The sequence below is a fragment of the Acinetobacter sp. AOR34_HL genome, assembly GCF_027854795.1.
Lineage (GTDB): Bacteria > Pseudomonadota > Gammaproteobacteria > Pseudomonadales > Moraxellaceae > Acinetobacter > Acinetobacter junii.
This window is the reverse complement of sequence record NZ_JAKTID010000086.1, coordinates 1-57,671: the sequence shown is the minus strand read 5'-3', so window position 1 is coordinate 57,671 and position 57,671 is coordinate 1. Positions and strand designations below refer to the sequence as shown.

Annotated in this window: 50 protein-coding genes, 1 pseudogene and 1 riboswitch (1 of these 52 running past the window's edge); of the genes and pseudogenes, 27 read left to right on the top strand and 24 right to left on the bottom strand. The window is 39.6% G+C overall.

The features are described 5' to 3' along the window. The 5 genes from MKL32_RS15745 to MKL32_RS15725 all read right to left on the bottom strand — a co-directional run. Nucleotides 1-219: the 5' portion of a DUF934 domain-containing protein gene (locus tag MKL32_RS15745; RefSeq protein ID WP_004963954.1), read on the bottom strand. It extends 267 nt beyond the left edge of the window; the window shows 219 of its 486 coding nt (coding positions 1-219); the start codon lies at nucleotides 217-219; its stop codon lies beyond the left edge, outside the window. Continuing rightward, nucleotides 212-1,855, bottom strand: a complete 1,644-nt coding sequence (locus MKL32_RS15740; protein ID WP_004908811.1) for a nitrite/sulfite reductase — start codon at nucleotides 1,853-1,855, stop codon at nucleotides 212-214. The genes MKL32_RS15745 and MKL32_RS15740 overlap by 8 nt, the downstream gene beginning before the upstream one ends. Nucleotides 1,856-2,028: 173 nt before the next feature. Beyond that, nucleotides 2,029-4,434, bottom strand: a complete 2,406-nt coding sequence (locus tag MKL32_RS15735) for a glucose/quinate/shikimate family membrane-bound PQQ-dependent dehydrogenase (protein WP_039047064.1) — start codon at nucleotides 4,432-4,434, stop codon at nucleotides 2,029-2,031. Between the two features lie 137 nt (nucleotides 4,435-4,571). Further along, a complete protein-coding gene (locus MKL32_RS15730; protein ID WP_270900748.1) occupies nucleotides 4,572-5,816 on the bottom strand; it encodes a carbohydrate porin in 1,245 nt (414 codons plus the stop codon). Between the two features lie 132 nt (nucleotides 5,817-5,948). Then, nucleotides 5,949-7,067: a CaiB/BaiF CoA transferase family protein gene (locus tag MKL32_RS15725; protein ID WP_039047015.1), complete on the bottom strand. Its 1,119-nt coding sequence runs from the start codon at nucleotides 7,065-7,067 to the stop codon at nucleotides 5,949-5,951. A gap of 214 nt (nucleotides 7,068-7,281) precedes the next feature. On the opposite strand from MKL32_RS15725, the gene MKL32_RS15720 reads away from it, so the two are divergent. After that, complete coding sequence (locus tag MKL32_RS15720) at nucleotides 7,282-8,295, top strand: AraC family transcriptional regulator (RefSeq protein ID WP_099949100.1); 1,014 nt, start codon at nucleotides 7,282-7,284, stop codon at nucleotides 8,293-8,295. A 95-nt stretch (nucleotides 8,296-8,390) separates the two neighbouring features. Beyond that, complete coding sequence (locus tag MKL32_RS15715; protein ID WP_270900747.1) at nucleotides 8,391-8,855, top strand: GNAT family N-acetyltransferase; 465 nt, start codon at nucleotides 8,391-8,393, stop codon at nucleotides 8,853-8,855. Nucleotides 8,856-9,001: 146 nt separating this feature from the next. On the opposite strand, the pseudogene MKL32_RS15710 reads toward MKL32_RS15715, so the two are convergent. Next, a pseudogene (locus MKL32_RS15710) lies at nucleotides 9,002-9,539 on the bottom strand (adenylate kinase). 178 nt (nucleotides 9,540-9,717) lie between these two features. Between MKL32_RS15710 and MKL32_RS15705 the strand changes: the two are divergent. From MKL32_RS15705 to MKL32_RS15685, 5 genes are all read left to right on the top strand, one after another. Further along, a complete protein-coding gene (locus MKL32_RS15705) occupies nucleotides 9,718-10,923 on the top strand; it encodes an acetyl-CoA C-acetyltransferase (protein ID WP_004908831.1) in 1,206 nt (401 codons plus the stop codon). A 10-nt stretch (nucleotides 10,924-10,933) separates the two neighbouring features. Then, nucleotides 10,934-13,081 (top strand): 3-hydroxyacyl-CoA dehydrogenase NAD-binding domain-containing protein, encoded by a 2,148-nt coding sequence (locus MKL32_RS15700; RefSeq protein WP_270900746.1) that lies wholly within the window; start codon nucleotides 10,934-10,936, stop codon nucleotides 13,079-13,081. Between the two features lie 160 nt (nucleotides 13,082-13,241). After that, entirely contained in the window at nucleotides 13,242-13,466 is a 225-nt protein-coding gene (locus MKL32_RS15695; protein ID WP_004908835.1) for a hypothetical protein, read from the top strand. A gap of 66 nt (nucleotides 13,467-13,532) precedes the next feature. Further along, nucleotides 13,533-14,387, top strand: coding sequence for a patatin-like phospholipase family protein (locus MKL32_RS15690; protein ID WP_270900745.1), 855 nt, complete (start codon nucleotides 13,533-13,535; stop codon nucleotides 14,385-14,387). Nucleotides 14,388-14,667: 280 nt separating this feature from the next. Further along, entirely contained in the window at nucleotides 14,668-14,904 is a 237-nt protein-coding gene (locus tag MKL32_RS15685) for a hypothetical protein (RefSeq protein ID WP_099949106.1), read from the top strand. A 60-nt stretch (nucleotides 14,905-14,964) separates the two neighbouring features. Here the strand turns inward: MKL32_RS15685 and MKL32_RS15680 are convergent, their stop codons facing one another. Beyond that, nucleotides 14,965-15,396: a GNAT family N-acetyltransferase gene (locus MKL32_RS15680; RefSeq protein WP_270900744.1), complete on the bottom strand. Its 432-nt coding sequence runs from the start codon at nucleotides 15,394-15,396 to the stop codon at nucleotides 14,965-14,967. A 16-nt stretch (nucleotides 15,397-15,412) separates the two neighbouring features. Then, nucleotides 15,413-16,627 carry a class I SAM-dependent methyltransferase gene (locus MKL32_RS15675; protein WP_270900743.1) on the bottom strand — a complete coding sequence of 405 codons (1,215 nt, stop codon included), beginning with the start codon at nucleotides 16,625-16,627 and terminating at the stop codon, nucleotides 15,413-15,415. Nucleotides 16,628-16,727: 100 nt separating this feature from the next. Here MKL32_RS15675 and trhA point away from each other — a divergent pair, with 100 nt between their 5' ends. The 3 genes from trhA to lpxO all read left to right on the top strand — a co-directional run bounded on the left by trhA (nucleotide 16,728) and on the right by lpxO (nucleotide 19,851). After that, complete coding sequence (gene trhA, locus MKL32_RS15670) at nucleotides 16,728-17,369, top strand: PAQR family membrane homeostasis protein TrhA (protein ID WP_004908846.1); 642 nt, start codon at nucleotides 16,728-16,730, stop codon at nucleotides 17,367-17,369. 111 nt (nucleotides 17,370-17,480) lie between these two features. After that, nucleotides 17,481-18,791 carry an MFS transporter gene (locus tag MKL32_RS15665; protein ID WP_204378956.1) on the top strand — a complete coding sequence of 437 codons (1,311 nt, stop codon included), beginning with the start codon at nucleotides 17,481-17,483 and terminating at the stop codon, nucleotides 18,789-18,791. 154 nt (nucleotides 18,792-18,945) lie between these two features. After that, on the top strand, nucleotides 18,946-19,851 hold the full coding sequence (gene lpxO / locus MKL32_RS15660) for a lipid A hydroxylase LpxO (RefSeq protein WP_035338465.1): 906 nt from the start codon (nucleotides 18,946-18,948) through the stop codon (nucleotides 19,849-19,851). 52 nt (nucleotides 19,852-19,903) lie between these two features. Here the strand turns inward: lpxO and MKL32_RS15655 are convergent, their stop codons facing one another. After that, nucleotides 19,904-20,347 (bottom strand): hypothetical protein, encoded by a 444-nt coding sequence (locus MKL32_RS15655; RefSeq protein ID WP_270900742.1) that lies wholly within the window; start codon nucleotides 20,345-20,347, stop codon nucleotides 19,904-19,906. Nucleotides 20,348-20,486: 139 nt separating this feature from the next. Next, nucleotides 20,487-23,222, bottom strand: coding sequence for a preprotein translocase subunit SecA (secA, locus tag MKL32_RS15650; protein WP_005402099.1), 2,736 nt, complete (start codon nucleotides 23,220-23,222; stop codon nucleotides 20,487-20,489). 334 nt (nucleotides 23,223-23,556) lie between these two features. Between secA and MKL32_RS15645 the strand changes: the two genes are divergently transcribed. The 3 genes from MKL32_RS15645 (at nucleotide 23,557) to MKL32_RS15635 (ending at nucleotide 25,817) form a co-directional block, all read left to right on the top strand. Then, the gene (locus MKL32_RS15645; RefSeq protein WP_039047026.1) at nucleotides 23,557-24,192 is read left to right on the top strand and encodes a peroxiredoxin; all 636 of its coding nucleotides are present in this window, start codon (nucleotides 23,557-23,559) and stop codon (nucleotides 24,190-24,192) included. Nucleotides 24,193-24,421: 229 nt separating this feature from the next. Further along, entirely contained in the window at nucleotides 24,422-25,231 is an 810-nt protein-coding gene (locus MKL32_RS15640) for an MBL fold metallo-hydrolase (RefSeq protein ID WP_004963997.1), read from the top strand. A gap of 1 nt (nucleotide 25,232) precedes the next feature. Beyond that, nucleotides 25,233-25,817, top strand: coding sequence for a dual specificity protein phosphatase family protein (locus tag MKL32_RS15635; protein ID WP_171057530.1), 585 nt, complete (start codon nucleotides 25,233-25,235; stop codon nucleotides 25,815-25,817). Between the two features lie 120 nt (nucleotides 25,818-25,937). On the opposite strand, the gene MKL32_RS15630 is transcribed toward MKL32_RS15635, so the two are convergent. The 5 genes from MKL32_RS15630 to trpA form a co-directional block, all read right to left on the bottom strand. Next, nucleotides 25,938-26,876: a DUF6929 family protein gene (locus MKL32_RS15630; protein WP_004964006.1), complete on the bottom strand. Its 939-nt coding sequence runs from the start codon at nucleotides 26,874-26,876 to the stop codon at nucleotides 25,938-25,940. A 75-nt stretch (nucleotides 26,877-26,951) separates the two neighbouring features. After that, nucleotides 26,952-27,986: an SPOR domain-containing protein gene (locus MKL32_RS15625; RefSeq protein WP_125272103.1), complete on the bottom strand. Its 1,035-nt coding sequence runs from the start codon at nucleotides 27,984-27,986 to the stop codon at nucleotides 26,952-26,954. Beyond that, entirely contained in the window at nucleotides 27,977-29,263 is a 1,287-nt protein-coding gene (folC, locus tag MKL32_RS15620; RefSeq protein WP_039047031.1) for a bifunctional tetrahydrofolate synthase/dihydrofolate synthase, read from the bottom strand. The genes MKL32_RS15625 and folC overlap by 10 nt, the downstream gene beginning before the upstream one ends. Further along, nucleotides 29,260-30,156 (bottom strand): acetyl-CoA carboxylase, carboxyltransferase subunit beta, encoded by an 897-nt coding sequence (accD, locus tag MKL32_RS15615; RefSeq protein ID WP_004908863.1) that lies wholly within the window; start codon nucleotides 30,154-30,156, stop codon nucleotides 29,260-29,262. Before accD ends, folC begins: the two co-directional genes overlap by 4 nt. Then, nucleotides 30,153-30,956: a tryptophan synthase subunit alpha gene (gene trpA / locus MKL32_RS15610; protein WP_039047032.1), complete on the bottom strand. Its 804-nt coding sequence runs from the start codon at nucleotides 30,954-30,956 to the stop codon at nucleotides 30,153-30,155. The genes accD and trpA overlap by 4 nt, the downstream gene beginning before the upstream one ends. A 275-nt stretch (nucleotides 30,957-31,231) precedes the next feature. On the opposite strand from trpA, the gene MKL32_RS15605 reads away from it, so the two are divergent. Further along, entirely contained in the window at nucleotides 31,232-32,563 is a 1,332-nt protein-coding gene (locus MKL32_RS15605; RefSeq protein WP_039047033.1) for a Na+/H+ antiporter NhaC family protein, read from the top strand. A 35-nt stretch (nucleotides 32,564-32,598) separates the two neighbouring features. On the opposite strand, the gene MKL32_RS15600 is transcribed toward MKL32_RS15605, so the two are convergent. Then, complete coding sequence (locus MKL32_RS15600; protein ID WP_039047034.1) at nucleotides 32,599-33,621, bottom strand: AraC family transcriptional regulator; 1,023 nt, start codon at nucleotides 33,619-33,621, stop codon at nucleotides 32,599-32,601. A 116-nt stretch (nucleotides 33,622-33,737) separates the two neighbouring features. Here MKL32_RS15600 and MKL32_RS15595 point away from each other — a divergent pair, with 116 nt between their 5' ends. Then, on the top strand, nucleotides 33,738-34,613 hold the full coding sequence (locus MKL32_RS15595; RefSeq protein ID WP_004908867.1) for a metal-dependent hydrolase: 876 nt from the start codon (nucleotides 33,738-33,740) through the stop codon (nucleotides 34,611-34,613). A gap of 39 nt (nucleotides 34,614-34,652) precedes the next feature. Here the strand turns inward: MKL32_RS15595 and MKL32_RS15590 are convergent, their stop codons facing one another. Beyond that, nucleotides 34,653-35,648, bottom strand: coding sequence for a DUF2804 domain-containing protein (locus tag MKL32_RS15590; protein WP_270900761.1), 996 nt, complete (start codon nucleotides 35,646-35,648; stop codon nucleotides 34,653-34,655). Between the two features lie 214 nt (nucleotides 35,649-35,862). On the opposite strand from MKL32_RS15590, the gene MKL32_RS15585 reads away from it, so the two are divergent. Next, entirely contained in the window at nucleotides 35,863-37,644 is a 1,782-nt protein-coding gene (locus MKL32_RS15585) for a bifunctional metallophosphatase/5'-nucleotidase (protein ID WP_233739164.1), read from the top strand. Between the two features lie 48 nt (nucleotides 37,645-37,692). Here the strand turns inward: MKL32_RS15585 and MKL32_RS15580 are convergent, their stop codons facing one another. The 3 genes from MKL32_RS15580 to MKL32_RS15570 are packed head-to-tail and all read right to left on the bottom strand — an operon-like array spanning nucleotide 37,693 to nucleotide 40,084. Beyond that, complete coding sequence (locus MKL32_RS15580; RefSeq protein ID WP_004683100.1) at nucleotides 37,693-38,205, bottom strand: DUF1543 domain-containing protein; 513 nt, start codon at nucleotides 38,203-38,205, stop codon at nucleotides 37,693-37,695. Nucleotides 38,206-38,214: 9 nt separating this feature from the next. Then, the gene (gene trpB, locus MKL32_RS15575; protein ID WP_004908869.1) at nucleotides 38,215-39,444 is read right to left on the bottom strand and encodes a tryptophan synthase subunit beta; all 1,230 of its coding nucleotides are present in this window, start codon (nucleotides 39,442-39,444) and stop codon (nucleotides 38,215-38,217) included. Next, nucleotides 39,428-40,084, bottom strand: coding sequence for a phosphoribosylanthranilate isomerase (locus MKL32_RS15570; protein ID WP_004908870.1), 657 nt, complete (start codon nucleotides 40,082-40,084; stop codon nucleotides 39,428-39,430). Before MKL32_RS15570 ends, trpB begins: the two co-directional genes overlap by 17 nt. A gap of 118 nt (nucleotides 40,085-40,202) precedes the next feature. Beyond that, nucleotides 40,203-40,415, top strand: a riboswitch (cobalamin riboswitch). A gap of 37 nt (nucleotides 40,416-40,452) precedes the next feature. Between MKL32_RS15570 and MKL32_RS15565 the strand changes: the two genes are divergently transcribed. The 3 genes from MKL32_RS15565 to MKL32_RS15555 all read left to right on the top strand — a co-directional run bounded on the left by MKL32_RS15565 (nucleotide 40,453) and on the right by MKL32_RS15555 (nucleotide 43,732). Further along, complete coding sequence (locus tag MKL32_RS15565; protein ID WP_270900741.1) at nucleotides 40,453-42,309, top strand: TonB-dependent receptor plug domain-containing protein; 1,857 nt, start codon at nucleotides 40,453-40,455, stop codon at nucleotides 42,307-42,309. A gap of 94 nt (nucleotides 42,310-42,403) precedes the next feature. After that, the gene (locus MKL32_RS15560) at nucleotides 42,404-42,985 is read left to right on the top strand and encodes a cob(I)yrinic acid a,c-diamide adenosyltransferase (RefSeq protein WP_042891267.1); all 582 of its coding nucleotides are present in this window, start codon (nucleotides 42,404-42,406) and stop codon (nucleotides 42,983-42,985) included. Between the two features lie 27 nt (nucleotides 42,986-43,012). Continuing rightward, nucleotides 43,013-43,732, top strand: a complete 720-nt coding sequence (locus MKL32_RS15555; RefSeq protein WP_270900740.1) for a glycerophosphodiester phosphodiesterase — start codon at nucleotides 43,013-43,015, stop codon at nucleotides 43,730-43,732. A gap of 22 nt (nucleotides 43,733-43,754) precedes the next feature. On the opposite strand, the gene MKL32_RS15550 is transcribed toward MKL32_RS15555, so the two are convergent. After that, the gene (locus MKL32_RS15550; protein WP_151790188.1) at nucleotides 43,755-44,282 is read right to left on the bottom strand and encodes an META domain-containing protein; all 528 of its coding nucleotides are present in this window, start codon (nucleotides 44,280-44,282) and stop codon (nucleotides 43,755-43,757) included. 211 nt (nucleotides 44,283-44,493) lie between these two features. Here MKL32_RS15550 and MKL32_RS15545 point away from each other — a divergent pair, with 211 nt between their 5' ends. The 4 genes from MKL32_RS15545 (at nucleotide 44,494) to MKL32_RS15530 (ending at nucleotide 49,491) form a co-directional block, all read left to right on the top strand. Further along, nucleotides 44,494-45,663: an acyl-CoA desaturase gene (locus MKL32_RS15545; protein WP_004908876.1), complete on the top strand. Its 1,170-nt coding sequence runs from the start codon at nucleotides 44,494-44,496 to the stop codon at nucleotides 45,661-45,663. Between the two features lie 119 nt (nucleotides 45,664-45,782). Then, on the top strand, nucleotides 45,783-47,225 hold the full coding sequence (locus tag MKL32_RS15540; RefSeq protein WP_270900739.1) for a protein adenylyltransferase SelO: 1,443 nt from the start codon (nucleotides 45,783-45,785) through the stop codon (nucleotides 47,223-47,225). A 10-nt stretch (nucleotides 47,226-47,235) separates the two neighbouring features. Next, nucleotides 47,236-47,817 (top strand): L,D-transpeptidase family protein, encoded by a 582-nt coding sequence (locus tag MKL32_RS15535; RefSeq protein WP_270900738.1) that lies wholly within the window; start codon nucleotides 47,236-47,238, stop codon nucleotides 47,815-47,817. A 597-nt stretch (nucleotides 47,818-48,414) separates the two neighbouring features. Next, nucleotides 48,415-49,491 (top strand): hypothetical protein, encoded by a 1,077-nt coding sequence (locus tag MKL32_RS15530; protein ID WP_270900737.1) that lies wholly within the window; start codon nucleotides 48,415-48,417, stop codon nucleotides 49,489-49,491. A 44-nt stretch (nucleotides 49,492-49,535) separates the two neighbouring features. On the opposite strand, the gene MKL32_RS15525 is transcribed toward MKL32_RS15530, so the two are convergent. Together MKL32_RS15525 and baeS are read right to left on the bottom strand one after the other, a co-directional pair. Then, nucleotides 49,536-50,219, bottom strand: coding sequence for a response regulator (locus MKL32_RS15525; RefSeq protein WP_004908887.1), 684 nt, complete (start codon nucleotides 50,217-50,219; stop codon nucleotides 49,536-49,538). Between the two features lie 47 nt (nucleotides 50,220-50,266). Next, nucleotides 50,267-51,934, bottom strand: a complete 1,668-nt coding sequence (baeS, locus tag MKL32_RS15520) for a sensor histidine kinase efflux regulator BaeS (RefSeq protein ID WP_270900736.1) — start codon at nucleotides 51,932-51,934, stop codon at nucleotides 50,267-50,269. A gap of 130 nt (nucleotides 51,935-52,064) precedes the next feature. On the opposite strand from baeS, the gene MKL32_RS15515 reads away from it, so the two are divergent. The 4 genes from MKL32_RS15515 to MKL32_RS15500 all read left to right on the top strand — a co-directional run bounded on the left by MKL32_RS15515 (nucleotide 52,065) and on the right by MKL32_RS15500 (nucleotide 57,295). After that, nucleotides 52,065-52,442, top strand: coding sequence for a hypothetical protein (locus MKL32_RS15515; protein WP_004908890.1), 378 nt, complete (start codon nucleotides 52,065-52,067; stop codon nucleotides 52,440-52,442). 481 nt (nucleotides 52,443-52,923) lie between these two features. After that, the gene (locus tag MKL32_RS15510) at nucleotides 52,924-54,726 is read left to right on the top strand and encodes an acyl-CoA dehydrogenase C-terminal domain-containing protein (RefSeq protein WP_270900735.1); all 1,803 of its coding nucleotides are present in this window, start codon (nucleotides 52,924-52,926) and stop codon (nucleotides 54,724-54,726) included. Nucleotides 54,727-54,886: 160 nt separating this feature from the next. Beyond that, nucleotides 54,887-56,668, top strand: coding sequence for an acyl-CoA dehydrogenase C-terminal domain-containing protein (locus tag MKL32_RS15505; protein WP_270900734.1), 1,782 nt, complete (start codon nucleotides 54,887-54,889; stop codon nucleotides 56,666-56,668). A gap of 129 nt (nucleotides 56,669-56,797) precedes the next feature. Further along, complete coding sequence (locus tag MKL32_RS15500) at nucleotides 56,798-57,295, top strand: phosphate-starvation-inducible protein PsiE (RefSeq protein WP_004950384.1); 498 nt, start codon at nucleotides 56,798-56,800, stop codon at nucleotides 57,293-57,295. Between the two features lie 36 nt (nucleotides 57,296-57,331). On the opposite strand, the gene MKL32_RS15495 is transcribed toward MKL32_RS15500, so the two are convergent. Further along, a partial coding sequence (locus tag MKL32_RS15495) for a transposase (protein WP_270900733.1) occupies nucleotides 57,332-57,671 on the bottom strand: 340 nt, incomplete at its 5' end.

Sequence of the window (57,671 nt, the reverse complement as noted above, 5' to 3'; positions counted from 1 at the left end):
TGCATCTAATTCGCTTAAAGGGAACTGATGTGTTTCAGGTGAATCATTTACAGTGATATACAACGCTTTTTTACCTTGTATATTTGGCAATTCATTCAATTGGGCTGTTGTTAAAACAACATCACCTTGGGGAATTGCTCCATCTTCTGCAATAACTTGATAAGTATTGTCTGCAATCGTGCCATCTTTAGAAAGCACTTGTAGCGATGTATTAAGCATAAGCACGCTCCTTAAATGGCTGAATCCCTACACGACGGTATGTATCGATAAAACGCTCACCTTCAGTACGCAAATCTAGGTAAGTATTCAAAATTTCCTCGATCACGTCGGGTACAGCATCTGCAGCAAAAGATGGTCCTAAAATATCACCAATAGATGCATCATGATTCGCATTACCACCTAAAGTGATTTGATAGAACTCAGCACCTTTTTTATCTACACCAAGAATACCAATATTGCCTACATGGTGATGACCACAAGCATTCATACATCCTGAGATATTTAGGTCTAGTTCACCTAAATTATAAATGGTATCAAGATCTTCAAAACGACGTGTGATCGCTTCTGAAATAGGAATTGATTTTGCGTTAGCTAATGAACAGAAATCACCACCTGGACAGCAAATAATATCGGTAATAAAACCAATATGTGCACGAGCCATGTTGTGCTGTTCAAGCGTTTGCCACAATTCAAATAAATTTTTCTGTGGTACATCTACCAATGAAATATTTTGTTCATGTGTGGTACGGAACTCGCCAAACGTATACTTATCTGCTAAATCAGCGATTAAGTTCATTTCTTCTGATGTTACGTCACCAGGAGCAATACCAGCACGCTTCAAAGAAATCGTAACGATACGATAACCTTTGACTTTATGGGCATTAGTATTGACGTTGTACCATTGTTTAAACTTTGGATTTTCAGCAAATAATGCTGTGAAATCCTCATCTTCTAAATCTTGATAATCGAATGGTGTAAATTCTTCATCCAATTTTTTTAAGATTTCTGGTTGAATTCTTAGAGCTTCACGTGTGTGTTCAAATTCAGCCTCAACTTTTTGAGCAAAGACTTCTGGCGTAAGTGCTTTAACTAAAATTTTGATACGTGCTTTATATTTGTTATCACGACGGCCATGTAAGTTATATACACGCAAAGTCGCTTCAAGATAAGCAATCAAATCTTCACGTGGTAAGAACTCACGAATGACACTACCGATAATTGGTGTACGACCTAAGCCACCGCCCGCCATGATTTTATAACCAATCTCACCAGCATCATTGCGTACGATATAAACACCGATATCATGGAATGCTGTTGCAGCACGATCTTTTTCTTCAAGAGCAGAAACGGCGATTTTGAACTTACGTGGTAAGAATGCAAATTCGGGGTGGAATGTACTCCACTGACGAATCAATTCGCATGTAGGACGCGGATCAGCAATTTCACCTGCAACAACACCCGCAAACTGATCAGTGGTGGTGTTACGGATACAGTTACCTGAGGTTTGTACAGCATGCATTTGCACTGTCGCAAGTTCAGCTAAAATATCTGGAACATTTTCTAATGCCGGCCAGTTTAACTGAATGTTTTGACGTGTTGAAACGTGAGCATAACCACGATCGTATTGAGTCGCGATTTCAGCAATTTTTCTAAGTTGTTTAGTATTCATCAAGCCATACGGCACGGCGATACGGAGCATCGGCGCATAACGTTGCACGTATAAACCATTTTGCAAACGTAATGGACGATATTCGTCTTCGGTCAATTTTCCTGCTAAATAGCGTTCTGTTTGATCGCGAAACTGAGCAACGCGTTGGTTAATCAGTTGTTGATCGAAATCCGTATATAAATACATGGCGTATGGCTAGTCATTCATTATAAAGGCGTTTAGCATAACGAGCTTTGTTTCATCAATAAAATGCTTTTTTTGCATATTTAATAACGGTTTTATTGATAAGCCTATCTAATGACTACAAAAAGGAAAAGCCCAGACGAATCTGAGCTTTGACAATCAATTTTCAAATGAAATTAGTTCTTATCTGGCAAAGCATAGGCAACGAGATAATCACCCATTTTAGTACCAAATGAACCGTGTCCACCCGCCATAATCACCACATATTGTTTACCGTTAGCTTCATAAGTCATTGGTGTTGCCTGACCACCTGCAGGTAAACGAGCTTCCCATAACTTATCGCCATTTGAAACATTAAAGGCACGGATGTAGTTATCTTGAGTCGCCCCAACAAACATCACATTACCTGCTGTTGAAATCGAACCACCTAAACCGGGTACACCAATTTTCACTGGTGGTAATTGGAATAGATTTGGCAAACTATCACGAATCGTACCAATACGTTTTTTCCAAACCACTTCATGTGTTTTTAAATCCACACCAGCAACAAAGCCCCAACCAGGTTGCTTACAAGGCAAACCGAATGGAGACAGGAACGGACTAATATCTACACCATATGGCGTACCATACATCGGTTGCATGCCCTGCTCTGTACCCGCACCACGTGCGACTGCTTGACGGTTTGGATCTGCTGGAATTAAACGACTTACGAATGGCAAGCCAATCGGGTTCATGACTGCAACTTGACGATCAGCATTCACTGACATACCGCCCCATTCGAATACACCGAGATTACCAGGGAATACTAAAGTGCCATTTTCAGAAGGTGGTGTATAAATACCATCGTAATTCAAACGTTTAAACTTCACCCGACACATTAACTGGTCAAACATGGTGGCACCCCACATGTCTTTATCTGTTAATTTATCTTTAGGTGCTAAGTTAAAGTCAGAGAATGGTTGAGTTTTAGCATAGAACTCACCTTTAGTTTGTGGCCCCCACTTCACTGTTTGCGGAACTGGTTTTTCAGTAATCGGTACTATTGGCTGACCATTACGACGATCTAAAACAAAGGCATTTCCTGTTTTAGTTAAGACATAAATCGCAGGGACCGTTTGACCAGATTTATCCTGAATATCCGCCAATGAAGGTTGAGATGGTACATCCATATCCCACAAATCATGATGTGTGGTTTGGAAACTCCAAACTAGCTTACCTGTGCTTGCATTAATCGCCAGCATTGAGTTCGCATAGCGCTCTTTCAACTCAGTACGGTCGCCTCCCCAAATATCAGGTGTACCTACACCTGTCGGTACATAGACGATGTCCAATTTTGCATCATAAGCAAGTGGCGCCCATGCATTTGGCGAGTTATGCACAAATGTTGTGTCTTGACCTGGCATTGCATTCGGATCAGCAGCACCCGTATCGAATACCCACAGCAACTTACCAGTATTCACGTCATAACCACGAATCACACCTGATGGCTCTTTATTCGAATGGTTATCGGTCACTGAACCTGCAATTACCACTGTAGTACCAGATACAACACCTGGTGAAGTTGGGTTATAGCCACCTGGATAGGCATATGGCATGAATTCTTGTAAATTCACTTCGCCATTTTGACCGAAGTCAGAACATGCTTTACCTGTATCTGCGTTCACCGCAACTAAACGACCATCATTAACCGGAACAAAAACTTTACGAGGACATTCAGTCGAAGTTGATTTTTTCGCCTGTAAACTGGTTGCAAACACAGTGGTGTTTGCAGCATCGTAATACATCACCCCACGACAAGTTAAATGTTGGAAAGTCTTGTCCGTTTTAAGTTTTGGATCAAAACGCCATTTTTCTTTGCCTGTTGCTGGATCAAGTGCAATCAAATGTTGATGTGGCGTACACATATACATATTGTTGCCGATTTTAATTGGTGTCACCTGATTAGTCGTTTCACCTGAGTCATTTTCAGTTCTAAAATCACCTGTACGGAATGTCCAAGCAACTTTCAAATCTTTGACATTTTTGTCATTAATTTGAGTCAGAGGAGAATAACGCTCCCCTCCTTGACTACGACCGTAGGCAGGCCAGTCTTCAGGTGCTACACCATCAACTGCTTTCGCTTGTGCAGGTTGAGGTGTTTGAATCACACCATTAATTTCTTGAGGATCATTAAAGATCGAGTACACCATCACCACAATAGCAATAACTAAAGTCGATGATAGCGCAACCTTACTTGAGCCAAGTTTATCAATACCTCGTGTTACAGCAGGTACTAACAACCACAAACCCAACACACCCAAAACATCAAGACGTGGAGCCAGTGCCCAGAAGTCCGTTCCAACTTCCCAAACACCCCAAATCACACTTCCTAACATTAAAGCGGCATAGACCCAGAGTGGACCAGAAGCACGCTTATAAAGTTGTACTGCTACGATGAGTAACAACACACCTGCAATCACATAATAAAAAGACCCACCAATAGCTGCGAGCCATACACCACCAATAAGCAGGAACAAAGCAATGAGGGCAAGGATCATTACCGTCAACGTTCGCAATCCTGATTTTGAAGCAGATTGATTCATAAGATCACCTTGCATCTTTGTATTTATTAGAATGACTAAGCAAATGATCAATTCACTTAACATTCAATTGAAAAGCTAAAGCGTTCTATAGTCCGATTGAGTTGCAAACATGAGCTATAGAACTCCGAATAAAACACTTAAAAAATGGTTTGAAACTTGATGCCACCCACCCATGTTTTATCGCCATCTTTCAAGGCACTGACATGGTGTACATATTGAATATTTGGACGGATGGTCAACCAATTAGTTGCATGGATGCCGTAATACAACTCAGTATTGTATTCTTCATCTAATAAAGGATTGTTTTTGTCATTGGCATGAATACGTGCTACGCCGAGTGCTAGTTCATCTTGTGGACGCTGATTGAGCAGACCTTTATAAACCAATCCAACATTTTGCATATCTTTGATGGAGTTGGTTTTTGAATCATGTACTGTGACATTCACAAAACCAGTTAAACCACGATCAGATTGATCATCATGACGTGTTAATTGCTGTTTGGCAGTAAACCAACCGCCTTGTTTATGTCCAGTTTTGCTTGGGTTTTCAATTTCAGCAGCATCAGCAGTGCTGTAGTAGTAACCAAAACGGTATTCACCTAAAAGAGATTGTTGACCAAGTTTTGGTGCCCAGACCAGCTCAGCAGGAATAATCGCACCATGTGATCCATCTGTACTTAAATTAAAGCCTTTACCACACTGTAAGTTCTCTGGGTTATATTCATACGCACCAACTTGCGCATATAAATCTGGCTGCAGGTTATATTTGACTCGCAATGCCCATTGACTGACAGGCCAGTTGTACCATTGATCACCCACCCAATTGCCGACTTGAGAGCCACATAATGCCAAGTTTTGGAAATCACAGTTAAAACTGTTGAAATCCTCACCTTCACCAAAACGTCCCACTTTGATATCTAAAGCTTGATCTAAAAATTTCTTTTTGATCCACAGATCAGTTAAACGCCAAGTTTGACCTCGCCCCCAAACTTCTTGGGTAGAACTTAGATGTCCTTGTAAACCATCTGCAGTTTGGGACAATGATTGGCCATCTCGATAGGTCACCGTGATTTGAGCTTCAGTGTCTTGCCAACCTAAAATCTTATTTAAGTCAAAGTGTGTGCCTAAAGCCAGTTGCCCAGTGAATTCACTGCCATGACTTGAATGTTGTTTAGAATCTAAAACCCCTGCAAATTCACCTGTGTAATCAGCAGAAAAGTTATAACCTTGATCTTGTAACGCAGTGCGTTGACCGTTCCAATCACCCAACAGCCATTGACCATGAGGATCAAATGCGGAAGAAGCTGCTTGAGTGTGATGTGTGAAAAGACTCAATGAAAGAACGGATAAACAAGATACAACCCATGATTTAGAGATTGTCATGTTTACGTAACCTTTTATGTTTTTGTATATAAAAGGTTACGCCCATTTTTAATTGATTAATTTATTCAAAATGTTAATCACTTGATTAAATGTGCAATATTTTACCAAGTTGTGATTGTATGCACATATTTTCTACCATTTTCCTTGACCCAATCCTTGTCCGATAAATTGATAGCGCATTTGAGAACGTGAAAATTTAATTGGGCATGCTAATTGAGGCTCAGTTTGGTCAGCATTTTCAGATAAAGGCACATCGACCACCCAACCACGTTGTTTTGCAATCGGTGAAGTCAAAGCTTCATCTAAGCTCAACACCGGCTCCACACAAATATCTAATTGCGAAAAAATTGATTGCCACTCAGCAAAATCTTTGGATCTAAACTTTTCCTTTAAGGCTTGTTTAATCGCTTGACGGTCTTCGGAGTCAAAAGAACTACCTTTTGCCATCAATATAGGTAACTCTAATGCAGCAGCTAATCCAGCCATAAACTGTGGTTCTAAACTTCCTACAGAGAAATAACGACCATCTTTGGTTTCATAATAGTCATAGAAAATAGCACCATTCAGCATCCCTTGCTCAGGACCTTGCGGTGTCTGACCAGCCAAACTTGCTGAGGCGGCCATACTATTTAAACTAGCCACACAGTCCGTCATAGAAATATCTATGTATTGCCCCATACCACTGCGCTGACGCTCAACTACAGCAGCTAAAATCCCAATAACCGCATGCAAAGAACCTCCTGCGACATCCGCAATCTGTACACCTAATGGAGGTGGTCCGCTATCTTGGCGACCACTATGACCCGAAATACCAGCTAAAGCTAGATAGTTAATGTCATGCCCTGCACGGTCTTTATATGTACCTGTTTGACCGTAACCTGTAATAGAACAATAGATTAATCGAGGATTGATCTCAGCAAGCGTTTCATAATCCAACCCTAATCGACGCATCACATCTGGTCGAAATTGTTCAAGCAGGATGTCAAACTCTGAAATTTTATTTTTAATTAACTCAATATTTGCAGCATCTTTTAGATCAAGCGTAATGGACTGTTTATTTCGATTAAGATAACTATGCGCAGTGGCTTGACCATTGGCATAAGGTGGCATGATTCGAACCAAATCTGGACGACTCGGAGATTCTACATGGATAACTTCTGCACCCATGTCTGCAAGATACATACTAGCGAATGGGCCAGGCAACAAAGTAGAAAAATCTAGAACTTTCAATCCCTTTAAAGCAGTTGGCATAATAATTTTTACTCATATTGTTCAAATTTTCTTTTATACTAGGTTCGGATAAACACAAAAACAATGTCATGTTCAGCCATTTACCTTGATAGTTTCGGCAATTTAACATGTACTTAGTGAGCAATAATTTTTTCTTGTCAATTGCTCAATTAGATATTTTAGACGGTTATTTAGGTCAATTATCGTGAATAGTAAAGAAACTGAAGGATTCAATATGAGCCGTGATACGATCAGCATCCACTTCGTGAATGCGGCTTTAACAGGTGTAAAACGCCTAGGCATGGACGTTGAAACATTACTTTCACATGTCGGTATTGAAGCAGAATTGCTTCGTCAACCTAAAGCTCGAATCTCCCCAGAGCAATACACTCGCTTTGTCAAAATGTTATGGATGGTCACCCAAGACGAACACGTTGGTTTCGATGTTCAACCACGTCGTTTAGGTACATTTGCGATCATGTGCCAATTGATCATACATTCGAAAACACTTGGACAAGCACTCGAACTTTCCTCACAATTTTACAAATTGTTCGGTGATGAATGGTCTGTAAGTTTAGAGCGTGATAAACACGAAGCTCGTTTAGTACCTCACATTCCTAAAGCGCTTGACCCTGATCATTTTATTACGGAAAGTATGCTGATGATTTGGCATGGTCTTGCTTCGTGGTTAATCGAACGTCGCTTACCTTTGGAGCGCGTCCATTTTGGTTATGAACGCCCTAGCCATGCTGATGAATATGATGCGCTATTTTTTGCACCAGTGATGCAATTTGACGCACCGCGTACAGAAATTACCTTTGCTGCAGATTATTTAGATCTACCTATTCGTCAGGATGAAAAAACTTTAGAAGAGTTTTTAAAAGCCGCACCAGCACAACTTCTAGTGAAATTCAAAAACACCAACTCACTCACTTCGCGTATCCGTGATGTATTGAAGAGCCAAATCGGCGAAGAAATGCCAACTTTAAATGATGTGGCATCTATGTTGTATTTATCTCCTCAAACATTACGTCGTCGTTTGGCTGCGGAAGGTAAAAGCTATCAAGGTGTCAAAGATGCCTTACGTCGTGACGCTGCGATTCATTTATTGCTCACTCCAAACCTCACTTTAGAAGATGTTGCTCAACAAGTTGGCTTTAGTGAAACCAGTACCTTTCACCGCGCCTTTAAAAAATGGACTGGTGTTACCCCTGGTTTATATCGCCAGTTGCATGGGCATCACAATTAACTTAAATCAGACAAAGTGTTCAACCCTTAAAAGTTGAACACTTTTTGAAAAATATGGTATTAATCCACTATAGTCATCAACAATCACGATAAAAAATGATAATCAAAAAAGGCGATTTTTCAGACCCACAAGTTCAAGACCTCATACGCATTCATTTGTACGGCATGCATCAGAACACACCGATTGAGCATAGTTTTGCACTCGATTTCAGCAGCCTACAAAAAGACTCCATTCGATTTTATACACTTTGGCGTGATGATCAGCTTCTTGGTTGTGGTGCGATTCAAGAGCTTAATCCCTATCATGCTGAACTTAAATCGATGCGGACTCATCCCCAACATCTACGTCAAGGTGTAGCGACATACTTACTTGATTATCTTCTGAAAATTGCTAAACATAGCAACTATGAAAAAGTGAGTTTAGAAACAGGAAAAGACTCCCACTTTGATGCAGCAATTAGTCTATACAAGAAATTTGGTTTCGTAGAGGGTGAAGCCTTTGCTCAATATAATGAATCTGAATATAGTCAATTCTTTCATCTAAATTTATCTAATCAATAGTTTAATCTCAGATTTTCATCTGCTTTTTTAAAGAGGTTTTTTGCAAAAACTCATTGATAAGTAATCTAATTACAAGTATTACAGCCGTAAAGCCAAAACATTATCTTGAAAAAATATAGCCAATACCCTGATTTTAATGCTAATTATCAATCACCACTTATTTGTTTTAAGAAAGCAGCTGTCTTCCGAGGCGAAGTTAGGTGAATAAATCGTATGTGCTGGTATTTGGGGTTATTCATCATCGCTAAATACCTTTTCTTATTTTGTGGATATTTCTGAAACATCCATAAAAAAATCGATTTTTGGGAGAATACCATTTTCAAGTTCTCTCTATTATTCGAGTTTTTCCATAATCGCTCACGACTTAAAATAAGCCACAAAGTCCGTTTAGTAAGACGATAAAAGTTAACAGAAAAAGAATAATCTAGCCAAATGACCGTATCCACCTCAGACCAAATCATATCAATACTGCGTGAATAAAGATTAGATCACCCATCCCGTTGATGCTGCATCCATACTCAGTTTAAGTTTGCAAAAAAATGCATCATTTGAAGATTCTTGCCAATCATCTAGCCATAGTAAATCATCCAGTTCGATATATTGTATTTTTAATTTTTCCGCCAACTTTCGATCCAGCGTAGATTTGCCAGAATTCGTAGTACCAATAATATTAATAAATTTCATCAAGCAAATTATGTTGAATTATGGACATGCATTTTACTAAATATTTCAACTATTCAATAGTGAACTGAATTGGCGAAAAACATCAAACTTACCAATGTTTATCATCATTGCACTGACACTTAAATTGAGTACACTCGAAGCACAATGATTTTAATTTAAGGCAATACAAGGAACAGCTATGAGCGAGGCCTATATTATTGATGCCATTCGCACACCACGCGGAAAAGGAAAAAAAGACGGCTCATTACATGAAGTAAAACCAATTACTTTACTCACAACATTATTGAATGAATTACAACAACGCCATCAACTCGACACATCTAAAGTCGATGATATCGTTCTCGGTTGTGTGACACCGATTGGTGATCAAGGTGGGGATATTGCCAAAACTGCTGCGATTGCTGCAGGTTGGAATGATGATGTCGCAGGCGTACAAATCAACCGTTTCTGTGCTTCTGGTTTAGAAGCGGTGAACTTGGCAGCACAAAAAGTTCGTTCAGGTTGGGAAGATGTTGTGGTTGCTGGCGGTGTGGAGTCAATGTCACGCATTCCAATGGGTTCTGATGGTGGTCCATGGGCGCTTGATCCAGAAACCAATTTGAAATCGTCTTTTGTTCCACAAGGTGTAGGTGCAGACTTAATCGCAACTTTAGATGGTTATAGCCGCGCAGATGTAGATGCATTTGCGGTCGGTTCGCAACAAAAGGCTGCTGCCGCTCAAGCAAATGGTTATTTCGATAAATCAGTTGTACCTGTGAAAGATCATGCAGGTGTAACAATCTTAGAAAAAGATGAATTTATCAAAGGGAATACCACAGTTGAAGGTTTAGCAAAACTGAATGCTAGCTTTGAAATGATGGGTCAAATGGGCTTCGATGCTGTTGCTTTACAGAAGTATCCTGAAGCGCAAAAAATCAATCACGTCCATCATGCAGGTAACTCATCAGGTATTGTCGATGGTGCTGCGGTGGTGTTATTGGCTTCTGAAAAAGCAGTCAAAGAGCAAGGTTTAAAACCTCGTGCCAAGGTGCTTGCAACTGCATTAGTCGGTACAGATCCAACCATTATGTTGACTGGTCCTGCCCCTGCTGCACGTAAAGCATTAGAAAAAGCAGGCTTGAGCATCGACGATATTGATTTATTTGAAGTAAATGAGGCTTTTGCAGCTGTAGTGATGCGTTTTATTACAGAACTGAAAGTTCCTGCTGAGAAAGTCAACGTCAATGGTGGTGCGATTGCGATGGGACATCCATTGGGTGCAACTGGTGCCATGATTCTAGGAACTTTGTTAGATGAATTAGAGCGTCAAGGTAAAAAACGTGGTCTAGCAACATTATGTGTCGGTGGTGGAATGGGGATTGCTACCATTATCGAGTTGGTGTAAGGAGAACAACATGAGCGCTATTAAATACGAAAAAAACGCTGACAATATTGTAATTCTTACACTAGATTCATCTGGTCAATCTGCAAACACCATGAATGCAGAGTTCCGTGATGCTTTAGATGAAGTCAGTCAAAAACTGAAAGCTGAAACTGATCTGAAAGGTATTATTTTCCGTTCAGCTAAGAAAACCTTCTTTGCTGGTGGTGACCTAGATGAGCTGATTCAGGTACAACCTGAACACGCCACTGAATTTTTCAAGATGATTGAAAAACTCAAAGGTGACTTACGCACAATCGAAACTTTAGGTGTGCCTGTTGTTGCAGCTTTAAACGGCACTGCGCTTGGTGGTGGCTGGGAAATCGCTTTAGGTTGCCATTATCGTATTGCCATTAATGATCCAAAAACTAAATTTGGTTTACCTGAAGTGACTTTAGGACTACTTCCTGGCGGTGGTGGTATCGTCCGTATGGTGCGTCTGCTCGGCTTACAAAATGCATTCCCGTTCCTTATGGAAGGTAAGCAATTTGGTGTCGATAAAGCAAAATCTCTTGGCTTGGTACATGACACAGCTGAGAATGAACAAGAGCTGTTAGAAAAAGCAATTGCTTGGGTGAAAGCTAATCCACCTTCTACAAAAGCAGCACAGCAACCATTTGATGTGAAAGGCTACAAAATCCCTGGTGGTGATCCTAAAACGCCTGCGGTTGCACAAGTGCTTGCAATTGCCCCTGCCATGCTACGTGACAAAACCAAAGGTTGCTACCCTGCTCCTGAAGCGATCATGGCGGCTGCAGTTGAAGGTGCACAAGTCGATGTAGATACCGCGCTTCGTATTGAATCACGTTACTTTACGCAACTGACTGTCGGTCAAGTGTCGAAGAACATGATCGGTACGTTTTGGCATGGTCTAAATGCAATTAAATCAGGTGCGAGTCGTCCTGCTGAAGTTGCTAAATGGCAAGCGAAAAAAGTCGGTGTTTTAGGTGCAGGTATGATGGGTGCAGGGATTGCCTATTCAACCGCAATCAAAGGAATTCCTGTCGTACTCAAAGATGTGTCTGTAGAAAATGCAGAGAAAGGCAAAGCTTATTCACAAAAGCTACTTGATAAACGTGTTTCACAGGGTCGTATGTCAGCGGAAAAACGCGATCAAGTGTTAGCACTCATTACTGCAACCGCTGATGCAGCTGATTTACAAGGCTGTGATTTAATCATTGAAGCAGTATTTGAAAATCAAGAACTCAAAGCCAAAGTGACTCAAGAAGCTGAGCAGTATTTAGCGGAAGATGGAATTTTTGCATCGAACACGTCTACCTTACCAATCACAGGTCTAGCAACAGCAAGTAAAGATGCTAAAAACTTTATTGGCTTACATTTCTTTAGCCCAGTCGACAAAATGCAATTGGTCGAGATCATCAAAGGCAAAGAAACTTCAGCTGAAACATTAGCTAAAGCCTATGACTTTGTACAACAAATTGCTAAAATACCAATCGTGGTAAATGACAGTCGTGGTTTCTTTACCAGTCGTGTGTTTGGTACGTTCATTCAAGAAGGTATGCGTCTTCTTGCTGAGGGTGTACATCCAGCGAAAATCGAAATGGCAGCACTCAAAGCAGGTATGCCTGTTGGTCCTCTTGCGATTCAGGATGAAGTATCCTTGACTCTCACTGAGCATGTTGCAAGCGAAACGCGCAAAGCACTGCAAGCTGAAGGGAAAGACTTACCGAAAACTCCTGTAGATAAAGTGGTTCACACCATGATTCACGAGCTAAATCGTAAAGGTAAAGCAGCAGGTGCAGGCTTCTATGAATATCCAGAAAATGGCAAAAAACATTTGTGGGATGGGCTCAGCCGTTGGACGAAAGCGAATGATATTTCTGAACAAGATATGATTGATCGTTTCTTGTTTGTTCAAGCGCTGGATACTTTACGCTGCTATGAAGAAGGTGTTCTAGAATCAGTAATTGATGCCAATGTCGGTTCAATTTTTGGAATCGGTTTTGCTCCATGGACTGGTGGTGCAATTCAATTCCTAAATCAAAACGGGATTGAAAAATCACTACAACGTTCAGAAGAATTGGCTGCTAAATATGGTGAACGTTTCAATCCACCACAATTGTTAAAATACAAAGCGCAGAAGAAAGAAATTATTCAATAATTTTTTCACTCTCTTCACTTTACGCTCATATCGGTTTCTTTAACTGATATGAGCTTTTTTGTATTTATTGATAGAAAACCGAATTACGTCTAATCCATCACAAATTGTGCTATAAATATACCAATTCTGCTTTACTTTTTGTCCTTTGGAAATTTGTCTTATGTCTGAGAAATTATGTCCTGAAACCTCGCCGTGGGGTTGGAAAGCACTGATCATCACTTGCATTTTAAGCTTTATCTTTATGGTGATTTTTTATTTAGCCATAAATAATGAGCCTGACTATATGCCAATGAATCAAAAAAAAGCAGCGGCAGCAGCTGAAATGTCACAATCTCCAGCAAATGGCGAAGCTCAACATAGCGAGCATCAGCAACACAATCACTAAAGTATTCTTGTCGAAGATGATAAATCCGTGTTAAACAGGGATTTATCATCCCATTCGAGATATTGAATGCTTCACCAAAATCGTCAAGCACTGGTCGTTGAAGGTGGTGGAATGCGCGGCGCATTTACCAGCGGTGTCTTAGATGCATTTTTACTGCAACAATTTAATCCATTTAATCTTTGTGTTGGTGTTTCATCTGGTTCTACCAATGTCGCTAATTACCTCGCAGCTCAACAAGGTCGCACCCTACAAATCTATCTAGATCATTCTGTTCGATCTGAATTCATTCATTATGGACGCTTCTTCAAAGGTGGTGACTTACTTGATTTGAAATGGATGTGGGAAGTGGTTGAAAAAGAAAATCCACTCAATCAAGCTCAATTATTTGCCAATCATCCTGAATTTTACATGGTATTGACCCATGCTATTTCAGGAGATGCAACATATATCAAAGCCTCCAAAGACAACATTCTCGATGGATTACGTGCATCAAGTTCTATTCCAGTGCTTACTCGTCAAGCTGTAGAGGTTTTTGGTGAACCCTACTTTGATGGCGGAGTCGCAGATGCTCTTCCCGTACTTTGGACGGCGAAACAAACTAATGTATCTAAACTCATGGTACTGAGAACTCGCCCCAAAAATTACTACAAAGCCAGTAGTAAAGGTGATCAACTCCTTGCAAAGTACGCATTCAAGCAACGACATGGTTTTGCCAAAAGTTTATTAGCAAGAACGCAACGCTATAATGAATCTGTTCAATTTGTTAGAACAGCATCTGAACAAAAAATATTGGAGGTTTGCCCACCCGACTTAAAACATATGGCGGGTCGACTCACCAAGAATAAAGCCAAGATTCGTTATAGTTATGATATTGGTCTAGAAACAGGCTTCAAAGCTATTGAAGATTGGAACGCCTTATAATCATCTCACCTATTCCAAGTCTTTGAATACTATAATATTGAAGACTTGGAAACTTATGTAAATCATATCTAATTCTAAATAATCGCTTAAATTTAGCCCTAAATATTAATTTCAGACTATTCTTTTTTGCAAATCAACTTTCAAGTTTCAATCAATAATACAAATCATCAGACAACCCAAAACAAACTATAAAACCATATAATGTTTAGGCTTTTTATCAAATTGATTAAATGATGTTGTTCTAGCAAGTTTTTTATTTATTTTATTTTTGGAATTTTCTATGAGTAATCGCTCAAACTCTCACAACGATTCAAGTGAAACCGTATTAGGTTGGAAATTTGTCATTATCGTTGGGGTACTTAGTACAATTTTTCTCAGTTTCTTCTACTTAGCTATGAGCAATGAACCAGATTATATGCCTGGAGCGCAGCGAGCAGCAGAACAACAAAAAGCAATAACTCAAGAAAACGCTCAAGCAAGCTCAGAGGTTGAAACCCAACATCAGCAACACCAATAAAGAAATATAACTTGCTCGATCTGATCATCGATCGAGCAAGTTATGATCTAAATCTTCGTTTCAGTGATTTTTAGTTTCAATCACCAACTGCATTTTTATATGAGGAATTCCACACTCATCGTATGCATCCCCTTGTATCGAAAATCCTAATTTTTCATAGAATGAAATGGCGTGAACTTGTGAGGATAACTGAAGAAATTTTCGATCTTGTTGATGTGCTTGCCGAATAATCTCTAACATAATCATACGTCCAATTCCTTGTCCGCGATAAGCTTTGAGTACAGCCACACGCCCTACACTATTGTGTTGTAATAAACGCGCAGTCGCAATTGGTTGGTCTTGATCATAGACAACAAAATGATCTGAAATCATATCTTGATCATCCCACTCCTCTTCTTCAGGAATGTTCTGCTCAATTATAAAAACTTGTTTTCGAATGAACTTTGCGTCTTGCTCTAACTTATCCCAGTGACCACTTTGGACTCTATACATCTCGATCTCAGCTTAATTAGCACTTACAACCTAAATTTTCGATCGGCATTTGATCTTGTAACAGCAATTCTAAGCTTTGTTTTTGGATACCATACATCTGTTTTAAGGCTTGAATTTGCTGCATAATTTTCGGATCAGGCTGCTGAACATCTTTACGCTTGGTCGCTAAAATCATCTTATTTTTACTGGTATGTTCCAGTGAAACGAATTCAAAAACTTTAGTTTCATAACCGTAAGCCTTAAGCAACAAAGCACGTAATGTATCTGTCAGCATTTCTGCCTGCTGCCCTGCATGAATGCCAAACTGAAGCATCGGTTGTAAAACCTCTGGGCTTTTTAATTGAGGTCGCAACTCTTTATGGCAGCATGGCGCACACATGATCATTGAGGCATTCAGACGAATTCCTGTATGAATTGCAAAGTCGGTTGCTACATCACAAGCATGTAGTGCAATCATGACATCTAGCTTTTCTGGGGCATAGCTCCGCACGTCACCTTCAAAAAAATCAAGATGATTAAATCCAACATCATCTGCAACTTTTTGGCAAAACTGTACAAGATTCGAACGCAGTTCAACACCTGTGATTAAAGGAGTTTTATTTTGCTCTAATAAATAATCATACAAAGCAAAAGTTAAATAACCTTTTCCTGAACCAAAATCAACAATATTAAGTTCTTGTTGAGAAGCATCAATTTGCTCATAAGCATTTGAAAAAATTTCAATAAACTTATTAATCTGTTTCCACTTGCGCGCCATGCTTGGAATGATTTGTGCCTTTTCATCGGTAATTCCAAGATGTTTAAGAAATGGACTTTGTTGCTGAACAAATCGATGTTTTTCACGATCATGATGCTGTTGAGCTTGGTTTACACTGATTTGCTTTTTCTGTGCATTCAACATGGCTTTCTTTTTGTTTTTTTTCAGTTGAATATCTTGATGCATTGTAAATAGATTGGCTTGTTTCGACTGAGCCAACAGCTCGGCTATTTTCTCTAATCCCACTTCAATCGGATAATTCTTAGTAATATCTTGCGTTTTATAATGATATAAACAGGACAGCATACTTTGATTTTGCAGTTCAATAATGCGAAAAGTCATTTTTTCTAAATCTGTCATTTCGCCCTTGTATTGACTCAATATCAATCGGTCAAAACTATTGTTTTCAATAGATTGCTGAATCTCCAAGAAAAATTGCTGTTCTTGTTCAAAGGAAAATTTGGGCGCAAACATAGTGAAAACCTGACAAATAGAAACTAAATTTTATAGCGTCTTACTTTAAAAGGGAAATTGCATTACGATACAGTTGTATTTTTATACTATTAGAAGCTCAATGAACGCTAATTTTCTGACCAATTATGATCCCAAAGAAGAATTAATTAATGCCTATAGTCACGGGATTGGTGCAGTTCTGGCGCTAATTGCATCGGTGTTTCTAATTATCAAAGGATATGGACTACCTTTCGGACAATGGATGAGTTTATGGGTATATGGGTTCAGTCTTGTATTACTCCTCAGCAGTTCTATGCTTTACCATTTCTCTCAAGATGGAATGAAACGCTACTGGTATAAAAAACTTGACCATACTGCGATTTATTATCTGATTGCAGGAACATATACCCCCTTTCTAAGTATCGCAATCCCAACAGCGAAAGCACATTATTTATTAATTGCGCTATGGATCATCGCCTTGATTGGGACGGTATTTAAACTGATCCTAATTCATCGTTTTCAAAAAGTATCTTTGGCTGCCTATATCATCATGGGGTGGTTAGCCGTGTTGGTTATGGATGATATGCAACGTTATCTATCAAAAGAAGCAATCCAGTTATTGATTGCGGGTGGGCTTGCTTATACTGTCGGCACATTGTTTTATGCTTTAAAAAAGGTAAGATATACCCACGCAATTTGGCATGTATTTGTGCTAATCGGGGCAGGTTTACACTTTCTTGCAATCTACTGTTATGTACTTTAACTCCTGTCGACAGGCCAAAAGAAATGACACTAGTTTCATGAGTAGACTTTGCATTCAAAGAATTCTCAAGTCCATATTTCTGTGTCTTGATCAAATAAAATAAGGTCTCGTATGTCGTCTAGCACTACGACTGTCACCCCCGAAGTGGCAAGCAATTCAAAAACAAGGGTATTATTTGCCAGTCTCGTGGGTACCACGATTGAGTTTTTTGACTTCTATATCTACGCAACTGCAGCAGTTTTAATTTTTCCTCATTTATTTTTCCCAGAAAGTAGTGATGGTGCCGCTGTACTAAAATCCCTCGCAACTTTTGCAATTGCCTTTATTGCTCGCCCGATCGGAGCCACAATTTTTGGACATTTGGGAGATCGAATTGGACGTAAAGCAACTTTAGTCGCAGCTTTACTCACTATGGGGATATCAACCGTTTGTATCGGTTTACTGCCAACCTATGCACAAATTGGTCTTGCAGCTCCTTTACTATTAGCTTTATGCCGTTTAGGTCAAGGTCTCGGTCTTGGTGGTGAATGGAGTGGTGCTGTTCTACTGGCGACTGAAAATGCACCTGAAGGCAAACGTGCATGGTATGGCATGTTCCCTCAACTGGGTGCCCCGATTGGTTTTATCCTCGCAACAGGTTCTTTCCTATTATTGAATGCTTTTATGTCAGAACAAGATTTCATGACTTGGGGCTGGCGTATTCCATTCGTCTCAAGTGCGGTGTTAGTTCTGGTTGGTCTCTATATCCGTCTGAAATTGCATGAGACTCCTGCATTTCAAAAAGTTTTAGACAAACAAAAAGAAGTTAATGTCCCATTCAAAGAGGTTATGACGAAACATTTCCCAATGTTGGTCTTGGGTACTGTTGCTGCGATTTGTACTTTTGTCGTGTTCTATCTCACAACTGTTTTTGCACTCAACTGGGGTACAACAAAACTGGGATATGCTCGCGGTGATTTCCTTGAATTACAATTGATCGCAACACTTTGCTTTGCAGCTTTCATTCCTGTTTCAGCGATTCTTGCTGAAAAGTTTGGACGTAAAAATACATCGGTTGCTATCTGTATCTTATCAGCATTATTTGGACTTTGTTTTGCGCCGCTTTTAGGGTCTGGTAGCCCATTACTTGTGTTCCTATTTTTATGTATTGGTCTCTCAATCATGGGACTCACTTACGGACCAATTGGAACTGTACTTTCTGAGATTTTTCCAACATCAGTCCGTTATACAGGTTCAGCATTAACTTTCAACTTAGCAGGTATTTTTGGTGCATCCTTTGCCCCTTACATTGCAACCAAACTTGCTGAAAACTATGGTTTAGGTGCTGTTGGAATGTATTTAAGTCTAGCGTCAATTCTTTCGTTAATCGCGTTTTTGTTCATCCGTGAAACCAAACACGATGATGTAAATAACCAAGTCTAATTTATATGTTCTAATTGAGTGAACGTCATAAGAGGTTCACTCAAACCATTTGTCGGCCAATTCCACTCACCCTTTTTCAAACGCTACAACATCTCTCCCGCTAATATTTTTTGTGCTAAAATACGCGACTCCCTTTTTTTAGATGATTGTGCTCATGTACGCAGTGATTATCGTTGCCGTATTTTTGGTCAGTTTTTTATACACTTATTATCGTGGCAAAGAACGATTAAAAGCATCTCGACAATTATTCGACCATTCGACATTTCTAGCACCAGTTAATATGTTTATGACTGGTTTCTCTAAATTACCGAACCAACCATTCTTTGATGTGGCGCAGTTTCCTGAGCTCAAACCATTACAGGACAATTGGCAAGTAATCCGTGAAGAAGCAATCCAGCTACAAAATCAAATTAAAGCAGCTGAAAAGAACAACGATGCAGGTTTTAATACCTTCTTCAAACGTGGTTGGAAACGTTTTTATTTAAAATGGTATCAAGCTAGCCATCCATCAGCTCAACAACTTTGCCCTAAGACAGTTGCCTTGTTAGAAAGTATTCCTTCAGTAAAAGCAGCAATGTTTACTGAACTTCCATCTGGAAGTTATTTAGGTAAACATCGTGATCCTTATGCGGGTTCAGTTCGTTATCATTTAGGTTTAGTAACACCAAACAGCGATGACTGTTTTATTGAAGTTGATCAAGAACGCTATAGCTGGCGCGATGGTGAAGCAACTGTTTTTGATGAGACTTTTGTACATTGGGCTGAAAATAAAACGGATCAGACCCGTATTATTTTATTCTGTGACATCGAGCGTCCAATGAAATGGGGCTGGGCTCAGAAGATCAATCATTGGTTTGGTCGCAATGTTATGTCAGCAGCAAGTTCACCGAATGATGATCAAGATAAAACAGGTTTTATCAATCGAATTTTCAAGTATGGCTATGCCGTACATCATTATGGTCGTGGTTTAAAACAACGTAATCGTAAAGTTTACTATCTTGCAAAATGGCTGATGTTTGCAATCATTATTGGTCTGATTTTATTACCTAGCTTTCTTTAATTAGCTGTAAAAAAAGGAGATGCATCTGCATCTCCTTTTTTTGTTGAAACTTTTATTGATTGGTAGCTTGTGGTGCTTGAGCACTTGCTGTTTGAGCAGCGGCTGCATCAGCAGCTTGTACTGCGGCTGCATCAGCAGCTTGTACTGCGGCTTCACCGATGAGTGCGATCTTCGCCTTTTCCTGACTCTTTGCAGATAATGCCGGGTTAGCAGCTACGATACGATTGATATTGGCAGAGTTAGCAGGTGCGATAGCCGCTGTTTGCAAAACAATTGGGCGATTCCCTGTATCTCCAAGTGTATATCGAATCCCTGTACGAGGGCTGATTACTGTGGTCACTTCACGTTTAACTTGAGCTTCAGCTGTCGTCGCGCCTTTTGCTGCAAGTACTTTGTCTACTGTGGTTGTGATCGTTGCTTGTGGTGCTTCATTAGCAAAGCCTACACTTGATACCGCAACACTCGCTAAAATTAAAAGTTGTAATGGTTTTTTCATTGTCTTCCCGCGTTTCATGCGAATTCAGTCAAAGTCATTCTATTGAATAATGAAACTATAAAGCACTTAACGACTCAAGTTACTTCTCGTAAAAAAAGCAGGGATTAACCCTGCTTTTTTTATCAAACGATATCGAAGTTTAAATTTTACCGTGACACTGTTTGTATTTTAATCCTGAACCACAAGGACACGGTGCATTGCGGCTTTCTGGAACTGGGAATGGAGCATTATTCGCTGAATATTCAGACTCTTCAGATGCAGTCACTTCACCCGTTAAACCATCTACATCATCATGTTCAAATGATAAACGCATTGATTCAGCTTGACGTTGTTGTTGTGCTTCAAGCTCAGCCAATTCTTCTGCTGTTGGTACATGAACACGAGATAAATCAGTCACAACGTCTGATTTGATAATACCCAACATGTTCACAAACAAATTAAATGCTTCTTTCTTATATTCCTGCTCTGGATTTTTCTGAGCATAGCCACGCAAGTGGATACCCTGACGTAAATAATCCATCGCAGCTAAATGATCTTTCCAATGGCGATCTAAAGAGTTCAGCATAAAGTGACGCTCTAACATCGCAGCAGATTCATCACCCATTTGCGTACGGCGTTGACGATAACGTGAAATCACTTCATCAGAAATACGTGCAATCAGACCTTCCTCATCCAAGCGGCGATCTTGATCTAACCATTGCTGTACAGGAAGCTCGATACCTAAATCCGTACGTAAAGCGGTTTCTAGACCAGGAATATCCCATTGATCATGGATAGATTCAGGTGGAATGAAGTTCGCGATAACACCTTTCATCACCTCTTTATGCATCTCTTCGATATAATCTTGTAATGTACTTTCTGCCAAAATCTCATCACGTTGTGAGTAAATAATTTTACGTTGTTCATTATTTACATCATCATACTTCAATAAGTTTTTACGAATATCAAAGTTACGTGCTTCAACTTTACGCTGTGCATTTTCAATAGAACGACTCACCATTTTATGTTCAATGGCTTCATTTTCCTGTAAGCCCATTGCACGCATCATGGCAACAACACGATCACCCGCGAAGATACGCATCAAATCATCTTCAAGCGATAAGTAGAAGCGAGAAACACCAGGGTCACCCTGACGACCCGCACGACCACGTAGCTGGTTATCAATACGACGTGATTCATGGCGCTCTGAACCAATGATATGCAAACCACCTGAGTTCAATACATCTTCGTGATCTTTTTCCCACTGCGCTTGTAAACGAGCTTCATCTTCTGGCGTAGGATTTTCAATTTTTGCGAGTTTGGCTTTCCAGTTACCACCAAGCAAAATATCGGTACCACGACCTGCCATGTTTGTTGCAATCGTTACGGCGTTTGGACTACCTGCTTGAGCAATAATGTCCGCCTCACGCTCATGTTGTTTTGCATTGAGGACTTCGTGTTGAATACCTGCTTGTAATAACTTTGCAGATAAAATTTCACTCGCCTCAATCGTTGCAGTACCAATCAAAATCGGCGCAACACCCTGCTTACGAATATTGGTAATTTCTTCGATAATTGCGTTGTATTTACCGTTACGATTTAAATAAATTAAGTCGTTGTGATCCTTACGCACCATCGGACGGTGAGTTGGGATAATAACAACATCTAAACCGTAGATTTCTTTCATTTCAGCAGCTTCAGTATCAGCTGTACCTGTCATGCCTGAAAGCTTTTTATACAAACGGAAATAGTTCTGGAACGTTGTGGTTGCCAAAGTTTGGTTTTCAGGCTGAATTTCCATATTTTCTTTGGCTTCAACCGCTTGGTGTAAACCTTCAGACCAACGACGACCAGGCATCGTACGACCTGTACTTTCATCAACAATAATCACTTCTTCTTTTTGAGTCTGAGGATTAATGCCAATAATGTAGTGAACGTTCTTTTGATAGAGATAATGCGCACGAATCGCAGCAGTGACATGGTGAACCAGATTTAGGTTCGCAGCAGAATAAAGACTTTCACCCTCAGCAAGTAATCCCATACGGATTAACTCTTGCTCAACAGTCTCGTAACCAACCTCAGTCATTTCAACTGAGCGTTGTTTCTCATCAACCCAGAAGTGTCCGCCATCAGCCACTTTTTCTTCTTTCTGAGGTTTTAATGTTGGAGGAATGCTATTGATTAACTGATATAAATGCGATGAATCTTCACTTTGACCTGAAATAATCAATGGCGTACGTGCTTCATCAATTAAGATCGAGTCTACTTCATCGATGATCGCATAACTTAAACCACGTTGTTTTTTCTCTTGTAGAGAAAACACCATATTGTCACGAAGATAATCAAAGCCAAATTCGTTGTTCGTACCGTAAGTAATGTCTGCTAAATAAGCTTGTGCTTTCTCAGCAGGCATTTGCATCGAATAAATCACACCGATGCTTAAACCCAAAAACTCAAATAATGGGCGGTTGAGTTCAGCATCACGTTGTGCAAGATAGTCATTGACGGTGATGACATGCACACCCTGACCACTCAATGCATTGAGGTAACACGCTAAAGTACCCATCAGGGTTTTACCTTCACCTGTACGCATCTCAGCAATTTTGCCTTCGTGCAGTGTGATACCACCAATCAACTGAACATCATAGTGACGCATTCCCATCACGCGTTTTGCAGCTTCACGACAAACTGCAAATGCTTCAGGTAATAATTTATTTAGGCTTTCACCGTTTTTAAATCTTTCTTTGAATTCTTGAGTTTTTGCAGAAAGGTCTGCATCGTTAAGAGCAGATATCGTCGGTTCAAGCGCATTGATTTGTTCAACAATTTTACGCATGCGTTTGAGCTCACGCTCATTTTTAGTACCGAAGATACCTCCGATCAGACTTGCCAACATGAATAAACTCTCTAATCCTGTTTGTTTAAATAGGTAATTTTTTCTTAGCTGTTATTATGGAGTCAGAAATAAGAACTACAAGGGCTTTGCATCCAAACAGGTAAAAAATCTGCGAGGCAATTCTGACCACAAGCAACCAAAGTCAGTTAATGTAGCAAATTTGACTATAAGTTACATCGACTAAAATGTGAATTTCCGATCAATTTTCCAACCAAACTAAACTCTATATCTTTTAAACTCATAAAAACATCAAAAAACAATATTTTTACTTCTAAGCCTTCTGGCGCATATTAATCCAACACACATAAGATTAAAAATGTTCTGAGGACGAAGTATGACATTACGTTTAGGTGATATTGCTCCAAATTTCCAACAAGAATCGAGCGAAGGAAGAATTGATTTTTATGAGTTTCTAGGTAACCACTGGGGGATTCTATTTTCACATCCTGCTGATTTTACACCTGTTTGTACGACAGAACTGGGGTTCACCGCAAAGCTCAAAGATGAATTCACAAAACGAGGCGTAAAAGCAATCGCTTTATCTGTGGATGATGTGGAATCACATAAAAGCTGGATTCAGGATATCAATGAAACTCAAAACACAACGGTGAATTTCCCAATTATTGCAGACAAAGATCGTAAAGTTTCAGAGCTATATGATTTTATCCATCCTAATGCCAGTGAAACCCTAACCGTGCGCTCATTGATCATTATTGATCCCAATAAAAAGGTTCGTTTGATTATTACCTATCCTGCATCAACAGGTCGAAACTTTAATGAGGTATTACGTGTAATTGACTCATTACAGTTGACAGATCATCACAAAGTGGCGACCCCAGCAAACTGGCAGCACGGAGAGGATGTTGTTATTGTCCCATCACTCAAAGATGAGGAGGAAATTAAACAACGTTTTCCAAAGGGTTACACTGCTGTAAAACCTTATTTACGTCTCACGCCTCAGCCTGAGTAAGATTGAAGCTAATTCAAGGTTTTGAGCGAAGTGCAAGACTGATGAGATACGTCGTATAGAAATACTCAACGTACCTTACCAAACCACTTATTAAAACAATATTCTATTTTTCTAACTCCAGCGCCTATCATATCGATAGGCATTTTTTTAAGCTTATAAAATTTCATTTTAGTTTTCTTATTTGATACGTTATAAGAGAAATCTTAAACTTTAATAAAATAAGAACGCTATGATTTATAACATTCATCATTTGCACTGTGGAAGTTTCTGTCCAGTTTGCGCCCCGCTGTTTGGTCAAAAAGGTTGGAAAGCACATCTAGTCTGTCATTGTCTCCTCATTGAAACTGATCGCGGTCTAGTCTTAATTGATACAGGCTTAGGACTTCAAGACTATCTGCATACTGAACAGCGATTAGGGAGTTTACTTAAACAATTTGGCTCAATTGTACCCAACCTAAAACTAACTGCCATTCAGCAGATACAGCGACTTGGTTTTAACCCGAGTGATGTAAAACATATTTTTGTGACCCATCTAGATTTTGATCATGCTGGTGGAATTTCTGATTTTCCAAATGCAACAGTGCATCTCTTAGCGGCGGAGTTTAATGCCACTCAATCACTTACAACCAAAGGCAAACTTCGTTATAAGACTGAACAGTTTAAACAGCATCGCTATTGGAACTTTGCTGAACATAATGATGGCGAGCCATGGTTTAACTTGCAAAAAGTTAAAGGGCTTCCGTTATTTCACGATGAAATTTTAATGATTCCCTTGATTGGGCATACCGCTGGGCACTGTGGAATTGCGATTAAAAAGGCCGATGGCTGGATGTTGTTCTGTGGCGATGCCTATTACACCCATCTTGAGCTAAACCCAAAAAACAAACTCAGAGCTTTAGATTTCACTGAACGGTTATTGGCTGAAGATAACCAACTACGTTTGCAAAACCTTAAACAGTTACAATATCTCGCTCAACATGAACCCAGGATTGAGTTAATTTGTGCCCACGACCCTTATGAATTTAATCGCTATCAATAAAATGAAAAGAATATTTATTACTGTTTTTGTTGTTTCAACATTAAGTCTAAATGGATGTATGACACATCCGAGTATAGAGCAATCTCAACGCCCTCAAAATTGGGGGGCTTTAATCTCGGATACGCATAATTTTTATCAGATCAGTCAGGATGTTTATCGCAGTGAACAACCCAATTCCGAATTAATACCTTTACTAAAAAAATATCAGATTGAAACGGTGATAAATTTAAGAGCTCGAAATGAAGATGCAAAAGTACTCCAAAATCAATCGCTAAATTTAGTACACATACCAATTCAAACATGGGCAATTAATCGCCAAGACTTACTTCAAGCAATGCAGGCTATTCAGATTGCAAAAAATAATAATCAAAAAGTCCTTGTTCATTGTTATCACGGATCAGATCGAACAGGTGCAACCATTGCGATGTATCGTATTATTTTTGAAAATTGGTCAATTGAAAATGCAGTCAAAGAAATGAAACAAGGAGGATATGGCTACCATATCATTTGGAAAAACATTGAAAATCTATTTACCTCAGAAAATGTACAATGGATTCAGCAGCAATTATCCAACCCTTCAAGTTAAAACTTAAACACTCACTTGAGAGGTGGATTTTCTTGGCAAAAAAACCTCTCACTGTTATTGGAATAATTAAGACTCTAGAAATAAATTTTTAAGATTGTAAATTGACCAACAAAACTTAATCTAAGTATCTAGTTTGGTAAAAACCGAATTCTTGAGCAAAACCGTGATCACTTCAGAAAGACCACCATCACTATCGGTGACTAATAAGAAGACCTCTCCATCAGCATTTGACTCAAGCCAAGTTATTCCTTCAACCTTAATGGCTAAAGTGTTTCCCTCAGCATCTTGGATCAAAAAGGAATTTAGGACTTCCCCTTTCGGTGAGAGCACTAAAATATAACTTCCTAACACTGCACCATCATCGTAGGTATTTAAGGTTTGCTCAACGGCTGCGGTTGCAACGATCACGTTCTTATCTGCTAAAAAATAAGCATCTGAAATACCACTTACTGAACCATTAATCTCAGGTAATGTGAGATTAAATGAACGTATAAGAGCATTTTCTAAAGATTTATGTGCTTGAATTTTTTCTAGATCAAATACTAAAACACCATGAAAGTGATTAATGTTGCCACGTTGGAAGATATAAAGATGATGATTATCTGAGCATACTGCTTCTATATTTAAATCTGCTCCGCCTGTGAGTGCAACGCAGTGCTGCAAATAATCATAATCCAACTTATCGAGCAAAGTCTGAACTTGATGATTAGATGGATTATACAACAGAGCTTGCTTTCTCTTTTCAGTCGAACCTGAGCCCATAACCAATAAATGAAGTTGTTCATTAAAAATGATACAACTTAATGCTTCATAATCAGGCTTTTCTGCTTTGCTTAATACGGTGAGAGCTTCTTGCTCAGATGACTCCAATAAAGGGACTTTTTCAAAAGTTGTTGTTGCAGTAATTTTATTTTTTAGGCTAGTTTTTAATAAGTAACGAACATCATCCCCAACGAAATATAAGTAGTCGCCTAAGTAAGCAACGCCAGACAATGCTCCAATTGCTGAGTCTGGCGAAAAACTAAATTTTTCAAGTATCTTTAAATCCGTTTGTTCCATTACTTCATCTCCTATTCGATGAAAAACGCACAATCAGCTCAACTTCAAAGATGCTTAGCTTACTTAAACAACTGTTTATCTTTGATCTAGTGGAACCCAGTCAATTACCCAAGCTGATTTCATATTCAGACTTTCATCAGAAGAAATCTTTTTCCGAGTTGCATCAGCAACATCGCGATCTTTGGCAGGTCCAACCATAATACGAATACCTTTCGAGGTAGAACTGGTTGTAACTTTATAGCCTTTAGCACGTAGCTTGGATACGACAGCATCTGCATTTGCTTGGTTTGCAGCCAATGCCACTTGAACCATCCACTTCTTATCGCCATTTTCCATAAGATCGCGTGCTTTTTCAGCCTCAGCTTTCTTTTTGGCGTCTTCTTCAGCTTTACGTTTTTTATCATCAGCCGCTTTTTTGTCAGCTTCAGCTTTTCGCTTGTCTTCTGCTGCCTTTTTCTCAGCTTCAGCTTTGCGTTTTTCTTCAGCAGCCTTTTTATCTGCTTCAGCCTTACGTTTATCTTCCGCTGCTTTTTTCTCAGCTTCAGCTTTACGTTTCTCTTCCGCTAGCTTCTTTTCAGCGTCTGACTTAAGTTGATCTTGCTTTTGTTGTTCAGCTTTCTTTTTTTCATCTAACTTTCGCTTTTCCTCAGCAAGACGCTGAGCTTTTGCTTTGTCATCTTCTGCAAGTTCAGGAGGAATATTATCTGAACTTTCTTGCTCTGAACTACGGCGTGCATTTAAAGCTGCATATTCTTCAGCAGCTTTACGCGCAGCAGCAGCTTCAGCTTCTTGTTGCATTTTCAAGAACTCAGCGGCTCTGGCTTCTTGCTCTGCAACAGCTTTTTCACGAGCGAGGCGCTGCTCTTCAAGTAATCGCTTTTCAGTTTCAACATCCACAGCAAGTGGTTGGAGTGAAACCATTTCACCATCTTGTAAAGGTTGTGCTGTATTTGAGTTTGATTGAGTTTTGGGAATCGGATGAGAGATTGTTGCTTGTGCTTTGTCTTGCTCTATTTCTTCATTGCCCTTGAGAAGTAAGGCTGCCAATAAAACACCTCCTCCAAGTAGAACAACGCCGCCCATCCAACGTTGTTTGTTATTCATTGACATTCTTCTAAATACTCCCAGACCGCTTCTAAAGTATGAAACGAACCACAGACTAAAATCAGTTGATTGTTATTACATTGTTTCAACACGATTTCAAACGCTTGCTGGATACTGCTAAATTCGTGCACCTGTTGACCTGCCAATGCTTCATTTAACTGTTGCATTGGTGCAGCTCGAGGCACATCTAAAGTAGCAATAAACCAATTTTTTACTGTTGTTTTTAGTAAATCAGTTACAGATGCAATATCTTTATCTGCCAACATTGAGAATACAGCCACAACTTCTGTGTACTGTTTATTGTATTTTAAGAATTTTCGCAACTGGTTCAACAAAAATTCGACACCATGAGGATTATGCCCAGCATCAAAAATGACGGTTTTGTTTTGAATTTGACGAATTTCAAATCGTCCTTGCAATGAAGCATGCTGAATACCTTGAGCAATTGTGGATTGAGAAATAGGCAAACCACTTACTAAGATTGCAGCTACAGCAGTTGAAATATTTTCAATTGCCAAATGTCCTGTCGGCAACTTTAATGTTGTACCTGAAGAAGCAAAACACCATGACAGACCGTCATCATTTAATTGATAAAAATAATCTCGGTTTAATGCGTATAGATTAGCGTTAGATTCAAGCGCTTTATCTTGTATCGCTTGCGGTAAAGGTTGATTACCACCAAAAATCACGGGAATATTCGGACGAATAATTCCAGCCTTTTCAAAAGCGATTTTTTCAATTGTATCGCCCAACCAATCCACATGATCCAAACCAATATTGGTAATCACGGCAATATCAGGATCGATCACATTGACCACATCTAAGCGACCACCGAGTCCTACTTCGAGTACCCATACATCACATTGCTTTTGTTTAAAAATCAAAAAAGCAGCCAGAGTGGTTGCTTCAAAGAAAGATAAACTTAATCCACACTCACGACGTGCTTGATCTACGAGTACGAAAGCATCGATAAGACTCTGATCATCAACCTCTTGCCCCGCTAACTTTACCCGCTCATTAAAACGGTAAATATGCGGCGATTGATAAAGCCCCACGTTATAGCCTTGCGCATTTAAAATCGCAGCAAGCGTTGTTGTAGTTGAGCCTTTGCCATTGGTCCCTGCAACCGTAAAAACTTTTGCATTGGGTTTCATTACTCCAAGCTTTTCAGCAACTGGAATAACACGTTCCAATCCCAAATCAATGCCCGTAACGTGAACATGGCTCCAATAATCGAGCCATGTTGTTAATGTATCATCAGAATGTGGTGTTTGCTGTGTCAAGGTAAGTTCATCAATTTAGCAACAAGTCTATATACAGTATCACGTAATGCATGACGATGAACAATTTGATCGACCACACCATGATCAAGCAAATATTCAGCACGTTGGAATGGTTCTTCTAACTTTTCACGAACTGTTTGCTCAATTACGCGCTTACCTGCAAATCCAATCATCGCTTTAGGTTCAGCAATATGTACATCGCCTAACATCGCGAGTGAAGCGGTAACACCACCATAGACAGGATGTGTCAACACAACCAGATACGGAAGACGTGCATCTTTCATTCGCTGAATCGCGGCTGAAGTACGTGCCATTTGCATCAAAGACAACATACCCTCTTGCATACGAGCACCACCCGATGCAGCAAAACAGATTAAAGGTTGACGTAATTCAATTGCTCGTTCAGCCGCTTGGACAAAACGATCACCTACGACTGTCCCCATTGAGCCACCCATGAAGTCAAACTCAAAAGCACAAGCGATTAGGTCTAAACCTTTGAGTGAACCTTGCATCACAACCAAAGCTTCTGTTTCACCTGTTTTATCTTGAGCTTCGCGCATACGCTCAGGATAAGGTTTACTGTCCACAAATTTTAATGGGTCTTTAGCAGCAAACTCTTGTCCCAACTCTGCATTAACTTGATCAAAAAACCAGTTTAAGCGATCACGGGCACGCATACGCAAATGTTCGTCACACTGAGGACATACATAAGCATTGAAAGACATTGCTGTACGTGTCACCAATGCATGACACTCTGGGCATTCAATCGTAGGCTCAGTAAAAGTTGCTTTGAATGTCTGCTGCTCAGTAGCAACTTGAATACCAGGGACTTGACGCTCAATCCAAGGCGTTGAAGGGCTAAGAACCTTCCCTGTTGTTAACTCTTGACTCATACTAACTCATCGAGCGCAGCTCGAAGCTCCTTCACTTTATTTACCGTCTCTTGCACAGCATCATCTGCTGGCAATGTCGCAAAAGATTTAACGAAAGCACTACCGACGATCACGGCATCAGCAACTTGACCCATTGCTTTTGCAGATGCAGCATCGCTAATACCAAATCCAACACCAACTGGTACATCGGTCATGGTTTTGATTTTCGCAATACGAGCTGCAGCTTCTGAGGTATCTAATGTTGCTGCACCTGTCACACCTTTTAATGACACATAGTAAACAAAACCACTCGCATGATTCACCACATGCTGAATACGCTTATCAGTTGATGTTGGTGCTAATAAGAAAATTTGATCCATCTCATTTTGTTTTAAGACTTCACCAAACTGCTTAGATTCCTCAGGTGGAAGATCCACAAGAAGTACACCATCAACACCACAATCTTTTGCATATGCAACAAATTTTTCATAACCAATCACTTCAACGGGATTCAAATATCCCATTAAAACAACAGGTGTGGTTTGATCTTTTTCACGAAAGGCTTTGACCATATCCAACGCATCTAGTGTATTGGTTCCACCTGCCAATGCACGCTCAGCAGCTAGTGCAATGACTGGACCATCGGCCATCGGATCTGAGAATGGTAAACCTAACTCAATAACGTCGACGCCAGCTTCAACCATTTGGTGAAGTAATGGAACAGTTACCTGTGGATGCGGGTCACCTGCCATAACATAAGAAACAAGCGCTTTACGTTGCTGAGATTTAAGCTGTTCAAAACGAGTGGCAAGACGTGACATAGGATTATGCTTTCCTTGATTTATATAAATTGAGGAGTTGTTTGTAGACATACAAAAACACTGCATTGTAACGCTATTTTTTGCTCATTGAACAGGTTTTGACGTGATTGCAACGTGAATATTGCTACTTACAACAGCCCTGACACATTTATCTATATTTTGGCTGAATTCTCAATGATCAAAGATTCCTAATTTTCAAGAAAACCACCTGCATTTTAGAAATCACCAAAGCTCCTTTATACTAGGCGCAATTTTTAAATATTCTTTTATTTTTTATGTCTGCCTACTCTCAGGAAAAAGTGCAAAGCAATGCGCTTGCTTTGTTACCTTTATTGGTATTTTTGATCATCTTTCTCGGGAGTGGTCTCTATCATTCAATGATTGGGACAGAATTTGCCTTTTATCAAGTAAAAGCGCCAGTCGCAGCAATCCCTGCCATCATTTTAGCTTTACTGCTATACAAACAGAAACTCAACACAGCCATCGAAGAGTTTCTTCAAGGCGCCAGTCATCCGAACCTTATTTTAATGTTCATGGTATTCATGTTGGCTGGAGCTTTTGCAAGTGTATCAAGTGCCATTGGAAGCGTTGATGCCACAGTTCAATTAGGTTTGTCATTGATTTCAGCTGAATTTGTGTTACCCATGCTGTTTATCATTTCAGCCTTTATTGCTACTGCTATGGGTACTTCTATGGGTACCATTGCTGCTTGTGCACCGATTGCTTTTGGTTTTACTCAAGCGACTGACATTTTACCAATTTATGCGATTGGAGCTGTCGTTGGTGGTGCAATGTTTGGCGACAATCTGTCCATGATCTCTGATACAACGATTGCTGCCACAAGAAGTCAAAACGTCGAACTTCGAGATAAATTTAGAGTCAACGTTTGGATTGCTTTGCCTGCTGCCATCATGACCTTGATTGCTTATGTACTACTCAGCCAACAAGCGGAATCAATTCAATCAAAAGCTTATGATTTATGGTTGATTTTGCCTTATCTAGCAGTCTTTTTTCTAGCATTCAGCCGATTACATGTACTTGCAGTTTTAATGATTGGAGTGGTGCTATCTGGAATCATCGGTCTGATTGAAAAGCCTGAATTTGATTTATTGAAATTAAATTCTTCTATTTATGATGGCTTCGTGGGAATGTTTGAAGTTGCACTACTATCAATGTTACTTGGCGGTCTGTCAGCTTTGATGCAAAAAGAAGGTGGTTTACAGTGGTTAATCGAAAAAATTTATCGTATCACCCGTCTATTTAAATTTGGTCGTCAGCGTGCTGGGGAATTGGGCATTAGTTTTCTTGTGGTCTTCTCCAATTTGTTTGTTGCGAATAATACAGTTGCGATCATTTTATCAGGCGATATGGCTCGTGAAGTGGCTAAAGAATATGGCGTTGATCCGAAACGTAGCGCCGCACTGTTAGATATTTTTTCTTGCGTGATTCAAGGCATTATTCCCTACGGTGCACAATTGCTTTTGGCTTGCTCAATTGCAAAGCTCTCGCCAGTCGAGTTAATTGGACATATTTACTATTGCTGGATTCTTGCCGTATTTGCGATTTTAGCGATCTTGTTTAATTATCCACGATTAAAAACATCTTAAACATTTGCAAAGTCTCTTTAGTTTTGATTTTAAAATTAAAGAGACTTTAAAAACTGTTTCGGTGTCACACCAGTCCACCGTTTAAAAGCACGTCCAAATGCACTTTGATCTGCATAATTTAGCCGTTCAGCAATTTCAGAAAGGGATTTTCCTTGCTGCAAATACAACTTACTTTGTTCTAAACGATATTGATCTAAAATATCCTGAAAGTTAAGTTGATAAGCTTTTAGTTGACGTTGCAAAGTTCGCTCAGAACAATGCAAACGCTTTGCAACATAGCTTTGCAAGACCTCTTCTTGTTGAGCCAATCCCTGCTCGATATAAGTTTGTATTTTCTGTCTAAATTGTTGTTGCTGTAACTCAGAAGAAGTCACACTATTTAAAGATTGTTGTGCCTGTGTGGATAGCACATGATTAAGCTGTTGGTCTCCTGCAATACTTTTCGCTTTTAAAATTTGATTTGAAAATCGAATGGCATATTGCCCTGCTTGTACATGAATAGGACATCCATAAAACTTTTCATAATGATACAACGCCGTATGAGGAAGATAACCAAACTGTATTTTTTGAGGTGGAACAAGAGCATCTTGTACGATGGATTGCGCAATTTTAAAGATCAATGCCAAATTCAGTTCATACATCTCACGATAGTCGCTATACGATGCTCCCCAAACAATTTGGATGTACTCGGCAAACTGTTGCACGCTCAATTGTTCTAGATTTGTTTGCTTAAAGACCAAAGAATAATATCGTTGTAAGAGTTGCAATGCTTGTTGTAAGTCTAAACTGGTTGAAGCCAAATATCCCATTAGCCCTAAATCTTGCAAGTTAGCATGTTCAGCCAAAACAAGTGTAATGGGCCGCGAAAAATAACTTTGTGCTGCTTGTAGAAGTACAACATATCGTTCTACATCAAAATCTTGCTTATCAGGATGTTCTAAACAATTTTGAAATGTTAACCATAATTCTTGTTCCACAACTTTAGACAAATCGACTTGCTCTTGTTGAAGAACACGATTAAACAATCGCAAATATCCAATTATAATTTTAACTGACATATGCCAATCTCATCCTGATATGTCGTTATTTGTATAAAACTTGGCTGTAACTGTCAAAACATTTCATCGGACTTTTTCCATACTGAGTGCATGAAAAAGAAAAAGGAAGAGCAAAGATGAATGCACATGTTTCCTATCAAGTTGATCCAATTGTAAGAACAAAACTAGATTTCCACCTAAATGAAGCACCACGCTTCTGGTTTGGTGGTGATCCATTCCGTACTCGTATGTTCGATGCATTGAGTCTGACATTCCCAGATGGGGAGCGCTATTTCATCGAGTCTGTTCGTTTGTTTCGTGACAAAATCACAGATCCTGACTTGCAAGCACGTGTGGCTGACTTTATTCGTCAAGAAGCACAACACGGTATTGCCCATGACAAAATGAATGAGGTCATGAAAGAGCAAGGTATGCCTGTTGATCAGTTCACTGATCGTTTGAAGAAAATTTTTAAGTTTGAACTCAAATATCGTTCGCCACAGTACAACATTGCGATGACTGCTGCAGCGGAACATTTGACGGCGCTCATGGCAGATACTTTCTACAGTAAAAAGGAAACTCTTGCGGATGCTGATCCCTTTGTTCGAGCGCTATTCGCTTGGCATGCGATCGAGGAGATGGAGCACCGTGATGTTGCCTTTGATGTCATGAAAGAAGTGGGCGATGTATCTGAATTTACCCGACGCTCAGCATTAGTACTCACTACAGTTCTGATGTTTGGTTTTACGATGTATCGTACCGATGTCATGCTGAAAAAAGATGGTTTTAATTTAAAACAACGCCTAGATTTAGCACGTAAAGGTTTACCTTGGTTCTTTGGTCGAAAAGGTATTTTGACTTCTAAACGTGAACAATACAGCGATTGGTTTAAAAAAGACTTCCATCCCAATCAGCATCCGATTATTCGTCAATATGATGTTTGGATCGATACCTTAGCAAAAACTAACGATCCGATTGCTGCGGGCGATGCCTTTTGGCAGGCTGGATTATAAACCATAAAAAACCTCCCTTTACGGGAGGTTTTTTAGAACTTACCATTTCGCGTAATGCTGCTCTAATAAACCATATTGTTCATTTAGAACAACGGATTCAACCGCTTCCAAATCAATCGTCCCTGTTACTTTCGCTTGCCATTGATTAAACTGACTGCCAATCAAACGCAAATTAATATTTTCAAAACGACACCACCCTGTTTCAACAAGTAGGTTAAGACGTTGATCTAAAGAACGAATTGTCCATGTTGTTTCGTTTTGCTGTTCAAATAAAACATCATTGAGCGGATAGAGACGACCATTGACCCACAAAGCATTTTCATTGCCAAAACTTTCGTTCACACCTGACGCTAGATTTAAACCGATCCGTCGCTCTTGTTGATCTCTAAATTTACACGACAACCAAAACCAAGCAGTTTCTGGGCGAAGAAAACCACAAGTATCATCTAAAGCTGCTAGGCTTTGTTCATTAAAGTCGATGCGTTGCTGATCAGGACTAATAAAAAAACCTTCAACAGCTAAAGTGGTTTGCTTCTGTGTATATGTCCATCCATTAATACCTGTTGGTGAACACATACTCAAAGCATCAGTTCCTGCACAAAAAATCCGTGCTTTCAACTGTGTTTCGCCATGTTTTGTCACTTGAATATAACGCACACCATTCGCATGTTGCATATCAAATTGGTAGGCAGACTTTTTAAAAAAACTTTGACTAAACAAAGGCTGTTCGTCCAGTTGTGTTTTTAAAGCCAAAGGCTGTATCGCATTCCACTCAATGACTTTTTGCGAGAGATGATCATACACATAATAAAAAGCATGCCCTGCCCATGACAAATCAACAATCGCAATCCCGATGCTAAAATGCTCATGTTGTAATCCACAGAATTTAAACTTCTTATATTTAAGCTGTTTTCGCCAACCTTTTAATACCTGACCATAAGGGGTTTTATAAATATAGTCATCTAAATTAATACGTGATGGAACGTGTTCGAAGCGTCCATAACGAGGTTGACCATTTGTTTGTATCAAATCCATTGTCGATTTCCATGATTGCGTCATTGCATCTATTGCCGTCATAAAGTCCAAGCTCTATGATTTCTCAAGCATTATCTCGAACCATCAAAATTACTCAAATAAGTTCAGACTAATGCGAGTAAGCAGCGAGGTGTATTTTAGCTTAATATTTCATCAAATATTCATACTCAAGTTTTATTTTAAAAAACAATCTTATACCACTCGATCAAAAAATATGACTCTACATCCATTATTAAAAGTGAACGCGTTGGGATTCATAGTATTAGCACTGACAGCATGTAACGACAACGATGATCAAAATAGTTCTGCAACCCAACCAGAACGACAAAATCAAAGTATTAATATTTTAGCTTTCAATGATTTTCACGGTAATTTAGAACCACCAAAACGTTTTATTGAGGCTGAAGACCCCACTGACATTAATAAATCGGTACGAATTCCTGTAGGTGGTGTCAGTTATTTTGCAGATGCAATCAATAAACTCCGTGCTCAATATCCTAACAATGCCGTGGTATCTGCGGGTGATTTAATTAGTGCCTCGCCACTTACCTCATCTCTATTCTTGGATGAACCGACCATTGAAACCATGAATGAAATCAAAATTGATTTTAACGCGGTTGGTAATCATGAATTTGATCGTGGAACTGATGAATTACGTCGTTTGCAAAATGGTGGTTGTCAGCAATATACCACCACTAAACCTTGCCAAATTAACAAAGATTTCGCTGGTGCAAAATTTAACTTTTTAGCAGCAAATGTCTCTTTGAAAGCTGATCCCAAAAGAACACTATTTCCTGCATATAAAATTAAGCGCTATGGCAATATCCCTGTTGCATTTATTGGTTTGACCTTAGAAGCAACACCAACAATTGTCTCAGCGGCAGGTATCAAAGATGTTGATTTTCATGATGAAGCCGAGACTGTCAATTCACTTATACCTGAGTTAAAAAAGCAAGGGGTTGAAGCAATTGTCGTAGTGGTACATGAGGGTGTAGCGCCAAGTACTAAATTTAATGCGAAAACCTGCGCAGGATTAAGTGGACCTTTGACTGGAATATTAGATCGTTTAGATACTGCGGTTGATGTCGTGGTTTCAGGACACACCCACCAGTCTTATATCTGTGACTATTCAACCTTAAACCCACAAAAACCATTTCTATTGACCTCAGCAGGACAATACGGCACAGCAATTACCAACATTAAACTTGAGCTCGATGGTAAAACTGGGGATGTCATCAAGAAAGATGCTCAACAAGTGCCAATTCAAAGCGAAGCATATACGTCTGGAACGACTACGGTTAACTTGACTAACTTATATGAGAAATTTAACAAGACACCAAGTATCGAAGCGATTCTGGATAAATATCGTCAAGCTGTAACTACAATTTCTGCACGTATCGTAGGCACTGCGACCACAGTCATTAATCGAAATGCAGCTGAAAGTGGTGAAACCGCTTTAGGTAATTTAATTGCAGATGCCCAACAGGCAGCAGCTTTAACTGCAAGCAATCAAGGCTCTGATTTCACATTAATGAATCCAGGTGGGGTACGTGCTGACCTTCAAACCAACAGTAATAATCAAATCACTTTTGGAGATGTATTTGCAGTACAACCTTTTGGTAATTCGATTGTCACTTTAAGTCTGACAGGCCAACAAATCCGTGAACTTTTAGAACAACAGTGGTCTGGGGCAAATGCTGATCGACCTCGTATATTACAGCCGTCTAAAGAGCTGAGTTATGCTTATAAAAAAGATGCAACTGCTGTCCCACGTGCGACTCAAATTATGATTTCTGGGCAGGCTTTAATGGATAGCAAATCTTATCGAGTCACCGTAAATAGTTTTATTGCAGATGGTGGCGATAACTTTACTGTACTCACAAAAGGAACCAATCGTGTAGGTGGTGGACAAGACGTTGATGCATTAGAAAAATACATCAACCAAAATTCACCTGTTCAAGCACCTGAAACCAACCGTATTAAAGTTATTCAGTAGTTCACATAAAAAATGGGGAAGCTTTCGCCTCCCCATTTTTTATGATATTTAATCAATTGGAAGATAAGTATTTTGCCAAGTTATCGGCTTAAACAGACCTTTCACTAAATGCACATAACGCCCTGCAACATGATCGATTGGGATACAATCATCCACCTCAATAACACGGTCAGTATGTGGTTTACCCCACTCTGGTGGAATCAACTGCTTCGCAATCTGTTTAGCATGAGTAGTATTTGTAGCAACCACCAAGTGATAACGATGTAACTCGCCAAATTGATTTGCTGAATATCCGCCGAGATTGATCAAATATAACTTTTGCTCGTCTACTGCTGGGGCAGCAAGCGCGAAGTGAATTTGATAATCTACACCTTGCGTCTGAACTCCAGAAAACTGAGCCCAAGCGTCAATATGTAAACCCTTCAACTCACCAAACCAAGCTTGTTTCAGTTGAGGAATGATCTCCTGCACATCATCACCGATTGCCATAACCACATCATGGACTTCGGTAATGGCTTTAGCATGTCGACCACCCAACATGACCATAAACAAACTTGGCATGAGGTTGACTTACATTTCAACCATTTCGACGCCATCAATACGGGCTACCGTCATTAAATCTTTATCACCACGACCTGAAACAGTCGCAATGATGATTTGATCTTTTGACATTGTTGGTGCCAGTTTAGTGACATACGCCATCGCATGTGAACTTTCCAAAGCAGGAATAATTCCTTCAATTTTGGTGAGATCACGGAAACCTTGCAGAGCTTCATCATCCTTAATCGGAACATATTCAACGCGTTTCATATCTTTCAAGAAACTGTGTTCTGGTCCAACACCAGGATAATCCAAACCTGCGGAAATACTGTGTGTTTCAATGATCTGACCTTGTGCATCAGACATGAGGTAAGTACGGTTACCATGCAATACACCAACATGACCTGCATTCAATGGAGCAGAATGTTTACCTGTTTCAATACCGTAACCAGCAGCTTCAACGCCATACATTTTGACATCTTGATCATTCAGGAATGGATAGAACAAGCCCATCGCATTTGAACCACCACCGACACAAGCAACTAATGCGTCAGGAAGACGACCCGCTTGCTCAAGGATTTGGCGACGCGCTTCGCGTCCAATAATCGACTGGAAATCACGTACAAGTTGTGGATATGGGTGTGGCCCTGCAACTGTACCAATTACGTAATATGTCGTATCGACATTAGTTACCCAATCACGCATCGCTTCATTTAATGCATCTTTTAAGGTTTTTGATCCGCTTTGCACTGGTACAACTTTTGCGCCAAGCAAACGCATGCGATATACATTCATCGCTTGACGCTTTACGTCTTCAGCACCCATGTACACCACGCACTCCATACCCAAGCGAGCAGCGATTGTTGCGGTTGCTACACCATGTTGACCAGCACCTGTTTCAGCAATGATTCGTTTTTTGCCCGAAAGTTTTGCCAATAATGCCTGACCAATCGTGTTATTTACTTTGTGAGAGCCAGTATGATTAAGGTCTTCACGTTTTAAGTAAATTTGCGCACCACCGAGGTGCTGAGACCATCGCTCAGCATGATAAAGAGGACTAGGACGACCAACATAGTACGCAAGATCACGATCAAACTCAGCCAAAAACGTTTCATCATTTTTCATACGATTATAAAGATTTTCTAAATCTTCAAGCGCAGCCATCAGCGTTTCTGACACAAAACGTCCACCATGAATACCGAAATGCCCTTGAGCATCTGGAAACTGGGTGTAGTCAATCACATTATTTTGCTGATCCACGTTGGACTCCTTGCATAAATTTTTCAATGAGTTGTTGGTCTTTTATACCTTTTGCGGACTCTACGCCTCCGCTCACATCTACAGCAAAAGCAGCCGTAGTGTGTATAGCTTCACTCACATTTTCAGGGGTTAGACCGCCTGCCAAAATCAGTGGGATATCAAGTTGAGGAAATTGATTCCAATCGAAACAATGCCCCGTCCCACCTTTTAACTGAGGATGCCATGCATCTAAAAGTACTGCACTGGCTCCCGCAGCTTCATAACGTTGAATTTCAGTCACAACATCTAAATCAGGCTTAACTTGGATCGCTTTGTACCAACGGCGCTTACATTGCGCAGCAATTTGTTGGCATTGCTCAGGGGGTTCATCGCCATGTAGTTGTAATACATCTAAAGGAACTGAATCAAGCACCGTTTGGATTTCTTGTGCACTTGCATTGACAAATAAACCCACCAATTGCACATAGGGAGGAACGAGATTCGCAAGTTCCTGTGCATTTTCGATAGTGACATGCCTTGGACTTGGAGGGAAAAAAACCAAACCAATTGCATCTGCGCCAGCACTTACTGCGGCTTGAATATCTTGTGCACGTGTGATGCCACAAATCTTGGCGCGAGTTCGGCTTTGAATTTGGCGCATAATAAGTCCAATTTTAGCATTAAAATTTGATTGCACCGCATTGTAATCCAATTTAACCAGCTTGGGGCAAAGTTCAGTCTGAAATGCGATTGTTTAAAAAACGTGAACACTTTATACTGCGCTCAATCTCGCAACAAGTCTAAAGCAAAATCTTTTGCTTATAGGGAAGTTGGTGCAAATCCAACACTGCCCTCGCAACGGTAACACCGAATTATTAATCTCAGCTCTAAGCCAAATCACTGCATCTGAATGATGTGGGAAGATGATTAATAGCATCACGATTGTGATGATATAGTGAAGTCCGGAGACCTGCTTGTTGTTTACTTCCACATTAACATTCACGATGGGTGAATGTATGGAGCGACATCATGTCTACACATTTAAAACCGGCACATTTGGCTGGGGCTATCGCTATTGCGATGGGGTTAAGTTCAGCTGCTTTTGCTCAAACCGTATCAACTAATAAAACTGCATCACTCGGTACGATCGTTGTCACAGCAACACGTACAGAACAAAAAATTAGTGATGTCCCTGCCCGTATCAACATCATAGAACCGAAGATTCTTGAGCAATCTCCAATTGCATCATTACCGCAATTGTTACAAACAGATGCCTCAATCAATATGGTCCAAAGCGGTGGTTACGGACAAGCAGCCTCAATCTTTCTACGAGGCACTAATTCAAATCACACACTATTATTAAGAGATGGTGTTCGCCTTAACTCAAATACATCTGGCGCCGCTTCTCTTCCATTTATTGATACCACTGACATCAAACAAATTGAAGTATTAAAAGGTCCAGCATCTGTTCTATACGGTGCGGATGCTATTGGCGGTGTAGTACAACTCATCTCAAAAACACCTGAAAAAACTTCAGCTTTTGTAACAGGTGAGATCGGTGAAAATAAAACTTATAAATCTGTAATTGGTGCAGACCTAGCAGAAAATGGTTTTTATGCACAACTTCGTGGTCAACGTTTAGAAACTGATGGTACACCTGTCACTGATGCTAAAAACTCGAAGAAAGCGAGTTTTGATCAAAAAGGCTATAGTGCAAAAATTGGTGTAGAACAAGAAAACTATGCTGCTTCTGTTGATTATAGTGAAAATGAAGGCTACAGCGACTACGACAATTACGGCAATTTAGTTTCTCAAGACTTTAAAAATGAAGCGATTAACCTAAAAGCACGTGCCAATATTCTAGAGAACTTAGCTGTACATGCACGACTATCACAGTATAAAGACGACCTAAATCAAAATAATTCTCCTGACTACGTATATAGCACGACTCAAGAGGCAGAACTCTATACCAAATGGCAATTCACACCTGCACAAAACATTTTATTGGGTTCAACCTATAAAGACATTAAAGGTGATGTGTACTCTAAAAATCTTTGGGGTGGAGAAGACGTAAAATACAAAGAGTCTGTCGATACTGTTGGTTATTTTATTCAGCATCAATATCAACAAGATGGCATAGAAACTCAAGTTGGTGTTCGTGTTGAGGATAACGATAAGTTTGGTACACATACTGTAGGTCAAGGTGCGATCAGATACCAAGTATTACCACTAACAAGTGTTTATGCGAATATTGGCTCTGCATTCCGCGCGCCAACTACAAATGATCTGTATGCGATGTCTTGGGGCGCCAATCCTGACCTAAAACCAGAAGAAAGTTTTTCTTATGAAATTGGTGTAGACCAAAAGCTAAACTATGGTATTGATTTGGGGTTATCGGTTTACCGTAACAAAGTGGATAATTTAATTAGCTTCCAAGCAGGCAAACTGATTAATGTTAACAAAGCAACGTTTACAGGTGGCGAAGCATCATTTAAGTGGCAACATGATGAGTTGTTTTTAAATACAACATATGCCTATGTTCAAGCCAAAGATGATGAAACAAATAAAGAGTTAAATCGTCGTCCGAAACAAAGCTTAACTTTAACCACTGGTTGGGATGATGGAATCTACGGTATTTCAGCATCTATCGTTGCGAAATCTAAATCTAAAGATTTTGCCGACTGGCCTTCAACTACCCCAACCACAACACCAGGTTACGTAACTACTAATGTCAATGCATATTGGCAACCAACGCCAATGATCAAAATCTTCACTAATCTCGAAAACATCGGTGATGTGAACTACAAAACCGCTTATAACGGTGGTGGTGTTTACTACGTTAATGGTGGTCGTCTAGCTTCAGTGGGCGTTACGTTCCGTTATTAATCGCGCAATAATATCCTAAAAATATTTTATTAACTCCATTTTCGGGGTAATGTTTTGACCGACATTATCCCCTTTTTATTGGTAGGACAGTTTGATGGGACATCGTTTAAGTAAAATCTACACTCGCACTGGCGACTCAGGTACAACAGGGCTTGGAGATGGTTCACGTGTAGCTAAAGATGATTTGCGTATTACAGCCTTAGGTGATGTTGATGAACTGAATGCAACGATTGGTGTACTTCGTGCTCAGATCACAGCTAGCCAAATAGAAAGCAAAGCCCAATGGGACAAAAGCTTAAGTCTTATTCAACATTGGCTATTCGATTTAGGTGGTGAGGTTTGTATTCCAAACTATCATTTACTCCAACCGATTTGTATTGAATTCCTTGAAAAAGAAATTGATCAAATGAACGAATCGCTGCCGATGCTCAAAGAGTTTATTTTACCTTCAGGTAGCCTGGCATGTAGCTATGCACATCAGGCACGTGCTGTATGTCGTCGTGCTGAACGTGCATTAATGTCGGTACACAGTCGTGATCAAAATATTCAAGCAACGGCTTTACAGCTATTGAATCGTCTATCAGACTGGTTATTTGTTGCTTCCCGTGCTTTACAACGTGCAGAAGGCGGTAGCGAAGTACTCTGGCAAAAGAACATTAATGACAGCATTGAATAAGCATAATTATTTCTAAGGTGAGTCGAAATGCGAATCATTGGTCATCGTGGTGCACGTGGTGAAGCCCCTGAAAATACACTAGGTGGATTTCGCTATCTACATGGACTGGGGATACGTGCAGTCGAGTTTGACGTACGTCAACTCAAAGATGGGCAACTGGTAGTTATTCATGATGATGATTTTGTGCGTACCACAGGTCGAGCACAACATGTTGATAGCTGCGATTTATCTGAAGCTCAACAATTTGATCATCGCCATCAATGGCAGCATTGGACATTTGAAGAATACACCCCAAGTTTGCCGCATGTATTAGAATGCCTAACAGATTTTGACCACATCGAAGTGGAAATCAAAGCAGTCGTAGATGAAGCTGCTGCCGAACGCCTGATCGAGCAATTACATCAAGATTTAAAAGGTTTTGAGACTTCAGCAACGATCACTAGCTTTGATGTCAAAATTTTAGCTGCCTTACAACACATTCGTAGTCACTATAAACGCGGTTTGTTGGTTGAAATCCCAATTGGTGAATATGCCATTGAACTTGCACAACAATATGAATGTCAGCAAATAGGTTGGAAAGACCAGCTTGCCACTGATGAGATCATCCAGCTCACCCAGCATGCGAATTTAAAAACCAGTGTTTGGACTGTGAATGACATTGATCGAGCAAAACATCTTCAACAACTCGGTATAGAGGGGTTGATTACAGATGTCCCTCAACTCATACTGCAACACCTCAAGCTGTAAAAAAAGACGACTTATGTCGTCTTTATCTTTGGCGTTGGGCTTGAATTAGGCGCTGACCTTTTTCATCTAACAAATATAAATTCGTCCCATCAAAATGAAACTTTTTCACACGCTGCATGGAGTCCATTAAATCAGCTTCTTGGGCCAAAGCCTTGTCACAACTATTATGTCCAGCCATCACATCAAAATCTAATCTGTGTTGCGCAAAGTTATACGTATAACGACCATATAGGTTATTACACCCTGTATGACCAGAGACTAGGTTTGTTGCAGAATTAAGAGCGAAATTTGGATATTGATTAAAGAATAATGCCCTTTTGTTATGAATGTGAGTAATTTGCCACGTCACATCTTGCACGCCATCTGTACTCTTGCGAACTTGTAGCGTTGGAAGTTGATTCACACGTTTTGGCTGCAAGGTTTTAGACTGGGTCGTTTGTGGTTGGCTTTGACAAGCCGAAATCACAAGAGCTGTCGATATGATTAAACTTTTGTTAAAAAATGCCTTCAAATAAGAAATGATATTTTTCACGGTAATTTGCTCAGACATTGATTTAGTTCATCTTTTAATTCATTGACCATATTAACAAATGAATTCTGTTACTGTTCTTTCGATACAACTGTACAATAATACTAGTGCTTATGAATCTGGGCATGCTAATATCAGTGATAAAATAGCAATATATCGTCATGATTGGTTTTGCTATCTCGTTTAGTTTTATTATCTTGTGCAAACAAGATTATTAGGAGCGCTGACGGATATGAATTCCGCCCCACTCAAGAAAGCACCCATTAATTGGATTGCAATTTTTGCATTGGTATTTTTACCAATCGTTGCGCTAATTACGGTTCCAATCTATAGCTACCATCATGACTTCAGTATGGGCGCATGGATTAGCATGTTCTTTTTACTGGCTGTAAGCAGTTTAGGTATTACCGCTGGCTACCACCGTTTATGGGCACACCGTGCTTATGAAGCAGCTTTACCTCTTAAAATCTTACTTATGATTGCTGGTACTTTTGCGGTTCAAAACAGTATTTTGTTTTGGGCTTCAGGTCATCGTACTCATCACCGCCATGTTGATGATGTCGATCAAGATCCTTATTCGATCAATAACGGTTTTTGGTATGCACACATGGGTTGGATGTTGCGTAACTACCCTGCGGCTGAACCAAACTATAAAAATGCACCTGACTTGTTAAATGACAAGCTCGTCATGTTCCAACATAAATATTATGTTCCATTAGTGATCGCAGTGCATGCAGGTCTTCTATTACCAATCGGTTGGCTTGTTGGCGATGTTTGGGGCGTATTATTACTTGGTGGTTTAATTCGTTTATTCATTAGCCATCACGTTACCTTCTTCATCAACTCTCTTTGTCATATGTGGGGCAAACGTCCATATACTGACGAAAACACAGCACGTGACAATTTCATTTTAGCGATTCTCACTTGGGGTGAGGGTTACCATAATTATCACCATATTTTCCAATACGATTACCGTAACGGCGTGAAATGGTGGCAATATGATCCAACTAAATGGTTAATTTGGACAAGCTCTAAACTTGGTTTAGCCAAAAACTTACGCCGCATTCCTAGCTTCAACATCCAAAAAGCTGAACTTGCGATGAAGTTTAAGTATGCTGAACAAGACCTTGCGATTTATGGTCATGATGTCAATACAGATATTGCTCAGATGAAACAACGTATTGCTCAAGAATATGAAGCATTTACCAATACCTTAAATGATTGGGCTAAATTGAAAGAGCAAGAACTTCAAACTAAAAAAGCGGCTATGGCTGAAAAGATTCATCAAATGGATCATAAGCTTAAAGTTGATTTCCAATTGCTTGAACATCGTCTTGCTCATCACCGTGAATGCTTAGAAACTTTAGTTCGAAATATTAAAAAAGCACCTGTTTCAGAGTAATCAATTTACTCAATCAAAATGGTCTCTCAATGAGGCCATTTTTTATGCCTATAAGCATTCGCCTATTCAAACCTATATTTGATATAGTGATTACTCAACCCATCTCTTGACCTTATTTTATGCAATTTAATCCCCGTTACAATTCACTGAATCCTAAGCTCTATCACCAACAACCACCAAGCCCTTTACGTGGTGCAAAAGCAGGTCACTTTAATGAAGCTCTGGCAGATGAATTACTTTGGAATGCAGATGATAAATCTAACTGGGTTGAAATTTGCAGCGGTCAAAAAACCTTCAGCGACTTCCCACCTTTAGCCATGGTTTATGCGGGTCATCAGTTTGGTCAATGGGCAGGACAATTGGGTGATGGTCGAGGATTATTGATCGGACAAATACTCAACAAGCATGGCGAAACTATCGATTTACACTTAAAAGGTGCTGGGTCTACTCCCTACTCACGTATGGGTGATGGTCGTGCTGTTCTTCGCTCGGTAATTCGAGAGTATCTTGCAGGTCATGCACTCAATGCAATTGGTGTAGCTTCAAGTCATGCGGTAGGTTTCACTACCTCTACGCAAGGCGTACAACGTGAAACTTTAGAGCTTGGTGCGATGTTATTACGCACTTCGGATTGTCATATTCGTCTCGGTCATTTTGAATGGATCAATCAATACGCACCTGAATTATTAACCGAGTTCACTGAAAAATGTATCGAATGGCATTATCCAGAATGCCTACAATCAGAGAATCCAATACTCGCATTTGCTCAAAGCGTGATTGAGCGTACTGCAATCATGATCGCGAAATGGCAATTGGTGGGCTTTGCTCATGGTGTAATGAATACTGATAATCTCAATATCACAGGTTCAACTTTAGATTTCGGTCCATATGGGTTTATGGAACGTTTCCGTCCGAATTGGATCAATAACCACTCAGATTATCAGGGGCGTTATACCTATCAGAATCAACCAAGCATTGGACACTGGAATCTGTGGACGTGGTTAAATAATCTGATTCCGCTAGCCAAACCTGAACAAAAAGAACAGTTCAAACTGGATTTGGCAAAATGTTTAGAACAGTTTGAGCCAGCTTTTTTAGCGCATTATGGTCAAGGCTTGTGCCAAAAAATGGGACTGCCACATTTCCATAAAGACAGCTTGGATTGCAGTTTTGCATTCTTACGAATATTACAAACTGAACAACTGGACTATACGCAAAGTTTTATTCGCCTTCAGGATAAGCAATATAAAACTCTTCGTGATGATTGTTTAGATATCCGTCAGTTTGATAGCTTTCTCCAACAGTATCAAACAATTCGAGAACATCAGGATACGAATGAATTAGATACTGTAATGAAACAAGTGAATCCTCAATACATTTTACGTAATCACATGGCTCAAAAAGCCATTGAACAAGCGGAACGTGGAGACTTTAGTGAAGTTGATCGTTTATTCAAGTTGCTAAATCAACCCTACACACGAAAATCAGACTTAGAAACCGAACAAGATACTGCCCCACTTCCGAGTGATGTACCTGAAATATCAGTAAGTTGTTCATCATAGAAGATATTGTATGAAGTTAGGGCTGGCTATTGGATTTGCATTACTGGTTATTTTGTTAGGATTAGCTTTTTATAAATATGAAAAGTTTATTCCTAACTTAGCTCCTATTCACCCACCCCTTTCAGCTAAAGAAATAGAAGAGATTAATAAAACTAAGCCTGTAACGACAATAGAAGTTTTTAAACAACAACGGCAACTGAAACTCAAACACCATGATCAAATCATTCGAAGTTATCCGATTCGCTTAGGCTTCAATCCGATTGGGCATAAACAATTTGAAGGTGATGGTAAAACACCAGAAGGCACTTATACAATTGACTGGCGCAATCCTCAAAGTGCTTATTATAAATCTTTGCATATCTCCTATCCAAATCCGAATGATCTCGCTTATGCAAAGCAACGGCAAAAGTCAGCGGGCGGTGATGTGATGATTCATGGCACAGTCCCTACTCCTGCAACAGCATTCCCTGCGAGTTCCACTTATATGCCTCGTAAAGACTGGACTTTAGGATGTATTGCCGTGATAAATGCTGATATGGATGAAATTTGGCAACTTGTTAAAAATGGCACGCAAATAATTATTCATCCATAATTGAATCAAGCCCATTGAAGTTGTGTTGGAGATAAATATTGTGATTAAACTGGACAAGGCTTAGTCACAGCATAAGTTCATCATCTAGATTTATATCCCCTAGCACTTAAAAAATCAGCATAAGCTTTTGTAAATTAATAAAATACGCTTAATACTAGACCGTTCATTGATTATCTAAGTACTTTATCAGTAGATTATTTCTGCAAAATCATTATCAAACTATCCACATTTTCTGTGGATAATACTGTGGTTATCCACAGGATAAAATTAAAGGCTCATTTTTCTTATTAGATTTATCTCTTTGTGAAAGAATTCTACACATCCAAACGCCCTAACAAAGTTATGTAAACAATAAGCTCACAATGAAATTCGTTGTTAGTCTTTTAAGTCTTAGACCTAAGATAGTAAAATTTGTATAAAATTCAAACAACACAATATAATCTCCTCCCAAGATTTGGTGATTTTAAATTTTGGATCAGCACTCAGCTTTTGTGACTAGAATTCATGGTGAATTTAGCATATACATTCAGATTGAAATGAAACATAGCGACTTAGGTTTAAAACAATAAACTACACATGATTAGGATTAGTTTTCAGATGCCTTTCAACACACATACCAAAATACTATTTGCTTTTGCACTTTCCAGTTCGTGTCTGCTGCATGCAGCACCTTCGTTTGATGAAGATACACAAATCATTTCAAGATCTCCTCTTGGCGTTTGGATGCTAAAACAAGACTTAAACCAGCCTAAACTCAACTGTGCTATTCGATTTATTTCTACTAAAGATACTGAAAACAGTTTTTCTATTTTTGGTGCTACAAAAAAAACTTCACATGCAACGATCCTATTTCAAGGTAAAAACATTCCTACCACGCATACAGCAGAAGAAATGCGAGTCGAACTTCGACAGCAAGATTTAGCTGCAACCCCCCTAAAAGCTCAACTTTTGCCAAGTTCAAGTACAGGTATGCTTGCAGTTAACACAGGAGATATTCAGCAAACGCTTAAATCTATGCGTGATCAAGAAAAAAACCTACAATTAAAATTGAACAATGCCACGATTTACACACTTGACTATGATGGTTTAGCTCAAGCACGAACAGCGATGCAGGATTGTCTCGCGGGTAAAGCGGTCAAAATAAAATCACTAAAACAAGCAACAGCTGAAATTCGCCCTGTTGGTAATTCAACGATCACAGGACAAGCATTTTACAAAGGTGCAATTCTTGCAAAAAAACAATATCCACCCAAAGGAACACAAGCTGTTGGTTTAATCTGGATGACAGATGAATTTAAAGCATGGTATGAAAAAGTTAAACGTGATCAAAAGCTACCAACTCATATTCCAGAATCTATTCTCAAACATTTCATGTCTACGCGTATTTTAGATGATCAAGGACGTTTTAAATTTACCAACTTACCTGCGGGTGAATACATTCTCATTGCAAATTTTTCTTATGAAAAAAATGTTAGCCATACTGAAGTTGTTGGGCGAACTGATGTTTATGTGGGGAATCAATATATCGGCTCAAACGACCAAATTGCTCGTTGGAATTATATTGTGAAAGAAGGGACTTCTTTTGAGAAACCTGTGACCATCCCCAAAGATGGCGATACGATTAATGTAAGTTTAGATAAGTCACAAATCATGTGTTTTTTGGTGTGTTTCTAAAAAAGAAAAGCTAGCCTTATGATCTACATAAGGCTAGCATAAAATTATTCAGGGTATTCAAAACGATAACCGACCCCATAAACGGCTTGTATCCACTCATGACGATTTCCTGTGTCTGCAGCTTCTGTAATTTTGCGACGAAGGTTTTTGATATGACTATCAATCACTCTATCCGCGACATCAAAGCTGTCAGGATTGATGTGATCTAAAAGCTGCGCACGTGAATAGACTTGTCCTAAATGCTCTAAAAACAATTCTAATAAACGGAACTCTGTTGGCGTTAGCGTCAGCGCTTTTTGTTGATACCAAATTCGTTGCTGAGCTTTATCAATACGGAATAAATCATTCTGTTCAGGCTCAGCTTTTCGCTCTAAGCGACGTAACACGGCTTGCACTCGCGCAACTAACTCTTTCGGACTAAATGGCTTACAAATATAGTCATCAGCACCCATATTCAGCCCCAACACACGATCGATTTCTTCAGTACGTGCAGTAACCATAATAATTGGTAAATCTGATTGCTCACGGACTTTACGACAAATCGTTAATCCATCCATACGTGGCACCATCAAATCTAAAATCATCAGGCTTGGTTTGCGTTGCTGAAATTGAGTATAAGCATCTTGACCATCATGAAACATGCTGACTTCAAAACCAGCAGCCTCTAAATAATCTCGAACCAACTGTGCTAGCTCTACTTCATCTTCAACCAACATAATATGTTTCATGGTCTACATCCTATACATCACATCCTCAGAAATAGAGGAATAAAAAGTTATTTGATTTGTTTTGGAAAAGTCAGAACACAACGCAAACCACCTAATGATGAATGCTCAAATGTCAGTGAACCACCCAATGCTTGTGCCAATTTACAAGACAAAGCCAAGCCTAAACCCGTCCCTCCCGTACTCCGAGTACGAGAATCATCAACACGATAGAAACGCTCGCCTAAACGCGCTAACTGCTCATCATTCACACCAAATGGGCTGTCATCCACATACAATATCCACTGTTTAGCATTTTGTTGAGTATGAATCTGTATTTTCCCACCTTGTTCGGTATAGCGAACACTATTTCCTAACAAGTTAACAATGATTTGCTTAAATCGATCTCGGTCTAATGAAAGAATCGCTCCTTCGCCAGAAAGTGAAACTTCTAACTGATGCTGTTCAAAAGTTGATTTAAAGTTTTCAACTTCTTGCTGAATAATCTCCCAAGGATTTACATCAGCAAAATAACATTTAAGTTGTTGAGCATCAGCTTGAGCCAAATCAGCTAAATCTTGAGTTAATTTTTTTAAACTAGAGACTTGCAACATCATGGCATTTAAGTGCTCTGGTGTTGCCTTACGAATCCCATCCTGCATCGCTTCAATTTGTGCCTGTAATACAGCTAAAGGCGTTTTTAACTCATGCGAAGTATCAGCAACCCATTGACGACGTGACTCTTCATGTTGATGCAAAATATCAGCCAAATGATTCAACTGATTAGATAAATCGCCTAATTCATCATTACGCTTAATCGCTACCTGATGTTGATAGTTACCCTTGGTCAATTCTGAGGTCGCTTTTAATAAGCGCTGGATTGGCTTTTTAAAATAAGTTGCCATCAACAATGCTGCAACCAAACTCGACAATACAGTCAGCACATAAACCAAGAATAAATAACGTTTCTGATTACTAAAGAAATTAATACTTGAGGCATCATCTTGATCAAGCACAGGCTTTAAACCTAAGTAACCCACTACTTGTTGACCTACCAAAATCGGACGGTAAGAGATTTGATCTGTTGCGGGTTCACCAACAACAAATTGATGTTTTGCATCATAAAGAGACAAGCGAGAACTCAGTCCCAACCGATCTGGAATCGAAACAAAACGTTTTTTTCCATTTTGAGTATCATCATTTTGCTTATTAGACTTTTGCTCAGAACTATCTTTTTTTAACTTAAATTGACTTGGACTTAATGGAAATTTTAAACCCTCAAATGGTTGATATTCCGACGGCAGATTTTGCTTGAGGATATTCAGCTCTTCGGTATTAAAAATTTGGCGATTTCTTATTTCCGCATTATTTTGCGATAAGCTTGGAGACATGCTTAATAAAGTATGTTCATTAAAGTATCTTTGCTGCAAAGCAATGTCGTACTGACGACGCAACCACCACTGTGATAAACGATCATAGTCATCTGGTGCGGCAGTTCCTTCGATTTGTAAAATTTGCGCCTGAATCGCATTCCCCCAATCTTGATAAACGTTATATACATTCCCCAAATTGGCAATCAAACGATCTAACTTTTGCATTTCCACATCGGCAACATATCGAGCAAAGTTCTTTTGCATCGTCCAATGTAAAATCCCCAAACTAATCGTGGCGATCAACAACGTTGTTAACAAGACGGTTAGGAATAAGCGTAAAGCTATAGGAATACGACGAATACTCAAATATATAGTCTCAACATGGATCTACCTTTTGATTGTAACCAACATGTCAGAAAAAAACTCTCCATTGTTTCTTCATCATTATTGTCTAATCTTTAACTCATCAATGAGCAAGTAGTTTACTGGATAAAAAATGAAGAAGACTCAGATTGCAATTTTAAGCACAGTTCTCGGTTCAACACTAGCTTTAGCAGCTTGCCAATCCACTACGCCTGCTGAACAAAATATGAATAGAGATCATCATCGACATCATACAATGCAGCGCCAAAATCTTAGCCCTGAACAGCGTGCCGAGTGGCAAGCTAAGCGTGAGCAGCGTTTAGAACAACGTGAACAAATGCGTCAACATCATCAAGCTCAAAAAGCGAAGATCGAACAAGCATGTCAAGGAAAGCGCATTGGTGAACGCGTGAATATTCAATGGAATAATCGTGTCATCGAAGGTACTTGTGAAGTCCGTTTCAGCCCTGATCAATCACAATTTAAGCGTCAAATGCATCCAACTACTTAACCCTCTTCATTACGGCGCTTCACAGCGCCTTTTTTTATCAATGCATACGAGACACTTATAAAATCATAACTAATAATTACTCAAGAGTACTGGTTACTTTCATTTTCTAAAAATTAATCTAAAAATAAAAACCTGATGAAAGTTTGCAAAGTTGCGCCATAATAAATCGTGAAAATATTGATTCCGATGATCTCACTTACATTATCATCATTAATTCAGATCAAAATAACCACTACACAGCTGCTTACGATTTTAAACAAGCAGTACAAGTAAAAATTAGAAAAAACACATACAATCTCAGTGCTTATACAGGCAAAATGACAATCTTTGACTTCGCAGTCACTAAGAAATGACCTGTAATAGCTTGTACCAAACTATAACTTGTTGCACGATTAGGGGTACAAAATGGTGCCATTAATTGGGCACATTTATCATTGACTAAGATTATAACTCTGGTTTGACCAGTATTGAGGAACCCGCTATGCCACAATACAAAGCACCCTTACGTGATATGCAGTTCGTATTGCACGAATTATTAAATGCTGAAGCACATTACGCAAAACTGCCTGCATTTCAGGGCACCGTAAGCCGTGAATTGGTTGATCAATATTTAGAAGCAGCGGCAGATTTCTGTGAGAATGAACTTTCTCCTATCAACCAATCAGGCGACCGTGAAGGTTGTACTTGGAATGACGGTGTTGTCACTACGCCTACTGGTTTCAAAGAAGCGTATCAAAAATATATCGAACTTGGCTTCCCATCTTTATCTGCTGATGAAGAATTCGGTGGTCAAGCGTTACCAAACTCTTTAGGGATTGCCATCTCTGAAATGGTCGGTACAGCGAACTGGTCTTGGGGTATGTACCCAGGTCTTTCTCATGGTGCTGTTCGTACAATTGAACACCATGGTTCTGATGAACAAAAAGCGACGTATATGCCAAACCTTGTATCAGGTGTTTGGACAGGTACAATGTGCTTAACTGAATCTCATGCAGGTTCAGACTTAGGTATTATTCGTACCAAAGCAGAACCAAATGATGATGGTAGCTATGCAATTTCTGGCGAGAAAATCTTTATCTCTGCTGGTGAACATGACATGGCTGACAACATCGTTCACATCGTTCTTGCACGTTTACCTGGAGCACCTAAAGGCACTAAAGGTATTTCGCTGTTCATCGTACCGAAATTCCTTGTAAATGCTGATGGTTCAGTTGGCGAGCGTAACGCTGTACGTTGTGCTTCAATCGAACACAAAATGGGTATCCATGGTAACGCAACTTGTGTGATCAACTTTGATAAAGCAAAAGGTTACTTGATCGGACCAGAAAACCGCGGCCTAAACTGCATGTTCACATTCATGAACACTGCACGTATTGGTACAGCCGTTCAAGGTCTTGCTGCATCTGAAGGTTCTTTCCAAGGTGCTTTAGCATATGCGAAAGATCGTTTAGCAATGCGTGCACTTTCAGGTCCTAAAGCGCCTGAAAAAGAAGCAGATCCAATTATTGTTCACCCTGCTGTTCGTAATATGCTTTTAACTCAAAAAGCATTTGCTGAAGGTGGTCGTGCACTTGTTTACTTATTGGCTCAGTATGCAGATATCGTTGAAAAAGGCGAAACTGAAGAAGAGCGTAAATTTGCTGACAACATCTTGTCTCTGTTAACACCAATCGCTAAAGCATTCTTAACTGAAACTGGTTCTGAATCTGCAAAACATGGTGTTCAGGTATTTGGTGGTCACGGATTTATTTCTGAATACGGTATGGAGCAAATTGTACGTGATACACGTATTGCTTGCATATACGAAGGAACAACTGAAATTCAAGCACTTGATCTTTTAGGTCGTAAAGTATTGCAAACTCAAGGTGCAATGTTGAAAGACTTCACTAAGATCATCCATAAATTTGTTGAAGCGAACAAAGACAACGCAGCAATGCAAGAATTTGTTGCACCTTTAGCTGCTGCAAACAAAGAGTGGGGCGACATCACGATGCAAATCGGTATGCGCGCAATGCAAAACCCTGATGAAGTTGGTGCAGCTGCAGTTGATTACATGTATTTCTCTGGCTATGTAACGCTTGCTTACCTATGGGCTCGTATGGCATTGGTTGCTCAGGAGAAACTAGCTGAAGGCACCACTGACGTTGACTTCTACAATGCAAAAGTAACGACTGCTCGCTTCTACTTCAAGAAGATTTTGCCACGTGTTCGCTCACATGTAGATGTACTTTCAACTGGTGTTGCGCCATTGTTTGAACTTGATGCGGAACACTTCGCGTTCTAATCATAGATTAGAGTGAGATGCAACGTTCATCACAAAAAAAGGACTGGTCAGTTTTGACCGTCCTTTTTTTGTTTAATCAATGCTAAATTTAGATTATTCATTTATTTGTTCGTTTTATTTGATCACTTTGCACAGAGCCTGTGCCTAGAAGGGAACGATTATGCCAATTTACAATGCTCCTTTAGCAGACATGAAATTCATCTTAAATGATGTATTTAACGCAGAACAATTTTGGCAAGCTAATGAAAAACTTGCTCATGTAGATGCGGCAACGGCTGAAGCTATTTTAGAAGAAATGGCTAAATTTGCGCAGAATGTAACTCATCCTCTTAACCGTACAGGTGATGAAGAAGGCGCTCGTTGGGAAAATGGTGAAGTATTCACTCCAGCTGGTTTCAAAGATGCTTTCCGTCAATATGCCGAAGGTGGTTGGATTGGCTTAGGTGCTGATGAGGAATGGGGCGGTCAGGCAATGCCAAAAATGCTGACTGTTCTTTCTGATGAGATGTTATTCGCAACCAATCCATCATTCTTGCTCTACCCACTTCTTTCTGTAGGTGCAGGTATGGCATTAAACAGCTATGCATCTCAAGAGCAAAAAGAAACTTATTTACCTAAAATCTACTCTGGCGAATGGTCAGGTACGATGTGCTTAACTGAACCGCATGCAGGTACAGATTTAGGAATTATTAAAACCAAAGCTGAACGTAATGAAGATGGTACTTACAACATCACAGGTACAAAAATCTTTATTACAGGTGGTGATCACGACCTCGCTGAAAACATCATTCACTTAGTTCTTGCAAAGACACCTGATGCTCCTGCTGGTTCACGTGGTATCTCTTTATTTATCGTACCTAAGTATCTTGTAAATGAAGATGGTTCTTTAGGCGAACGTAACTTAGTTGGTGCCGGTTCAATCGAACACAAAATGGGGATCAAAGCGTCTGCGACTTGTGTCATGAACTTTGACGGTGCTAAAGGTTTCCTCGTTGGTAAAGAAAATGAAGGTCTTGCAGCGATGTTCGTCATGATGAACTATGAACGTTTATCGATGGGTATCCAAGGTCTAGGTGCTTCTGAATTTGCTTATCAAAATGCTGCACAATACGCCACTGATCGTTTACAAGGTCGTAGCGCTTCAGGTGTTCAGTCACCAAGCAAACCTGCAGACAGCATTTTAGTTCACGGTGACGTTCGTCGTATGTTACTAAACGTACGTGCTAACAATGAAGCATCACGTGCATTTGCTGTTTATGTCGGTCAACAGCTCGATATTACGAAGTTCTCAACCGATGCTGAAGCTGTTAAAAAAGCCAATGACCGTGTTGCGCTTTTAACACCTATCGCTAAAGCTTATCTAACAGATACAGCATTCCAAGCAACGCTAGATGCACAAATGGTATTTGGCGGTCATGGTTTTATCCGTGAATGGGGTATGGAACAATGTATCCGCGATCTTCGTATTGCTCAAATCTATGAAGGAACGAACGGTGTTCAATCACAAGATTTAATCGGTCGTAAAGTGATTAAGAATGGTGGTGCTTTCATCGCTGAATACATTGCTGAAATTCGTGACTTTGCAAATACATTAGATGCAGATTTGAACTTCATTAAAGATGCAACTTTAGATGCAGCAACTGAAGTAGAAGCGGTTACTCAATTCATCATTGAGCAAGCAGCTGAGAATGTAGAGTTCCCTAACTCTGCTGCTGTAGATTACTTACATGCGGTTGGCTTACTCAGCTTCAGCTACATGTTTGCAAAAATTGCTGCTGCTGCTAAAGATAAGTCAGGTGACTTCTATCAAAACAAACTTGCTTTAGCTCGATACTTTGTGACTCGTATCTTGCCTGAGTTAGAGGCACGCATTAAGAAAGTTGAAGCTGGTTCTGATCTCATCATGAACTTCAGTGAAGACTATTTTACAAATCAATCTTAACTCCAAAGTAAAGTAATGTTAGAAGCTGCCTAAATCATCTGGTTTAGGCAGCTTTTTATGTCAATAATTAAATTTTTGCACAACAATTGCATAATATCTTTATACATTTTTATAGAATATTTAATCTTTATGCCGACTTCAAAAGAGAGACTCGAAAGCATTCAACGCTTATTTGACAGATTTGGTCACTATGCCGTTGAAGCATTCCATTATTTAGCTTTGTTTATTATTGGCTGTATGATCGCGTGGTCAGCAGTTCATACCGTAATTGATATTTTAACCGTCAAAAAATATGCGACGATTGATGATATTTTATTATTATTTATCTACTTAGAGCTTGGCGCTATGGTTGGAATTTACTTCAAAACCAACCATATGCCTGTACGATTTCTGATTTATGTTGCAATCACAGCACTTACACGCTTGCTTATCGCAGATATTCAACATAATCACAAAGCGTCTATGGATCAGGTCATCATCACAGGATCCATTTTGATCTTAGCTTTGGCTATTCTGATTGTCCGTTTTGCTTCATGGAACTACCCCTCTGTGATCCGAGGCAAAGAGCAGGAACAGCAAATTCCAGCAAATAAAACACCTCGACCTCAAGACGATGAGCTTGCATAAAAAAGCAGCCTTACGGCCACTGCTGTCCCACAAATATCACAAGATGAACCTCAATTGAGGTTCTTCTTGTTTTCGCCATTTTTTATCAGGCACAAAGAGTGACCTTAAAAGTTTCCTTTCAAATAAATTGACCTGAATAATTCTCAGTAAACGCTGAACACTCCATCCTTCTTGTGCCATGTGTTTAGCGAAGTTCACCAGCAAATAGGCAATTAATGCAATCCATATTTGCGTTTGTATCGCATTGCGGCTTCGACCTAGAAATGACTTCAGTTTTAAATTCTGCTTGATGGCTTTAAAGAATAACTCAATCTTCCAGCGGTCTTTATAAATTGCAGCAATGGTGGATGCTGCCAGATGAAAGTTGTTGCTCAGA

Excerpts from the sequence above, each read along its gene's own strand:
- MKL32_RS15740 (WP_004908811.1), bottom strand. The coding sequence starts at position 1,855 with ATGTATTTATATACGGATTTCGATCAACAACTGATTAACCAACGCGTT.
- MKL32_RS15735 (WP_039047064.1), bottom strand. The coding sequence starts at position 4,434 with ATGAATCAATCTGCTTCAAAATCAGGATTGCGAACGTTGACGGTAATG.
- MKL32_RS15730 (WP_270900748.1), bottom strand. The coding sequence starts at position 5,816 with ATGACAATCTCTAAATCATGGGTTGTATCTTGTTTATCCGTTCTTTCA.
- MKL32_RS15725 (WP_039047015.1), bottom strand. The coding sequence starts at position 7,067 with ATGCCAACTGCTTTAAAGGGATTGAAAGTTCTAGATTTTTCTACTTTG.
- MKL32_RS15720 (WP_099949100.1), top strand. The coding sequence starts at position 7,282 with ATGAGCCGTGATACGATCAGCATCCACTTCGTGAATGCGGCTTTAACA.
- MKL32_RS15715 (WP_270900747.1), top strand. The coding sequence starts at position 8,391 with ATGATAATCAAAAAAGGCGATTTTTCAGACCCACAAGTTCAAGACCTC.
- MKL32_RS15705 (WP_004908831.1), top strand. The coding sequence starts at position 9,718 with ATGAGCGAGGCCTATATTATTGATGCCATTCGCACACCACGCGGAAAA.
- MKL32_RS15700 (WP_270900746.1), top strand. The coding sequence starts at position 10,934 with ATGAGCGCTATTAAATACGAAAAAAACGCTGACAATATTGTAATTCTT.
- MKL32_RS15695 (WP_004908835.1), top strand. The coding sequence starts at position 13,242 with ATGTCTGAGAAATTATGTCCTGAAACCTCGCCGTGGGGTTGGAAAGCA.
- MKL32_RS15690 (WP_270900745.1), top strand. The coding sequence starts at position 13,533 with ATGCTTCACCAAAATCGTCAAGCACTGGTCGTTGAAGGTGGTGGAATG.
- MKL32_RS15685 (WP_099949106.1), top strand. The coding sequence starts at position 14,668 with ATGAGTAATCGCTCAAACTCTCACAACGATTCAAGTGAAACCGTATTA.
- MKL32_RS15680 (WP_270900744.1), bottom strand. The coding sequence starts at position 15,396 with ATGTATAGAGTCCAAAGTGGTCACTGGGATAAGTTAGAGCAAGACGCA.
- MKL32_RS15675 (WP_270900743.1), bottom strand. The coding sequence starts at position 16,627 with ATGTTTGCGCCCAAATTTTCCTTTGAACAAGAACAGCAATTTTTCTTG.
- trhA (WP_004908846.1), top strand. The coding sequence starts at position 16,728 with ATGAACGCTAATTTTCTGACCAATTATGATCCCAAAGAAGAATTAATT.
- MKL32_RS15665 (WP_204378956.1), top strand. The coding sequence starts at position 17,481 with ATGTCGTCTAGCACTACGACTGTCACCCCCGAAGTGGCAAGCAATTCA.
- lpxO (WP_035338465.1), top strand. The coding sequence starts at position 18,946 with ATGTACGCAGTGATTATCGTTGCCGTATTTTTGGTCAGTTTTTTATAC.
- MKL32_RS15655 (WP_270900742.1), bottom strand. The coding sequence starts at position 20,347 with ATGAAAAAACCATTACAACTTTTAATTTTAGCGAGTGTTGCGGTATCA.
- secA (WP_005402099.1), bottom strand. The coding sequence starts at position 23,222 with ATGTTGGCAAGTCTGATCGGAGGTATCTTCGGTACTAAAAATGAGCGT.
- MKL32_RS15645 (WP_039047026.1), top strand. The coding sequence starts at position 23,557 with ATGACATTACGTTTAGGTGATATTGCTCCAAATTTCCAACAAGAATCG.
- MKL32_RS15640 (WP_004963997.1), top strand. The coding sequence starts at position 24,422 with ATGATTTATAACATTCATCATTTGCACTGTGGAAGTTTCTGTCCAGTT.
- MKL32_RS15635 (WP_171057530.1), top strand. The coding sequence starts at position 25,233 with ATGAAAAGAATATTTATTACTGTTTTTGTTGTTTCAACATTAAGTCTA.
- MKL32_RS15630 (WP_004964006.1), bottom strand. The coding sequence starts at position 26,876 with ATGGAACAAACGGATTTAAAGATACTTGAAAAATTTAGTTTTTCGCCA.
- MKL32_RS15625 (WP_125272103.1), bottom strand. The coding sequence starts at position 27,986 with ATGTCAATGAATAACAAACAACGTTGGATGGGCGGCGTTGTTCTACTT.
- accD (WP_004908863.1), bottom strand. The coding sequence starts at position 30,156 with ATGAGTCAAGAGTTAACAACAGGGAAGGTTCTTAGCCCTTCAACGCCT.
- trpA (WP_039047032.1), bottom strand. The coding sequence starts at position 30,956 with ATGTCACGTCTTGCCACTCGTTTTGAACAGCTTAAATCTCAGCAACGT.
- MKL32_RS15605 (WP_039047033.1), top strand. The coding sequence starts at position 31,232 with ATGTCTGCCTACTCTCAGGAAAAAGTGCAAAGCAATGCGCTTGCTTTG.
- MKL32_RS15600 (WP_039047034.1), bottom strand. The coding sequence starts at position 33,621 with ATGTCAGTTAAAATTATAATTGGATATTTGCGATTGTTTAATCGTGTT.
- MKL32_RS15595 (WP_004908867.1), top strand. The coding sequence starts at position 33,738 with ATGAATGCACATGTTTCCTATCAAGTTGATCCAATTGTAAGAACAAAA.
- MKL32_RS15590 (WP_270900761.1), bottom strand. The coding sequence starts at position 35,648 with ATGGATTTGATACAAACAAATGGTCAACCTCGTTATGGACGCTTCGAA.
- MKL32_RS15585 (WP_233739164.1), top strand. The coding sequence starts at position 35,863 with ATGACTCTACATCCATTATTAAAAGTGAACGCGTTGGGATTCATAGTA.
- MKL32_RS15580 (WP_004683100.1), bottom strand. The coding sequence starts at position 38,205 with ATGCCAAGTTTGTTTATGGTCATGTTGGGTGGTCGACATGCTAAAGCC.
- MKL32_RS15570 (WP_004908870.1), bottom strand. The coding sequence starts at position 40,084 with ATGCGCCAAATTCAAAGCCGAACTCGCGCCAAGATTTGTGGCATCACA.
- MKL32_RS15565 (WP_270900741.1), top strand. The coding sequence starts at position 40,453 with ATGTCTACACATTTAAAACCGGCACATTTGGCTGGGGCTATCGCTATT.
- MKL32_RS15560 (WP_042891267.1), top strand. The coding sequence starts at position 42,404 with ATGGGACATCGTTTAAGTAAAATCTACACTCGCACTGGCGACTCAGGT.
- MKL32_RS15555 (WP_270900740.1), top strand. The coding sequence starts at position 43,013 with ATGCGAATCATTGGTCATCGTGGTGCACGTGGTGAAGCCCCTGAAAAT.
- MKL32_RS15550 (WP_151790188.1), bottom strand. The coding sequence starts at position 44,282 with ATGTCTGAGCAAATTACCGTGAAAAATATCATTTCTTATTTGAAGGCA.
- MKL32_RS15545 (WP_004908876.1), top strand. The coding sequence starts at position 44,494 with ATGAATTCCGCCCCACTCAAGAAAGCACCCATTAATTGGATTGCAATT.
- MKL32_RS15540 (WP_270900739.1), top strand. The coding sequence starts at position 45,783 with ATGCAATTTAATCCCCGTTACAATTCACTGAATCCTAAGCTCTATCAC.
- MKL32_RS15535 (WP_270900738.1), top strand. The coding sequence starts at position 47,236 with ATGAAGTTAGGGCTGGCTATTGGATTTGCATTACTGGTTATTTTGTTA.
- MKL32_RS15530 (WP_270900737.1), top strand. The coding sequence starts at position 48,415 with ATGCCTTTCAACACACATACCAAAATACTATTTGCTTTTGCACTTTCC.
- MKL32_RS15525 (WP_004908887.1), bottom strand. The coding sequence starts at position 50,219 with ATGAAACATATTATGTTGGTTGAAGATGAAGTAGAGCTAGCACAGTTG.
- MKL32_RS15515 (WP_004908890.1), top strand. The coding sequence starts at position 52,065 with ATGAAGAAGACTCAGATTGCAATTTTAAGCACAGTTCTCGGTTCAACA.
- MKL32_RS15510 (WP_270900735.1), top strand. The coding sequence starts at position 52,924 with ATGCCACAATACAAAGCACCCTTACGTGATATGCAGTTCGTATTGCAC.
- MKL32_RS15505 (WP_270900734.1), top strand. The coding sequence starts at position 54,887 with ATGCCAATTTACAATGCTCCTTTAGCAGACATGAAATTCATCTTAAAT.
- MKL32_RS15500 (WP_004950384.1), top strand. The coding sequence starts at position 56,798 with ATGCCGACTTCAAAAGAGAGACTCGAAAGCATTCAACGCTTATTTGAC.